Below are 57,671 nucleotides of genomic sequence, written 5' to 3'. Positions count from 1 at the left end.
AGTTTACAAGCAGCAAGATCGGCTCGTTTGATGTGGAGCTGCTGGAAGAATTCCTGCGGTCTTTCACGAATTCAGCGAGAATAAATATGCATATAAACGTACCGTACGGTACAAACAATCACCACATAGCTGAGTCAGTATTCAAGGCTCTCGGACAGGCCTTCGCCAAGGCGGTGGAGGTTACAGGAGACGAAATACCAAGTACGAAAGGTGTGCTGTGAGAGTAGTTGATACAACCTTCGAATACAGAACGGGCATTGGAACAGATATCCACAGGCTCGATGAGAATGAAAAGTTATTTCTCGGGGGTGTTGAAATCCCTTTTGACAAAGGCCTCGTAGGCCACAGCGACGGCGATGTAGTAATTCATGCAGTAATAGATGCTATACTCGGGGCTGCCTGCATAGGCGATATAGGCGAGTTCTTCCCGAACAACGATGAGAAATATCACAATATAGACAGCTCCAAACTGCTTTCGTTCGTTATTGAGATAACCGAATCGGAGAAATGGGAATTTGTTAATATCGATATAGTGATAAAAGCAGAAGAACCCAACCTTTCGGCCTATAAAAAGCAGATAAAAAGAAGCATCGCAGATATATGCGGTGCGGACTTTGCAAAAGTTAATATTAAAGCCAAAACCAACGAAGGCATGGGGGCTGTAGGAAGAGGCGAGGCAATTGAAGCGATGGCTATGGTGCTGCTTAGAAGAGCTGTGAAAAACAGATTTTAACCGATTATAAACCTGCTGAGGCTTCAAAAAGCCGAACATTATTATAAAGAGATGAAAATTAAACCTATAGAGATTGAAAGAGTTCTCCCGCTGATAAAATTCGCAGTTGAAGAAGATTTCGGCGGAGGCGACCACACCACCAGAATAACAATACCTCCAGACAGCAACGCAAGAACATACCTCAGAGCAAGAGAGGACTTGGTTTTCTGCGGGCGTGAGGTAGCAGAGCTTGTGCTGCAGGAATACAGCAGTGAGCTCCATATAGATTTTTTCGCAGGCGACGGACACTACGCAAAAAAAGGCGAAACCCTCGCAGCCATCTACGGGCCTCTTCGCGCAATGCTCAGCGCTGAGAGGGTGCTGCTGAATTTTCTTCAGAGGCTCTGCGGCGTGTCAACTGCAACAAAGAGATACGTTGATATAATCAAAGGCACAGGCGCAGGTATTTACGATACACGCAAAACAACCCCGGGCTGGAGGGAGCTGGAGAAATTTGCCGTTAGATGCGGCGGAGGCTTCAACCACCGCTACAACCTCTCTGATGCTGTTATGCTCAAAGACAACCACTTTGCCCACCTCGGAGAAGACCACGAATCCCAGCTTAGAAGATTCGTAGATATGAGCAAGGCCGTAGAAGGCGTTAAATTTGTATGCGTAGAGGTGGATGAGCTTGCTGAGCAGTTCCACACCGTTCTAAAGGTGGAAGGCGTGGACATAATCCTGCTGGACAATATGAGCCCTGAACAGATGTCTTACGCTGTAGAAGTGCGCAATGAAACCGCCCCGCACAAGGAACTTGAAGCCAGCGGCGGGATCACAGAACAAACCCTGCGTGCTGTAGCACAGACGGGCGTTGACAGGATATCGATAGGAGCCCTCACACACGGAGCAAGGTCTGTGGATCTTGGGCTCGATGATAATTAGCTTTCGGAGGTGAAATATGAAACGGCTGCTGATTCTTCTGCTGCTTGCAGCGGCAATCAATGCTTTAGGCAAGCCCTGGCGAAATTACGAAGTTTACCAGCCGGATCTTCACAAGTACAGAGTGTTAAGCAGCTCTGAGAGAACTGGCCGGCTCAACAACGGAAGCTCTATCGTATGGTTCAAAGGCGGGTGGTACTGCTTTTGGAACAGCCGAAATGAGGAATTCGAAAAGAATAACATATATTTCAGCATCAGCCGCGATTTGAGGGGATGGTCTTCCCCGGAAAAGCTCTTCGAATCCGACAGCTCAGGGATGAGCCCCGAACCTTTCGTTTACGGAAGAAGCCTTTGGCTCTTCTGGAAATCATCGTCAGGGAAGCTTGCCCTTTCCCGTTTTGATGAGATGGCCGAACCGGAGGCAACGGTTTATCCGGAAATTGAAGGCTTCGACAAGAATTCCGATATCACTCTGCAGGGCAGGCCTTATCTTGTAAATGCAGGCGTAGCGGGGGCACATTTCCTCGTGCTGGATAAGGAGTCTCGCGAGCTTCTTACAGCGCAAACCACAGACGAAGGCGAAACGTGGGAAAAAATCGGGCAGATTAAACCTCTTCCGGAAGGCGATTTCAATGCAGCCATCTGGCGCAGCGGTGAAACAAAGCTTTCAGCCTTTATCAAACCCCGATTCAAACCCGAAGACCCAAGCTGCCTGTACAGTGAATCAATAGACTGGGGCAAACACTGGAGCTACCCGCAGAAATTCCCCTTCGATATGGTGGAAACACCTCTTACAGGTTTCAATCAGGCCGAAAGTTTTGAGCAGTCTGAAAAGCTGACGCGTAATTTCATCGTTACCAACGACTCGAGATACAAAGCCGGCTCACAAAAGATAACTGCTCACGACAACCTTGCAATTTTCTGCAAACACGGCCCGAATTTTGATTTTGAAGCAGGCCGCACGATTTCCAGAACCGACCCGTTTGCCTTCAATCCCCACTGTTTTATCAGGGGCGAAAGGCTTGTGGTTTCATATACAAGCGGGGTTGAAAATCAGGTTATTAAGGCTGCTGTAATGCAGATGCCCGAAAGCGAGAAATACTATATTTACCCGCGTTCAAAAGGCTTCCCCGATACTGAAAGACCTCAGAAAAGGGACAAATATTACCACTTCAGCGCCGCCCAGCGAATCAATACTGAAGACGAGCTCGAAATCGATGAAACAGGCTTCGCAGCAAGCGCTTGGGTTCGCACAGGCAGAGGCGGAACAATCTTAGACTGCAAAAGCGGGCAAAGCGGGTTTATCTGGAAAATCGAAAACCGAAGACAGGTTCTTGTTTTCCCTGAGGTGGGGGAGATAGAGTCTGAGGTGATCGAAGATCTCGATCAGTGGCAGTGTCTCGGGGCAAGGCTTGATGCTCTGGAGGGGAAAATAATCTTTTATGCATCAGGCGAAAAACTCAGCGAAAAGAAATATCCAAAAGACAAGCTCGGCAGGCTCTCCGGAGGAGCTGCTAAAATCGGCAATTCAAAGTTTGAAGCAGGTTTCTCCGGCGACCTAAGGATTCTCAAGCTCTACAGCACGCCAGTAGAGGAAAAATATATCAGCGAAATGTACAAACGACACCTCTGGGAGCTCAAACGCAAGGCCTCGAGAGATAAGCCTATCCCCGAAAGCAAAAAGCTCATTCTAAATATGGATCCTGCTGAGCAGGAGCTGATGGAGAAATTCTCGCTCCCGGAAGAAAGCAATGCGGGAACAGTGGAGTATGGAACCGAAGCAGGCAGAAAATTCTTATACTTCAACGGCGAATCCTCCGCAGGACTGGACTTCGACTACAACACCAGAAAATACGGCGATTACCTCCAGCTCGAATTCACATTCAAGATGCTCGCTGAGGATGAAACCGTACTTTGCAGCTTTGGAGACAGAGATGTGCCGGTAGAGGTGGTGGCAAGGCAGAATGCAGTTTATATGCGTTTTGAGGGAAACGATCAGGTTCTTGGAGAGCTCAAGCCCCAATCTTGGAATACGATAAACATATTCACAGGCGGCTCTATCAGCAGAGCAAAAATGAACAACCACTCATACAGGCAAATCTCGCACAATCCAATCGCCAACTGGGCATATCTCGGCAAAGGCTTCCCAACTGGCGAGCAGCCAAGGTGCGGCCGCTTTATGGTGGATATATCATCTGTACGCTCAAGAATACTCGACAGCGAACTTTAAAAAATCCGCCCCTTCTCACGATATATAATGCTGGCCGTTTATGGCCATCTGAAGGAATATATCAAAATAACTGAAAGGGTTTGCCGTGAAAAAAACTCGAATATCAACTTTCACCTCCGCTTTACTGCTGTTTATCTCATCCGCAGCATTCTCTTCTCAGAATGTTGTTATTGATAAATCGACCTGCTGGGGCGAGTGGGAAGGCTGGGGATGTTCACTTTGCTGGTGGGCAGCTGAATTCGGAAACCGCCACGACCTTGCAGATATCCTCTTCACCTATGACTACACCGAGCTGAACGGAAAATCTCTGCCCGGGCTCGGGATGAATATCGTACGATACAATGCAGGTGCATGCAGCTGGAATTCAATCAACGGCACTCAAATGCAGGAATCGCCTAATATAGGAGACTCTCGCCAAATAGAAGGCTTTTGGATAGACTGGCGCAGCAGCGACCCGTATTCAGAAAGCTGGGACTGGTCTGTCGATTACCGGCAGAGACAGATGCTTCAAAAAGCCAAGGCCAGAGGGGCAAACCGTTTTGAGCTTTTTTCCAACTCGCCGATGTGGTGGATGTGCAAAAACAACAATCCCTCCGGATCAGCATCAGGTTCAGAAGACAACCTCGCTCAGGACAGATTGGATGAACATGCCTTGTATATGGCAGCTGCGGCAGAATATTTCAAGAATAATTTCGGCGTAAGCTTTACTACCGTTGACCCTTTCAACGAACCGATCGCAGGCTGGTGGGATGCCGACAATAATCAGGAAGGCTGCCATTTCGACCGTTCCTCTCAGGCTCAAATCATTGGTCTTCTGCGCGGCGAGCTGGATTCAAGGGGGGCTCTCTGAGCTCAAGATATCCGCCTCGGATGAATCAACATTCACAATGGCACTGAACACGCTTGATGCCTTCGACGCCGAAACAAAATCAAAAATCGGCCAGACAAACGTGCACGGTTATCAGGGAACAAACGGCCCGAGAGAACAGCTTTACTACCGAAATGCAGGCAAGCGGCTTTGGAGCAGCGAATACGGCGGCAGCGACCCGACAGGAATGGAAATGGCGAAAAATATATGCCTCGACTTCCGCTATCTTCATCCCAATGCCTGGTGCTACTGGCAGCCTCTGGACTGGGCAAACTGGGGCCTTATCGACGCAAATCTCCCGAACAGCTGGATCGGCCAGGCTGAGAACAAATTTTTCGTTCTCGCTCAGTTCACCCGCAAAATCCAGCAGGGAGATCTAATCCTAAGCAGCGGCAGGGAAGATACAGTTGTATCTTTCAGCCCTGAAAAAGAAAGGCTCGTGATTGTAGTTGTAAACGAAAGCGACACGCAGGATTACAACTTTGATCTGTCCGCATTCGAATCAGCAGAAGGCCCTGTAAAAAACTGGCGCACACTCGCGGATTCAAGCGAGCAGTATGAACGGCAAAGCGATATCCCCATTTCCGGAAAAACATTCACAGCAGAGATTGAGCAAAACAGCGTTCATACCTTTGTAGTGAAAAATTTACAGCAGCCGGCGGAAAGTATCGGCAGCGAGCCCAAACAGGGCTTCTGGTATAGAATCACTCCGCAGCACAGCGGCAAATGCATTGAAGTTAGCGGAGCATCCACTGCGGAGGGGGCTAATGTAGAGCAGAGCAGCTTCTCATGCGGGGACAACCAGCAGTGGAAGCTGCAGGATGCGGGCGAAGGCTTTTTCCGCCTAACCCCCCGCCACGCAGAGGATAAGTGCCTTTCGGTTAAGAATCAGTCTGCCGGCAACGGGGCGAATCTCCAGCAATTATCCTTCAGCGGTCATGCGAGCCAAAAATGGCGGCTTGTCCCCAGCGAAAACGGAAATTTCTCTCTTACATCCAAAAACAGCGAAAAGGCAATGGATGTAAGCTCGGTATCAAAAGCTGACGGAGCTAATATAATTCAGTGGCAGGGAAGCGGACAGAATAATCAGATTTTCCAATTCACAAAAATTGAGCCTGTATGCAGCATATCTCTAGCTCAGGGCGATATAAACGAAGACTGCAGAATAAATCTGGCAGATCTTGAGATTGCAGCTGAAAACTGGCTCTCTGCCTGCCTTGGCAGCGGGCTTGAAGAAATGCTCGGGGATGACTGCACAGTAAATTTAGCTCATTTTACAATCATAGCCGGCCACTGGGGAATTTCCGGCGCGCAGGATTAAAAACCCTCTCAGCCCCTTGCAAAAAAACCAGAAAAGCCTTGAACATGGGATTTAATATGTTAGTATAAAATGTAGAAGGAAGTTAAGTGAAAGGGTTAGCCATGAGCGTCCGAAAACACAACTTAACACGATTTGAAGGCGGCAATCATCTTGAGGGGGCAGAGATAGCTGTATTTATACTCCTTGTGCTGCTTTTCGCAGCAACATTAGCCCTCTTGAGCTTTGCAACCGCTGAAGCGGGCGGAATACCAGCCAACAGCTTCAATATGTTCTACTAAAAACTTAATCAATGCCAACCAGTCCTTTGCGGACTGTTAGAGGATACGTTTTATTGTGGACCGCCGGCGCTTTTCTTAAAGCGTCGGCCAAGACATTCAAACGCACCCTGCAAGCTCAGCAAATCTCGAGGGGCCGACGAAGACGATACCTAAAATGGCGCTCGACTGAGTGCAGGTGAAGGCGTTTAACGATAATTTGGTTTCGTTAAATTAAGGAGATTTTGCTAAACTAAACAGAAAGGCTCGTCCGAAAAAGGGGCGGGCCTTTTTTAATCGAACATCTCACGCTCCACCCTCTTCATTACCTTATAATACCTGCGGACTGTCTGCCTGCTGACCTTCGCATATTTCGAAGAATCGGGCAGGGCTTTGAGCACATCTTTTAAAGCAGCGAAATATTTATTCACAGTTTTATGCTTGAGGGCATAGAAAAAATACAGCCCGAGCTTCCGCATAAAGAAAAGTATATTCTGCGGAAACGGGAATCTTCGCGTAACAACAAAGAGATAATTCCGAAATTTGTAATAATCCCAGCGTCCGTCTTCGTTTGCCCCGCCCCCGCCAACCTTCGGATGCCACATAACCACATCCGGACGGGAAACCATCTTCCATTTTGAGTCAAGGATTCTGATGCCTAAATCCAGAGCCTCATGATACTGAAAGAAATCGTCCGGGTACAGCCCTACATCCGCAAGCATCTCCATGCGAAAAGCGCAAACGCCTTCATAGAAATGAGCGGGCTCTCTGCCTGCCTGTTCGAACTGCCTCGCTCCGGCATCGCTTTCAGGATAACGCTGCCGGAAAACGACAACGCCAAGGGCAGGGTCTGAATCGAAGGCCTCCCGCACCTTATCCACAGCCCCCTCTTCAAGCCAGCCGTCATCATCGAGATTTATGATAAAATCAGAGCCGCAGATTTTGAATATTTCATTTCGTCCGGCAGGCCCGCCCAGATTGGAGCTGTTTTTAATGTATCGAACCTGCGGATAGCTGTTTTTCACAACCTCTTCGGTGTTGTCGGAGGAGTTGTTGTCTGCAACAATCAATTCATCCCCCGGGCTGATCTGCGTAAGCACAGAATCTACAGCTCTTCGAAGCTCCTTTGAGCGGTTGAATGTGAGTATGCCTACAGCCGCTTTGCTCATTCCTGCACCTCGGCGGGCAGGCCGTTAGCTTTGATATATTTCCAGTAATCGAGGAATCTGTCGCTGCCTGTGAGTCCGGCAAGTTTGAGAATCCGATAAGCGCATCTCATAGCAGGCGAAGAGAACGGAACGCTCCTGCACAGACAAAGCAGTGCTTTGTAGTGAACCGGAAGCAGGTGTGAATATTTTTCTCCAGATTTCCCGAATGGCTTCCAAAGCTCAAGAAACGCCATAGAGAGCATCGCGTTCCTCACAATTTTACCTGCAAACGGGCGGAATTTTTCTAATCTGCCCTTCCTTCGGGCGTTCTCAAGGCTTCTGTCTATCAGCGGGAAGAGGTATCTGCCGTCTTTGGCGGCCGCTCTTTTCGCCATTGCCTCCTCGCTGCCCCGCCCCATATACTGAACGGACAGAGGCTTGTTTATAAAACCGTATTCCGGAAAATCCATAGCTATCCGCCAGTACAGGTCTCTGTCTTCGTTTCTGTAAACCTGAGGCTCAAACAGCCCGCTCACTGCAAACACATCGGCCTTTATCATTAGCGTTATCGTAGAGCTTGAGCAGAGGCCTTTATTCATAAGGGAAAAATATTCTCCCTTCACTTCGCCTTCCGTTTTAGATATTGATGTGTTTTGCAGGCCGTTCTTTTTGATTGAATAATTCGTGCCGCACCAAACCAGCTCAGGGTTATGTTTAAGAAAAAGCGTCTGCATTTCGAGCTTATCCCGCGCCCACTCATCGTCGCCGTCGAGAAAGGCTGCCCACTCACCGGCCATAGCCTTGATCCCGTCGTTTCTCGCAGCTCCCGGGCCGCGATTTTGGTCTCTCTGAAGCAAACGAATCCTGCCTTCAAAACCCTTGAGAACATCGATTGTTTTATCCGTGCTGCAGTCGTCCACAACTATTATCTCCAGAGGCTCAAGGGTTTGGCTGAGCGCAGAATCCACTGCCCTGCTGATCGTATCAGCATTGTTGAAGGCAGGGATAATCACAGATATTTTCATCTTATCACTCATCGATTTTCTTCGGCGGCCTGACTGCACGTTTTCTAATTCCGGTTTTGCGAACAACTTTAGATATCGCCCTGAGAGTTCGCATAGTAAGCCCGGGAGTTAGCGTGAGAGTCATTATAACAAAATATTTCCAAGCCGGTAAGTATCTCGCAAACTGTTTTGCAAACTGCCTGACCTGATATGCCCTGTTATCGAAGAGGCTCGCCCTGCACCAAGCAGGCACCTGCCAGCCGATATGCTCTGAGAAGGCATTAAGGCTGCCTGCATCGCCGGCGAGTTTTATGTGGCGGTTGAGCAGGTTTGCAAATTCATCTATCGTGCACAGCCGCCTGCTTATGCTCCATTCTGCATCTAGATGATATATAGCGGCCGGCTCGGAGGAATAACCTATCCGCGGATACCGGTGAGCAATGCGAAACCACATATCAAGGTCGTTCGCTATTTTCTGCTGCTCACGGAAAAGCCCGCATTCAAGCAGAACATCCTTCCTGATAACCATCGTATCCGTACAGCCTGAGGCCTGTTTCCTGAATGCTCTGAAATAGTTTTCGTGATAGTTTTTGCCGTTAAGTATATTTGCCGCAGTTTCGGGAGGAGTGAAAGGGAAGCTCCTGTTTTCTGATTGAAGGTAATTTATATGGTTCGCTGAAGACCAAACGAGAAACGAATTCTCAAGGAGTATGCTTTCCTGCGTTTCAAGATGTGTTTCCAGCCACTCATCATCGGAATCGAGAAAGGCAATCCAATCACCTTCTGCTGCTTTTATACCCGCGTTTCTCGCAGCGCTTGCCCCCTGATTTTCCTGTTCAATAAGCCTAACCCTTTTTCCAAAACTTCGAACAACCTGCGGGGTGTGGTCTGCTGACCCGTCGTTGACTACTATAATCTCATCGGGAGCACGCCTCTGGGAGAGTACGCTTTGTATGCTTTTGCCTATCCTTTCAGCAGAATTGTATGCCGGCAGGACAGCTGATATTTTCAGCCTCTTCTCACTCACTTCTGCCCGCCTCGTCAAGCACATCCTCAAGCTTGTGAAAGCTTCTGCCTGCGAACCTTTCACGGCAGAATCGCCTTGCAGGAGGGCCGAGAAGCCGCTTGAAGGCTGTCCAATACTTAAAGTACAGGCTGAAAGCCATTTCCCGCTGAAGCTTTGAATAGAGCTTTGAAAATTCCTTCATTTTCGGGAAAGACTGATGGAGAAATTCAGCATCCGCCTTCATCCCCCGCCTCGCACGCCTCCTCGCTTCCATAAGCGAAACATAGCTTATCACTTCTTCCATCTTGCCCCTGAGCTCTTTCGGACAGAAATTCAGTATGCAGGACGGGTCGAGAAAAATCGTAGGCAATTGCGATGGGACTTTGTTTGAAAGCCCGCTTGCATCTCGGTGATGTATCACGGCTGATGGGGTAATGATAGAATATTCGGCATTTGCAAGCACTTTATAAAAGAAAACCGTATCAACGCCGTTGCGTTTTTTGTTATCGAATCCCCGTACATTTCGGGCAAGGTCGGTTTTTACAAGCGAATTTCCGACATGGAAAAACTGAAGCCTTTCGAACGCGCTGAGCGTATTATCACGGGCAGATATCTTTCCTATTCCCTCGCGCAGAGCGGTTTTGCCAAGATTGTCTGCAATATCAATGCCCTTAGGGAATTCGTAGTAAGTTGTGCCCACGATTCCCACGTTGGCCCGCTTCATCTCATTGTAAGCGTTCTGCAGGTATAAAGGCACCCACTCATCATCGGCATCGAGAAAAGCAAGCAGGCCGGCGTTTGCGTTTTCAATGCCGGTATTTCTCGCCGCGCCCGACCCGCCGTTCTCGCGGTCTATTATGCGAATCCGCTGATCGCTGCAGCAAGCAGCAATTTCCCTGCTCGAATCGTTTGATTCGTCATTAACTATTATAAGCTCAAAATCCTCGAAGCTCTGAGCGAGGATAGAATCTATTGCCCTTTTCACAGTCTTTTCTTTATTGTAAAGCGGCATAATAACTGATATTTCAGGCTTCATCAGATATCACCCCTTTCGCCTGCTTCTTTCAATTCGGGAATCTTGCGCTGCAGGTAACGGTAATAAAGCTTCGGGAGGTATGACCCGAGACGGTTTGAAAATCTGTACCGGCTTGAAAAAAGGCTGCTGTAATCTAAGAGTATTCTTCTCACTGCACCGCTCTTCCTGCTGCGGATTAGAAGAAGTATCCACCATTTGAGGATTATCCTCAAGCTCGGGGCAAACTCCTCTCCAAGCCCTGCATCTTTTGCTTCATTAGAAAGCTTTTCGGCAAGCCTCAAAGGGATTTTCTCATCCATCACGCTGCGTGTTATAAAGCTGAACTGCCTCTGCTGTACCGCGAGAGGTGAATTAACATACAAAATTTCAGGCTGACGAAAAGCAGCACGGAACCACATATCTATATCATTAGAGCGTCTGAGATTTTCATCAAACAGCCCTGCCTCAATCAGAAGCGAGCGTTTTATGAGCATTGTATCTGTATGGCCATTTAGACCTTGAGGGTATAAATCAAGATAGCTTGCGGCAAAGCTCTCATCAAACTCATCATTCACTGCGGCAGGCTTTGCATCGCCGCTTTCATCTCGGCAGATTTTGTACCCGCCGGCAGACCAGCATATATGCGGATTCTCCTTGAGCACAGAAAGCTGGAGCTGGTTTTTCTCTTCAAGCCAGTAGTCGTCGCAGTCAAGGAAGGCTATCCATTGTGAGCCGGCGGCTTTAATACCCGTATTCCTAGCCGCTGATGCTCCTCGATTTTCACCTCTGATAAGCCTTATTTGATCGCCGAAACTCTCAGCAATCTCTGCGGTTCTGTCTTTAGAGCCGTCGTCAACAACGATTACTTCGTTTACAGGGGCAGTTTGCTTCAGGACGCTTTCTACCGCCCTTTTGATTGTTCTCTCAGCATTGTATGCCGGAATTACTGCACTAACAGAATATTCGCTGTTTTGAGAACTGCACATACCCTCAACTGCCGTTTATGATATTGGAGATATCGTTGAAGATAACCACCGCAAATAACAATGCAATAAGCGCAAGTCCGATGTAAATCAGCACCTTCTGAACGTTGTAGCTAACTGGCGAGCCCTTAATCTTCTCTATAACCAGAAGCAGAAATACGCCGCCGTCAACTACGGGAATCGGGAGGAAATTCATCACAGCAAGGAAGCAGCTTATCATACCCATAAAGTATAGGTAGAAGGCAAAATCCTGCTGCTCAACGATCCTGTGGCTTATGCGGGCTATCCCAATCGGCCCGGAAAGCATATCCGCACCAATCTTTCTTTCAAAAAGCCCTTTGATTGTGCTGATGCTCTGGCCGAGCATATCGCCCACCCAATACGTGCCGAGCTGGAAGGCCTGAATTATATTCTCGCCTCTATACTCAACCCGCAAATCATCGAACGGCTCAGGCTCTGCAAGCTCTTTTACGAGCTCAAATCTTTTGCCTTCATTGAGCTCTAAAGAGAAATCTTTCTTTTCCCCGCTGTCAAGCTCAAGCTTGAGGCTGAGCTGTTTGGTTTTCTCGTCTTTAAGCAGACTCACAATATCGAAGCAGCTGCTTACCTTTTCGCCGTTTGCCTCGAGTATTCTTGCAGCCTTGGGCAGGTCTGCGGCTGGATAATTCTCTCCAGAGCTTGAGGTGTCAGCGATAATCGGCATAGACATCGCAAGCACCGGGTTTATCCCTATTTTCGGATCTCCGCCTTTCTCACGAACCTCGGGGGTTACCGTAACACTAACCTCTTTCCTCGGCCCTTCCAGCTCGCGGAGAACCACAAGCTCAAGCTGTTTGTTTTCGTGTTTCGATACAACATCGTTGAGCTGATTGAACGTGGGGAATTTCACATCGCCAGCCTGAAGGATCACATCGCCCCTAACGAATCTGCTCTCTGAGAGCTTTTCCGGCTCATCAATTCGCGGGTCGAAAACGCCTATTCCGCCGTTTATTTTCAATGGCGGAACGATCGAGTGAATATTAGCCAGATTATCGGTTCTGTTGTAGAGATTACCCGTTGTTACAGGGTACGAGAGCTTGAAACGTGAAGAAACAGCCTCGAGCAAATCCTCATTCTCAGCAAAACGCTTTGCTGAAAACATGATGTAGGGCTTGTATATCTCTTTGAGCTTATCGCGGTAATCCTGATAAGAGCTGATATGCTCGCCGTTAATTGCGAAGATTTCATCGCCCGGCTCCAGCCCAACTCTTTCATAATATTCTTCAGCATCCTGAAACTCGGCCACCTCAAGAACTTTCGGCTTGTAAATCCCGAACATCTGCGTTCTGGAAGCGTTTGATGGCTCAATCTGAACCTGCTTAAGCTCATCCTCGCCCCTGCGGAGCTCCATTTCAACCGGCTCATCCTCCCCGCCAAGGATACCTGCAAGAACAATGTGGGTATAATCGAGATTAGACCTTCCGCCAACCTCCATCTTTCGCCCGTTGATAGAAACAATCTCATCTCCGGGCTCTATCCCTGCCTCCTGAGCGGGCGAATCCTCTGCAACATACCCCACCACTGCGGGGACTTTATCAAGCCCGTATCTGGCAAGGCCTGCAAAGAGCAAAAACGCACCAATAACATTGAAAATCACGCCGGCGGAGACAACAGCCATCCTCTTGCCAACGCCCTTATTTACGAACGAGCGGGGGTCATCATCCTTTTCCGAATCCACAGGCCCCGAATCATCCTGCCCCTTCATCTTCACAAACCCACCTATTGGCAGAGGACCGAGGCAGTATTCAGTGTCTCCGTCTTCTTTAAATCCCAGAGGAATCGTTACAATCCAAAGGCAGTCGTCCTCTATATTCTCCCTTACTCCGGAGGTCTTAGGAAGCAGCCTCACTCGCAGCCCGCCTCTTGCCTTCTTAATCCCGAAAAGATAGGGCGTACCTATAGACATACCGATGCTGAACGCCTCGCAGTCTATATCGCAGGCGCGTGCTACGAGGAAATGGCCAAGCTCGTGTATGAATATTATTAACCCAAAACCAAGCAGAGCGATCGCCCAGCTTGATGCAGTTTCCCAATTTGCTATAAAGAAATAGCCTATTAATGCCAGAAAGATTACTAATGATATTACTAAATCTTTTTTCGATTTCTTTTTTTCCATATTTTTATTTCTTCAAACTGTAAACATACCGGCGTGTTTGCTCATCAGCGTCGATAATATTTTCCGCTGTAACCTCGCCGGCTGCGGGGTAGTTGTTAATTGCTTTTTCTACAAATTCCATAATTTCAATAAAAGATATCCTGCGGCTTAAAAACAGCGCTACCGCTGCCTCGTTTGCCGCATTAAAAACGGCAGGCTTCAGCCCGCCTTCTGCGCATACATCATAACATAATCTCATTGCAGGGAAAAGTTCGCAGTTCGGCGATTTAAATGTGAGAGTTTGATAGCTCGCCAAATCTGCCGATCTGCAAAGCCCCTTAACTCTTTCCGGATAAGTGAGTGCGTATTGTATGGGCAGCTTCATATCGGGCTCGGATATCTGGGCAATCATTGAACCATCGACAAACTCTACCATCGAATGGACAAGTGCCTCCGGATGCACGAGCACATCAATTTTGTCTGCGGGAACATCAAAGAGCCACCTTGCCTCAAGCACCTCAAGGGCCTTGTTCATCATTGTGGCTGAGTCCACAGTGATTTTGCGTCCCATATTCCATCGCGGATGCTGAAGGGCCTGCTCATATTTAACCGCTTCAATCTGCTCAAGGGTGTATTCATGGAATGGGCCTCCTGATGCGGTGAGAATAAGCTTAGAAACCTCCATCGGATTTCCGCTTCTCAAACACTGCGCCAATGCAGAATGCTCCGAATCCACAGGTAGAAGCTCAGCCCCATACTGCTTTGCAGTTTTTGTAACTATGCTGCCCGCTGCGGCGAGTGGCTCTTTATTTGCAACAGCAATCCTCTTGCCCGCTTTTGCAGCAGCCAAAACCGCCTTAAGGCCTGCAAAACCCACCACTGCCACCAGCACAATATCTGCCTCGGGAAGTGATGCAAAATGCTCAAGGCATTCGCTTCCGCTGGATATACAGCAGTTACTGTTTCGAGTTTCTTTTAAACTGCTGTAAGCCTGCTCTGATACAATTCCGGCATATTTCGGCTCAAACTTTTGTATCTGAGCTTCAAGCAGTTCGCCGTTTTTATTGGCAGCCAGCGCAAGAACCTCAAAATCATCGCCCAATGCATCAATGACATTCAGAGCGCTGGTTCCTATAGACCCGGTAGAACCGAGAATAACAACACGCTTAGGCATAATTTATCAGCCGCTGATAAGACCCATCCGCTTGGAAACCTGCTTCTTCCAGGTGCATGCGTTGATCTGGGCAAATACAGCCAGAACGAATACAAGCAGCCAGAGGCCGGCATATCTAAGCGAACCAATAATTACGTCTATCCAGCTAAGGCTTGCGATCTTTTCAAATACAGCAATATCTTTCGGCAGATACATAGCACCTGCGATATAAAGCTCGCTGAAAGGAATCTGCCACGGGAAGAAAAATACAACCGCTGCCCCAGCAAAGAGAACTGCGCTGGTTATCTTTGACATACCGCCAAGATTTGCAGATACCGAAACGCATGTACTCATCATACAGGTCATAGCAAAAAACAGCAGTGAGAAAAATACCACACCATTGGAAAGATTAAGAATAACCTCCGCTTTCTCAAAGCTGAGCTGCCAAGCGGGCTGCGGTGCCTCTTCCTCGCCTTTCATCTGCTCTTCAGAGCTGAGCTCATCCGGGAGGTTTGCTTCAAGCTCCATTTCGCTTGTTTTAGCAGCCTTTTCAACTGCCTTTTCTTCGATGCTGTCAGTTGTCTGGCCGGTTTCAAGCTTATCAAGCTGCTCAACAGCTTCTGCGGCCTGAGAATCTATCTCTTCTGCCGCCTTGTCTATCTCGTCTGAAAGGTCTTGAGCCTGCTTTTCTGATTCATCAGAACTCGTTTTAGAATCAGCCTTTTCTTTTTGAGCATTTTCTTCTTCAGAAGCAATATCCTGCTTTTTTTCAGCCTTTTTTTCAGGTTTTGTTTCCTGAGTTTGCTCAGATGCGTTTTTGTCATCCTGGGGCTGATTAGGAGTTTTCTCTTCGGGAAGCGCGCAGTTTCCGCCGCCGCAGGAAGTTTTACTGCTTGAGCAATTGAAGGTGTAATCACCGGCCGAGCCGCTGATGCGTCCCATAAAGGATAAAACCATTATCCCAAGCGTGCACAAAAGACCAACTATCGCCACCACAAAGAAAAAATTCCGTGCTCCGTTTAAGATGTTTACCGTTTCAATGGCATCGACTTTGTTATCTACATTATTGGCGCTCATAATCAACTCTCTTTTAATCTAAAGCCATTATAAAGACAAAAAAGGCCTCCCGCCCTGCGGAAGGAGGCCTTTGAAAACGCTGTGTATTATATGGTTGTTCCGCCGTCGCCGGTATCGCCTGTGTTATCAGTATCGTCGGTATTGTCGGTATCGTCAGCGGTGTCGTCCTCTTCCTCGTCTGGATCAATCACAAGGCCAATCCTTTCGACATCATCAAGATTGAGCTCAATACCGAAGCTCCTGATAATTACTATCTGTTCCTGATCGTCGAGAGTATAGGAGTTGCCTTCGGCATCGCCGCAGATCACTTTCCAGCGGCTTGTTGTGCCGGTTGGCCCTATCGGAACTGTCCAAGTAACAGTACCGCCCTGATCACCTTCTTCAGCAAATGCAGCCTCGCCTTTCATATCCTCGATTTCTTCTTCGATCAGATCGGCATTTTCCTGCGGATCGAGGCGTTCGCCGCTCTCGTCAAACATTATGATTCCGCCCGGAATAAGCTTCGGACTGCTCAAGCTGCTGTTTGTCAGGCAGATAAACTGATACCATACAGGCTGAGATATATCAATCGAATCTGTAACAGCGGTGATAGTATGATATACATAATCATCCCATATCAAATATTCGCCATCTACGATATCAGCGCCTATTATGTAGCTCAGAGGAGCCGGCGGCTCGGTATCGATTATGTTTTCAATGCTTGCAAACGCAGAGGCCTCATCAGACCATTCGCCGAGGTTGAAGTTTCTGGAGAGGTCTCTTGTGCGTACTCTGTAAGTATAGAGCTCGCCAACCGGCAGATCAGTATCGATGTATTCAGGCTCTTCGATCCAGCCGCTGTCGTGCCCGTTGCCGCTTGTGCATTCGAAGTAGTATTCTACGCCGTTTTCGTCTGTTGCTTCAACAGCTACCATCTTTATATCTGCCAATCCGCCTGCAACGTTCACTACGTGCGGGCTGAGAAGCATACCTGTTTCAGATAGAGCCCATTTAGACTTATAAATATTTTCTGCGTTCAGATCGGTAATCGGAGGCGTTGAATCGTCGCCTGCAACAGTTCTGCCCGCAAGAGACCACTTGGTTTCATTGCCCTGAGCATCTCTTGCCCTGCAGCGGTATGCATATTCATCCCCTACATTCAGGCCGGTATCGAGGAATTCTCTTGAAACGCCCCAGTCCCGTGCAATCTTGGCTTCCGGGTATGTCATCTGGAACTGATACTCCACAGAGCCGATGCAGTTGTCAGTAGTCAGGCTTGCCACCATACGAATCTCGCCCACGCCTGAGCCGTTTGAAATCGGCTTGGTTTCCCAAGTCATCCTGCGGGGCTGGTTTTCAGTGAAGTCCTGCTCTACCAGCTCGCCGTTCTCTCCGTAAAGAGGCTGGGGAGCTACAGAATCCACCTCGCTGAGGCTTGCCATTACCGTTCTGTCAAGGGTATTCACGATCCCGTCTTGGTTGAGATCGCGTCCGTGGCACCAGTATGGCGGGTAGCACTCGTCGAGCCAGTATTCCGCCATAGACTCTACAGATTCAAACTGACTAATCACCCCGTCAAAGTTGAAATCGCCCTCGAGCCCTTCAGTTGTCGGAAGAACATAATGGTATCCGATATCAACACGGTCAACATCGAGCTCGTTGTCAGTAGTTGTAGTATGCCTGTAGATATCGTAATCCCTCGCATTGCCTGCACCCTTGTCAAAGCATGGGCTCTCAGGCTTGTTCGGGTCTATTGCTATGGATTTCTTGTTGAGATAATAAACGCCTTCCTGCGCCCATACAGGATCGCCAACGATATTATTCGCTGCCGGGTCCCATCTGTCGAAATCTGCGTTGTAGTTTATCTTGGAGCTTCCGTTGGTATATACAGGGCTGCCGTATTTAATATGGGGCTGGCCTTCTTTAACACGGAATACAAGACGTCCCATTGCGTTGCTGTTTCTCGAACGGGCGATAAGAGCTGTTGTGCTGTTATCGAGGAAGGCGCTTGGCTGCCCGCTTCCGCTGAGCTCGTAGAAGCTGCCCGGGCTGCCTGTTCCGTCTGAGAAACCTACAACAGCAGAATTTCCGCCGAGCCCGTCGGCTCCGTTCTGGTCGTCTCCGGTCTCCCATTCGATCTGGTCGTAGTTGAATTCGATATCGAAATCATTCTCGCCGCGGTCGCTTCTGTCTATTAGAACTAACTGGAACTTGTTTACCTTGTCCAGATGAGACTCATAATAGCCCACTTCATTCCACGTTACAGCAAACACCTTAGTGTCGATGTAAGACCCGTCTTCTGTAAGCACTCGTGCAGTTCCGCGGGCCGCTTTGGCGGTATTGCCTCTGCTGGTATCCACATCCGCATGGAACGGTGCGATTACCGGCGTGCCCAAATCACTGCTGAGAAGATAGTTCTGTATCTCAGAGAGCGCCTGCCAGAATGATATGCAGCCGTTTTCATTCACGAACACGCTGTTGGTAGTCTGCTCGTAGAAGTTTACGGTAAAGCCCATCTCAATCAGCGAGGATGAGAAGTCGTTCCCGTATTCTTCAGCATCGAAGACATAGAGGTCTGTTTCAGATTCGAGCAGAATTTCCTGATCAGATATGCTGTATGTTGATTCTGCCGGATTCCTAACAGGCCTTACTGCTTCAATGCCCATATCTATCGGTGCCTGCTGAACGTTGCCTTCTTCGATAAGGCTGTACCTTACATCTGCAGTTGAAGGCTCGCCTTCATTCACCTCATTAACAGCAATCTGAGCCCCGTTAGAGCTGAGGTTGCCGTAGAATATGCTGTTTATTGCTGAAATATAGCTGTCGTTAGTTGCAAGCAGACCGCCGCCTTTGCCGGTAGAGCTTGTAACGACATTATCTGCCAGAGTACAGTTGATAAGCTGCGGGTCTGAATATTTGCTGGTGCATAATCCGCCTCCGCCGAATGCGGAGTAGTTGTTATTAAGAAGCACATTCCGCAGATATGTAGATCTGTATTCGGTTGTCTCTAATACATCAGTGAGAGTTTTTCCTGAGATATACATACCGCCGCCGAAGCCGCCGCTGACATTTTCGCTCAGCACGCAGTCAACAATCTGATTCTTGCTGGTGAAAAGCGCCAACGCCCCGCCAAGGCCTGCCCTGCTGTATTCCCCGAGATCCACCGGATCTAAGACATTGCCGTCTTCGTCTGTATAGCTGGCTCTGATATCGGTGATAAACAGATTAGCCGTATTTTCGATGAAGTCGTTTCTAATAAATGCGCTGAAGCCGGCAGAATGAGATACAGTCTCGTTGAGCTTTGGTCCCCAAGGCTCGCCTGTGATCTGGTCTTCTTTCTGGCCAACAGCGAAATTCCATCTGTAAACATCATACTGATTGCCCTGATCGTCGGTATATATCAGAGGCCCGATACCCGGGAAGAGAGGATCCTCGGAAAGGAATTCATATCTGCTCTGAGAACCGCCGGCACTTGTTACAGCACCGCCAACTGAAGATATGTTGCCAGTAAAAGTGCAGTCTTCAACGATAAGATTCTCTATCTGGTCGGTTTCGTCATTGATTACGCCGATATTGTCCACAGCAATCGCACCGCCTACAACAGCCTCGTTGCCTTCAAAGCGGCATTTACGGAACACGGGCAGAGAGTTTCTGTTTGCATAAACTGCACCGCCGTAGCTCATATAGCTGTTGTCTTCCTGAATCTCACCGCCATCGGGATGAGTAGTAGGAATTTCGTAGTTTGCGATGTTATCCCTGAACAGGCAGTCTTCAAACAGCGGTTCACTTCTCGCATCGCAGAAAACAGCTCCGCCAAACGAAGGTACTCTCCAGTGCTGCCTCGGGCTCGCCCCAGAGCCGCCTCGAACACCGCTGGAACCGCTTTGAGAATTGTTCTCTATAAAATCGCACGAAACGAATTCCGGTCTTGCGCCGATGCCTATATACACAGCACCGCCGCGTCCGCCGTAGCTGGCTTTTGGCTCTATAGAAGAGAAATTCCCGTAGTAGGCGCTGCCGTAACTGTTGTAATAAGAATACATCAAATTCTGTTCAGGAACAGGGGATGGATAGCCCACTCCGCCGAGGACATCTATCTGCTCTAATCCGTCATCTCCGGCAACTTCGTACGTAAAGTAATATATGCCTCGTTTATGGAAAGGCAGAACAAATCTTGGGAATCCTATATTGCCTGCTCCATAAATATCATCATCATCATATCCGAAAGCTGGATTTTCCGGAGAATCCCACATTCCGCCGTATCCTGCAATACCGGCGCCGTTTCCGCCGTGTCCGCCCTGTATTTCACATCCTTGGAAAGTGCAGTTTACAAACCTCGGCTCGCAGAAATCGCTTATAGTTACCGCACCGCCCAGCGTGTATCCGGGCCAGCCGCCTTCGCCGAAGTTAGAATCATCAGATGCTCCATTGCTGCCGTCTGCAACATCGAAAGTTGCATTAATAAAGCTGCAGTTCTCAATGGTGGGCGAAGCCGTAATCCATTTCCCCTCTTCAGGGCCTTGCGTTAGTACAGGATAATAGCTGTTCCCGTAGTTCATCCATTCGTATTCCGGAACGAACAGCGAGCAGAACCTCATTACAGAACCTCCGCCCGGGGTTCCGTTATCACCGTTAAAGAACGGGTTCTCAGGGGTTTTGCCATTATAGTTCGTCAGTGTTCTGTAAGTCTGTCCGGTATGGTCGAAGGTGATATTTCTTATTATTGTATTTCTGCCGACATCCCAGAAGTTCCAGATTCCGTCTCTTATAGACACATCATCAGGGTTGCCCGTAGCGCCTTCAATAACAACCGGCCTGTCAATATTTATAACTAATCCAGTGTCTGGATATGTATTATCATCCCAAGAATATTCGCCCGGCAAAACTTGAATAACATCGCCGTCTTCGAAGGTCGGGTCAACCAGAATATTCCTGACAACATCAGAGAGGTTGCTGTCTCCCTGCATGCCCACAGTCCAGACATTCGGCTGGTAGAATTCAACTTCCACAACCTGCTGCTGCTCTCGGACTGTAACCTGATTCTTCAGGCTCAAAGAGGCGTCGTTATCCGTGCCTGTCCAGCGAACTTTATGCTCAGACTCGAGCGGCTCAACTCTTAGATCTACTACCTCGCCTTTTGCGTATTCTTTAACCGGCGTAAGCTCGCCGTCCTGATAAACTTTGCCGTTTCCGCTCTTAACGTAAACCGTAAGCTCTACTCTCTGTTTAACGAGCTCAGCAAAGAATTCCCTGTGCTGATCGATAGTCATAACAATCTTGTATGGTTCGCCGCCAATTTCATTATCAACATACATCGGCTGGCCGTTTTCATCGTAGAATGCGTAGAAATCAGAGTCCGGGTCATCGCCTCCGAGGATCTCCGTCATCTGCTCGCCGTCTTCATCCAGCCATTTCTCGAACATATATGAGCTGTCCGAGGATACCTCAAGGACTACCTGCTCGAAAGGCTTCACGTTGAAGTTGTTCGGATCAGCCGGGTCGAAACCGTACACGTATTCCTGCCCGGAAGGATTATCAGACAATGTAAAGTTTCCAGCTGCCTGTCCGCCTTCTTTCGGCGAAACATTGATAGACACCTTGAAAACACCGCCATAAACCTGATTCGGGTCGTTATAGTGGTATCCAATATCAGCTGAATCATTGTCATCAGGGGCATTGTCTGTTCTGGTAGAGAGGCTATCAATATCAAAATCGGAAGGCTCACCATACCCGGCATCAACACATGGGCTTGTAGCAGAGCTGCCCAAGTCAGAAGCAAGCCTGTTGTACTGATCAAGAATCTGCCCTGCACCTTCATTGCTCAGGTAATGGTCTCCGAGATAGCCCTGAACATACATCGGGTCATCATCGATGTTGCCGGTTGAATTCGGTATATTGTTAACTTGTGAGGCTCCAATATATCCAACTACATTCTCATCCCAGTAATCAGCTCCGTTGTTGAAGAATAGGTTGTTCTTAAGCTCCACATCAATCCCGGCAGCCGCCTCGTAAACTGCGTAACCCGGGGTATTTGAGAAGATGTTGTTGTAGAACTGGCTCTGGCCTGCTGCACCTGTAAGGTATATCGCTCCGCCTGCAACGAGGCCGTCGTTATTATCAAAAGTACAGTTGTAAACTTTGTTCTGATTATGTGGAGAATCAAAATACAACGCCCCGCCATACCAGCTGGAGGTGCATTCATAAAGGAGATTATTCACAAATTCTACAGCACAGTCGGAGCTGTAAAGTGCACCGCCGTAAATATTTACGCTGTTTGATACAAAACGGGAATCTCTAATAACGCTGTTATCATCTACAGACTCAAGGCTGATGCTGCCGCCGTTGAATCTGGCTTCGTTGTCTTCAAACCTGCACCGAGAAAATTCTACGTATCCGTCTTTGAAGAAAACAGCACCGCCGTCGGATTTGGAGGAGTTCCCTTCAAATTCGGTACCAGAGGCCATCACAGAAGACTGCCCCTCGCCGTAAATACACGAACCTCCGTCTCCTCTGCCTATGTTGCCCGAGAATTCGCAGTTTGTGAGCTCTATGCTGCCATTTTCCAGGACAAAGGCATTTGTATTATCAGAGAAATCATTGTATTCAATTGAAGGCGCTACAAGATTCTCGCCTGTTTCCGGATCTGTAACAAACTGGCCGGTATCATCTATTACTTCTTTAGGTGCTCCAGTTCCGTGTTTAGTGAACGAGCAGCTTTCAAATACTGCCAGAGAATTGTTAGAAACATTAATGGCTGAGTACGGATGCCCTGTAAATGCAAAATCTTCAAAGCTCACCTGCTCGCCCTGCGAAACAGTGAGAGAAGGAATTTCGTTCGGGTCTCCGGCCATATCAGGATCGTAATCCATATAATCGATATTAAATGCGATATTCGTAGGCTCAACAGGAACGGATTTGTAATCATCCATATAGTCCTGCCAGTTGTCATCGTTAGGATCGTTCGGGTCTGCGGCCTCTGCATATACAGCGAGGCTCTTGCCTACCGTATCGAGGAATTCGTGGTATTCGAAGCCGTCTGCAACGTAGATATCATCTCCGTCTTGAGCGGCATCAAAGGCTTCTTGAATAGTCTTAAATCTCTCAACTTCATTGGCCATATCAGTGGGGTCTGCACCGCTTGGACGAACTATTCTTGCATATTTTGGAGATATTTCAGCATAGAAAGTTACCTCACCGCCCGGCTCTGATATCTCATAAAGTCTCAAACCTGAAGGTTCGCCGTTCCACCAAACTGAATTTGGCTGAATATTCTGATCTGCGTAAAACTCCGGAAATCTGGGAGCGCCGAATAAATCAGTTCCATCACCCTGACCATTCCCGTTTTCGAGATCAAAATTTCCGTCAGCCTGTTCAAGCGAAACATGATAATGCCTATCAGGAGTCATATGCTCCTGGTCGTTAGCACCGTATCCGCCCTTGCCTTCATCGACATGCCATACTGCAAGGCCGTTATCTGCCGCAGAGCCTTTCCTGCCAGAATTGATTATATTTTCTATTACGAAGAATTCTTCAAGATTTTCCTCGTTCATAAATACAAATATATTTCCCTGATATTCGTCAAAGGTTTCCCAGTCTTCTTCAGGGGCTTCTGTAGCCTGCATCTCGCTGCCTAAAGCGGTGTGCAGATTGCCTTCACTTTCACTGGTAAGATACTGAGGGATTTCCCAGCCGCTGAGCCAGCGGAAATAGCCGTTTATAGCCATCGGATTTGTTCCGTTTCCGCCGTATGAACCGCCGGCCATCAGCCCGTAAGAACCGATTCCGCTGGATTCATAACCATAATCGTACAGGTCAGGATAACCGCAAAGCATATGTCCGTTTTCATGGGCGAATGTACCAATTTCCATCGCAGGATTTTCTGAAGTACCCATATCTGTAATCTGATATACATCGAACGTAGCTCCGTCTATGGTTACGGTAGCACCGCCGCCTGCACTCAAATTATACTTGTGCGGCCAAAGTCCTGCTCCCCATTCGTTAGGCCTTTGTCCTGCATACAACACGTTCAATGCCTGAACCTCTTCTGTAGCAGGGTCTATTGTAAGTGTGGAAACATCAATTTGGTCTGCAAGGCCGTTTAGAGCCTCTCTAATGAGCCCTCTGGCAGTCCCCGGGCCGTCATTATAGTAAGTAAAATCATTTTCAGCAGTATAATATCCTGCCACCTGATTTGTATATGTAAGCTTTCCGTTGGAAACTCCGTAATAGTAATCTCTGATAGATCCGTTGTTACCGTCAGCGTCGTATCCGACCAAGTTGCAGAAATTCTCAACGCATCTCTGTTCGTTATCGCCAAGTTCCTCCGCTGATACTGGTATGTCTCCGGATATGTCTGAAAATTCTATAACAATTGTAAGGCCTTCTATCTCACCGGTTACAGGCCTGTAGTATTTAGGCTCAAAGGTTTCCGGGTCGTAAGGAAGCTGCTGCAGTGACTGTTTCTGAGGACCCTGCTCAGCCGGAATCATATATTGATCAGCCTCATATTCTTCAATCTTGTTCAGGCGAATTTCCCTGATAACCTCTGATTTTATATCAAGACTTTCAGGAAAAACCCCGCGGTTATTCTCAGCAGCCGTACTGTTCCGGAATTCCGGAAGTGAAGTGTCTGTAGGTTCGGTGGGGTTGTATCTGATATCAAGCGGTTTGAACTGAGTACCATCCTGGCTGATATCTGCATAAACCAGCATACCGTCTTCGTCATTAGTCAGGGTGTAGCCGTCAAGGCTTTCAAATCGGCCGTAGAATTCGTCGCCGTATCCCCTAACCTTAACTACGCTGCCGTCAGGCTGGCGTACCTTGAAAACCCCTCCGTTATACGGAGCTGCAAAAACAGCCGCTGAGACAAACATTACAACCAGTAACGAAAATATTCGCTTAACCATATATATATCCTGCTGATATCTTATCGTTATAATTTCGCAATATGCGCCTCGGCGCATAACCGTCCGAGCGCCAAGGCATTACTAAAATCCGTCTTTGCTTTAGAAATTGCTTTCCATCGCATCCACGGCTTCTTTTTCCTGTTCGTCCCTGAGGATAATGGAAGGCTTAACGAGTATGAGCAAGATGCTCTGGTCTTTAAGCGTGCCTCTGTTTTCAAACAGCGGGCCTACGAAAGGCATTTTGCTCAAAACCGGCACTCCGCTCTCGGCGGTTTTCTGGCCTGTAAGCTTCTGCCCGCCAATTAGCAGGGTTCCGCCGTCAGGGACAGTTACCCTCGTACCGATTCTCGCCTCTTCCCTCACAGGGAGCTGGATAGGATACTCTTGCGTTCCAGTTCCAGTATCCGAAGGAACTGTATATGTATCGAAGTTGGTCTTGAGATACTGAGTCTGTATCCCGAGAATCACATATTTCTTGTCCGCTGTAATGGTTGGAGTAACAGTAAGATTAACACCATCACGTATCCTGTCGATCTCAGGGTCTGCAATCGTTCTTACAAGCGGGTTATCGCCTGTAGTTGAGAGGTCTTCAAATTCGTAATCGCTCACGAAGCTTGTTTCCTTGCCCACTCTGATACTCGCACGTTCACCATTGAGCACTGCTACCCTCGGGGCATTCAGGCTCTTTGCGTCTTTATGAGCCTGAGTGGCCTCTATCAGGAAGCTCACCTGAAGATCGTCCATAACATAGCTTCCGTTCATTGAAGATGCAATTGCACCTGCCAGAGAACCCGGCAAGCCTGAATCTGAAGGTGCGCCGCCTGATTTGTGAGATTGGGTAAATGCGATCTCATTCCAGTTGGAATCGTCCGGATTGATTACCATATCCAGATCAATTCCGATCTGCTCAAGGAAGTTCTCAGTTACCGTGAGGAATCTTGCCTCAATTGCAACCTGCTCGCCGAGAGTAAGGCGGAGCTCGTCTATAAGCTCTTTGATTTTCTCGTGTTGTTCGAGGGTTTGGCGGATTACCAGCACATTATTCTGGAAAGTGGTAATAGAACCATCGCCGCCGGCATCGTACCAGGTTTCCGGTGCAACAGTTTCCTGAATCAGATTAACAATAGACTGAGCACGTGTGGAAGCTCTCTGGGTTAGAGAGTCGCGGGTATCTTCCTGCTGGTCATCATCGTCGGATTCATAGTCATCACCGCCGCCGCCGCCACCGCCGGCAGTTCTTCCTTCGCTCTGTCCGTAGTTTGAAACGTCCATCTCAAAGCTGAAGTTCGCTGTTTCGCCCAAGAGCTCACGAACATCGTAGCGTTTTGTAACCATCTTATCGGGCAGTGAGCCCATAGTGGCAATCTGTATGATCCCGTCCTTAACTACATAGCTCAGCTCTGCAAGCCCGCCTGCAACTGAATCAAGCAGAAGCTCTAAGGCTGTTTTAACCTTCACAGGAGCCGGTATTGTGAGGTTTATTGGCGTGGTCTGGTCGATAAACGCATTTTCATCCAGATCTCTCCAGAGAACGATAATCGTCAGCGGAGGATTTGTGGAATTCCTGAGCACTTCAAGCGCCTCGCCGAACGGCATATCTTCATATAATGCCGAGAGGTCAACCTTCTGATCAAGCAGACGGTAAACATCAAGGTTTTCCTTGCTCATTCCGTCGCTCTCGCGCTGTTCACGCTTTTTAACGATTTCCTTCCAGTTGGAGGGGAATGTCATATCGTCTGCATAAGGGATTGATGCCTCATCGGCTTTGATGAGGGTTTCGATCTCTTCCCTGTGCATCTTATTCTGAACCTCAATCTGCTTGCGCCATGATATTGTCTGCTCTAATGTCTGCTTCTGGAGCAGTGCCATACTGTTGAGCGGGTCTATAGCGAGAAGGGCCTCGAGCTGAGCGAGGGCTTCTTCATAACGCTGCTCTCTCTGGAAGGCCATAGCGTTTTCCATGTAGTCTTTCACCGCCTGCTGGCGCTGACGTTCCATATCCCTGCGTATCTCCTTCTCGAGCTCTTCAGTCTGCTCACGTTCAATCTTGGCAGATTCGATCCTCGCCTCCTGCTGGAGGTTGTCTATCTTTGTGCTGAGAGAATCCAGGCGTGTTTTATATTCGCTGTATAGCTCATCGCCGAGGAGCATCTTGGTTTTCTCGATGTTTGCATAGGCCACCGAGAGCGCCTCTCTTGCCTTGGCAAATTGCTCATCGCCGAGATACTGGTTTGCCTTTGTAACTGCATCGTTCACTATCGCACGTGTGTAATCTCTCTGACGGTTCCTCTTTTCGCTGAGGACCCTCAGATAGCTGTCTTCTTTTGCCTCAGGGGATTTTTTCTGCTCGGAAGCTTTGGCCTCTGCGCTGATATCCGGCTTTTCCTGCTTAGCCTGCTGAGCTTTTTCTGCTTTCTTTTCAGCAGTCTGCTTTTCAGCAGTCTGCTTTTCAGCTGCAGCCTCTGCGGCCTTATCGGCCTTGGCCTTTCTAGCCTTTTCTATTCGAGCAAGGAAATCACTGCTGTCTTTACCCCAGTATTTCGGATTGAATTCGCTTTTCTCAACGAGCTGGAATCCCTCTTCAGCGGCATCAAAATTGCCCCCGCGATACTGCTCCACGCTCTCACGGAAGAGCTTATCCATAGCCTCTTCACGAGCTTTCTGCTCGGCTTCTTCCTTCTCTCTGGCCTTTTTCTCTTCGGCCATTCTGGCTTCTTCTTCTGCCTTTTCGGCCTCTTCAGCCAGCTCTTTGCTCTTATCACTGATCTTCTGAAGGAAGTATTCGCTGTCTCTGCCCCAGAAATTCTTTATATCATAGCCGCTGTCTGCAACTGCCTCGAATCCGTCTTTTGCGGCTTCGTAATTCCCGGCCTTATACTCTTCAACGCTCTGCTTGAAAAGCTCCATCGCTTCCTGCTTTGCGGTGCCCTCAGAGGCATTTTCCTGCTTTTTCTGCTCAGCGGAGGCCTGTTCGGTTTGCTTAGAAGCTGCCGTTTGCTCTGCATTGCTGCCGGCATCCATCGCCTCTTTGATTTTGGCGATATAATATTCGCTGTCTCTGCCGAACCAGTTGGAAACATCAACTCCGCTCCGGCTTACCTTCTGGAAGCCCTGCATAGCTTCTCTCAGCAGTCCGTCTTTGTAGAGCGATACGCTTTCGTCGAACAGAGATTCCATCTGCTCTTCAACCTTCTGCATAGACTCTTCAGCAGATTCAAGGACCGACTTAGCCTCTTCAACCTGAGCCTTGCTGGCATACTTATCAGAGACAACCTGATTAAGCATCTCAAGCCCCTGGCTGTAGTCTTTGCTGTTTACAGCTTTCTTGCCGTTTTCCAGCATCTCTGAAACACGGGTTCGAGCCTCGATAGCCTGATTTACCCTTTCAAGCATCGAATTAATCCGGCTCTTTTGAGCTTCGGTCATATCTGAAGAATATTCAGACTTGGCTTCAAGAAGCCCGTCTTTAGCTGTAGAATACAGGCCTTTGTCGTACTGAGACTGACAAACTTCGATGTACTCGTCAACTGCCTTTGTCAATGCAGCATCATCCTGAGCTGCAAAGCCAACGACAACCGTAGAAGCTAAAGCAATAAGCCCAACGGCCAAAACGGTTCTTAGTAACACCATTCCTTTACGTGCAACAAGTGTCGCTAAATTAGCCACTATTACCTCCGGCAATGTATAAGTATATTAAGTGTCAATTTTATATGCTATCCGATCCGGAAACAAATTTCCGGAAATAGTCTGCTAAGTTTATAGTTAGGCCTTCAGCTTTGCAAGCCAAAAATACCTTTCGCTGTCAATAATTTATTGTCATTTGGATTTTTCACCCAATTTAATTTGACATCACGCCCTGAAAGATGAATATATTCCACATTATCTCGCAACTTTCAAGAAATAATCTGTAAACTCTTTTGAAATATTGAAAAATGGCTGAAATAATTCTCTGTATAGACACGTCAGGAAGAGCCGGTTCAGCGGCGATTTGCAATGATAATAATATTTTATGCGAAAAAAAATTTTCCGGACAGATCAGACACGCCGCTGAGCTTATACCCTCAACAAAAGATATTCTCCAAAAAGAGAATATAGGAGTAAATGAAATTGCCTATCTGGCCGTTACACAAGGTCCAGGGAGCTATACAGGCCTTCGAATCGGGATCACCGCTGCAAAAATGATGGTTTTGGCAGGCAGGGCTAAACTTTTAGGAATAAGCAGTCTGGACGCGTGCAGAGAAAACTGCCAAGCATACATCGATCAAAGCGGCGAAAAGTTCGACCGGATAATTCCTGTGCTTGATGCAAAGAGGGGGCAGTTTTTCTCATCAATGTATGAATTTAATGGCGAGGGCTGGGAAAAGAAAATTGAAGATTCCCTTCTCAAGCCAGAACAGATAATCGAAATGGCAGGCGGGAAAAATACCAGAACCGCCCTTTTAGGAGAAGGCCTGAAATATTATTCAAAAAAGTTTGAAGCTGAGGGGAATATTATTCTTCCGGAAGATTTTTGGGATGTAAAGGCAAGCTCGCTGTGCAGGCTTGCGGTGTTAGAAATTGAAAAGCAAAACTTTCAGGAACCATCCAGCTTTGCCCCAAAATATATGCGTCTATCTGACGCAGAAGAAAACCGCAGCTCAGCTTAGAGAAGACAAAACAATCTCCTGACACTGAGTTTTACTAATTCGCGCAAATCAGACAGCTTCCTGCCCGGATTAAACAGTATTGATTAGAACTCAGCGAAATCATAAACAAAATTTAGAGCAGTAAAAAAGCCGCCTGAGCTGTTTAACTCAGACGGCTTATGATTCACTAAAGAATATCTCAGACGTTAGTCTGTAGTGTCTTCAATCCATTCAGGCCAGTCAACTTCGGTATCTTCTTCTGAGTAGCGGCCGTGCAGATCGAATCTCCTGTGCCATTTTTGGTGGTAGAGATCTTTGATACTGAGCTTATTAACCGAGCCGTCCATAAACAAGAGGTTTGTTCCCTTCGGGTGCCTTCTCACTGTAAAGTGTGCCATTTCATAGCTAACATTAAAATTATACACTTCTTGCGGAGCCTGGCTGCCATTGTATTGGGATGGCTGGATTGCAGTTTCGCCTCGTTCATAGTGAGGCCCGCCGCCTCGCCATACAGCATCTGCAAAAAGCGGAACCGTATTTGCACGTGAAACTCTCGTTATATTACGCCAGTAATACTTTTGCTCTCTTCCCTGATAAATATTATCAGGAGCTCCGGGCGGTTCGTCAAATGCCCAGCAGTTCATCCCGTAGCTGGCATATTCCTGTACTTCGAGATCCTCTTCCTCATCGACATTAGTGTTGCCCATCCAGTAGGCCTCGTCTAAATCTCCATAATCGCCGTCTTCATTGGGTGTTTCCGCTTCAGGACATCTTAAAATGTCATTATTCGTTTCCCATTCGTGGCGAAGAGGAATAATCCATGCGCCACGCGGCCAGTTTATCCCGTATCTTTTGTCCATATCATTAGCACTGGGGAAACTGCCTCCGTATTTGCCCGTATAGATATTCCAGATAACGCCCCACTGCTTCAGGCGTGTCTGGCAGACCGTGGATTTGGCCTGTTCTCTCGCTCTTCCAAGAGCCGGCATAAGAACCGCCATCAGAAGCGCGATAATTGAAATTACTACAAGTAATTCGATCAGTGTAAAAGCCTTCTTTTTCATAACTGCCTTCCTATTAATAAAACCTTTCTTACAGCCTCTTGCTTAAGGCCGAATCTTTAAACTTATATATTAATTTATTGAGTCAGTAAAACTGCCTCACAATTAATAAATGCCTCAAATACGAAATTTTTACAAAATTTTTTAAAAAAACAAATTTGTTAGATAATCGCCCGTTTTTTTTTCTCAAAGCAGCTTATTATCATAAACCAGCTGGCACCAATTAGGACATAAAAATGCAATTTTTCATACCCATTATATAACTCAGCACATAAAACAAAAAAAAACCGCCTGAGCTGTTTAACTCAGACGTTAGTCTGTAGTGTCTTCAATCCATTCAGGCCAGTCAACTTCGGTATCTTCTTCTGAGTATCTTCCGTGAAGGTCAAACATCCTGTGCCATTTCTGGTGGTAGAGGTCTTTAATTGAAAGTTTACCTACCGAACCGTCCATAAACAGCAGGTTCGTACCCTTAGGGTGCCTTCTCACTGTAAAGTGAGACATCTCATTGTCGTAGTTCATAAACTGCCCATTTTGCGGGGATGGCTGAATTGCAGTTTCGCCTCGTTCATAGTGAGGCCCGCCGCCTCTCCACATGCTGTCTGCAAAAAGCGGAACTGTATTCGCCCTGCTGACTCTGCTGATAGCTCTCCAGTGGTACTCAGCTGGTCTTTGCTGAACATCTTTTGAATCATCAAAAGCCCAGCAGTTCATCCCGTAGCTGGCATATTCCTTTTCATCAAGGTCTTCCTCGTCTTGAATATTGCCCGGATCTCCCATCCAGTATGCATGTCTTAGCCCATTGTAGCTGGGGTCATCGGGGTCTTGCTTTGGAGCAGGCTCTTCTGCTTCTGGACACCTAAGGATGTCAGAGTTTGTTTCCCATTCGTAACGCAGAGGAATAATCCAAGCACCTCTAAGCCAGCCTATTCCGTATCTGTCATTGATATCATATGCGCTTGGGAATCTGCCGCCATACTTATCGGTATAAACATTCCAGATAACGCCCCACTGTTTCAGGCGTGTCTGGCAGACCGTGGATTTGGCCTGTTCTCTCGCTCTTCCAAGAGCCGGCATAAGAACCGCCATCAGAAGCGCGATAATTGAAATTACTACAAGCAATTCGATCAGTGTAAAAGCCTTCTTTTTCATAACTGCCTTCCTATTAATAAAACCTTTCTCCGGCCATTTTAATGCCGTTTTTTTAAACTAAAACTGTGTTCTTTTTTAACAAAATTGCTGCTTAATTAAATGTTTTTTACAAAAATTCTTTAAAAAAGAACTTAATTAATTGTGAGCTAATTGTAAAGACATTTTAACAGTTTATTTAAAAATTGCAAGAATATAGTTCGTATATGAAAAATTCCGTGCAGAATTTATGTAAAATATTGAAAAATCAGCTATTTACTTTATAACAAAAAAAGTTAAAGCACAAATTGCAACATTAAACTTTAAGAGGCTTAAGAATGATCAAAAGAAGAGATTTCCTTAAAAAGTCGATCCTTGCAGGCGCAGCGGCCGCCGCAGCCCCGATGAGCTTTGCTCTTAAAGAGAAAAAGCCCAATATTCTTTTCGTATTTATAGATGATATGGGCTTTGCAGACCCATCCTGTTTCGGAAACTACAAAATCAAAACGCCTAACATAGACCGGCTAGCATCCGAAGGCACAAAGCTGACTAACTTCTATGTAAACTCTCCTATCTGCTCGCCTTCGCGCGTAGCAGTTATGACAGGTCAGTACCCTCAGAGATGGAAGATACATTCATACTTGAATTCACGAAAGATCAACAAAAAACGCAGCATGGCCAACTATCTCACAGCAAAGGCACCTGTTACCGCGGGCGAGCTGAAGCGTGCAGGCTACAAGACTGCGCATTTCGGCAAATGGCATGTTGGAGGCGGAAGAGATGTTGATGATGCCCCACTCCCGCAGAAATACGGCTTTGATGAATCGCTGGTTTCGTTTGAAGGACTTGGGGAAAGGCTTCTTTTTGAAGACCACGGACTTTCCAGACAAAGCGCAAAGCTTGGCGGCAAGACCACCGAAATCCCCAAACATAATACAACTGAGAATTACGTGAACCGCTCGCTGAAATTTATGGAGGAAAGCGTTGAGGCAGACAGGCCTTTCTATATTGAGCTTTTCCCCAATGACGTTCACGACTGGCATCTGCCTAAAGAAGGCGAGGCAGAGAAAATGAAATCTGTAACGCAGAACCCTTGGCAGCAGGCTTTCTTCGCGGTACTCAAAGAGATGGACAAACAGCTCGGCAGGGCATTCGATAAAGTTAAGCAGCTCGGCATAGAAGATAACACGCTGATAGTCTTCACAAGCGACAACGGCCCGACAGACTGGCGGCGATACTACCGCGACGGCTGGAACCCTCCGGGATCTACAGGTGAATTCTACGGCAGGAAATGGAGCCTTTACGAAGGCGGAATAAGGATGCCTTTCATAGCGAAATGGCAGGGCAAAATCCCTGCGGGCACAATAAACAGCGAAGCGATATGCGCAGGGATAGACCTTTCGCCAACATTCCTCAATATTACCGGTGCAAAGGCCTCTTCAGAGAAGGACGGGCAGGATATGATGCCTGCGCTTCTCGGAAAGAAATTCCAGCGCAAAAAGCCAATATGCTGGCAGTACGGCAAACCTTTCGCAACGCTAATGCCGGGGAATAAGGAATTTATCAGTCCCTCATTTGCAGTTAGAGACGGCAAATGGAAACTGCTTATTAATCCGGACGGGTCTGACACTGAGCTTTTCGACCTCCAGAGCGACATCAAGGAAACCACAAATCTCGCTGCACAGAAACCTGAAAAGGTAAAACAGCTAAAGGCCGAGCTCAAGAGATGGGCAGAAGAGGTAGGCATCGACGAAGCGGTTAAATTTTAGTCTTAAACTTTTTTGAAGAGGATTATTTATGCGCAGAAGAGATTTTGTTAAATTAGCCGGCTGTACATTCGGTGCAGCTTTAGGCTCATCGGTTAGCGGAGAGGCATTTTTCGCTAATAAAGAATTGAAAATTAGCAAATCCAAACGCCCTAATATAGTTGTAATTATGGTTGATGATATGGGGTATTCGGATATCGGCTGCTTCGGAAGCGAAATCGAAACCCCGAATCTCGACAGGCTCGCAAATCAAGGCGTCCGATTCACGGATTTCCACAATACAGCAAGATGCTGCCCGTCTCGTGCGAGCATTCTCAGCGGGCTCTACCCGCATCAGGCGGGCATGGGATGGATGTATAAAGACCACGACCTTGAAGGCTATCAGGGGCATATTCACCGAAAATGCGTTACCATAGCTGAAGTGCTCAAGCCAGCGGGCTATTTCACATCAATTACAGGGAAATGGCATGTGGGCAGGGCTATCCCGAGCCAGATACCAACCTCCCGCGGCTTCGACCGCTTCTTCGGCTGCCCAACTGGTGCAGGCTTCTTCTACCAGCCGAACAAAGAGATTTATCTAAATGATAAACTAAAATACAACAGCAAATCGGAAATGCCCGAAGGATTTTACACAACTCACGCATGGGTTGACTACGGGATCCAATTCGCAAAAGAGGCCTTCAAAGAGGGTAAGCCGCTTTTCTACTACCTCGCTCATAACGCCCCGCACTGGCCATTGCAGGCACCGAAAGATACGATTGAGAAATACCGCGATCGCTATCTTTGCGGCTGGGATGAGCTGCGCAGGCAGAGATACGAACGTATGAAAGAGATGGGCATTCTCAAAGAACAGTGGGGGCTTTCTCACGACAAAAGGGAAGACTGGGACGAACTCAAAAACTCCAGCTACCGCTGGTATAAACGGGGCATACCTGCATGGGATGAGCTCAGCGAGAAGGAGCAGAAAGAGCAGGCCGATATGATAGCCGTTTACGCTGCCATGATCGACGAGATGGATAAGAGCGTGGGCAGGCTGGTTGATTTCCTCAAAGAAAAGGGCGAATATGAGAATACCGTGTTTATGTTCCTCTCAGACAATGGCGGCTGCGCTGAAGGCAAAGCCCAAGCCCACAACTTCGGCAAGAATACCGGCAGGCTCGGGGGCCCAGAAAGCTTTATCAGATGCGGCAGGGCCTGGGCAAACGCTCAGAACACGCCCTTCAAGCTTTTCAAACATTACACCCATGAAGGCGGAATCGCTACGCCGCTGATCTTCTCATGGCCTGCAAAAACGAAATATATGGCAGGCAAAATAAACCGCTCTCCCGGGCATATTATCGATATTATGGCAACCTGCATTGATATCGCCGATGCGAAGTATCCAAAGCGGTTCAACGGAAACGAAATAACGCCTTATGAAGGAAAGAGCCTTTTGCCCGCTGCTCTTAAAGACAAACCGATCGAACGGGACGCAATTTTCTGGGAACACGAGGGCAACCGTGCAATCCGGAAGGGCAAATGGAAACTCGTTTCGTATGTGCGTGAGATAAGAGATTTCAGCACCTCCGAAGGCTGGGAGCTTTACGATATGGATAAGGACAAATCTGAAATACACGACCTTGCAGACAAGTATCCAGAGAAGGTGGAAGAACTTGCCCAGCTCTGGGAGAAATGGGCGAGAAGAACTAAAGCCAAGCCATGGCCTTGGGGCTGAGCTTAGCTGTATAAACTTCATCTTTCCTTAAGGCAGGCGGCTTCAGAGCGTCTGCCTTTTTTTGGCAGAAAAACGCAAAGGGGATGTATTTTTCAAAAGAGGGTTTTAAAATGCCGGCTGCAAAGAGAGTCTTCCTTTCTGCGGATAATGCGCTTCCTTAATGAAACTGCCCGTAAAAGGCATCGTAATTTAGGTTAGAAACTGGTTGAAAGCCCTACACCTGCGTAGAAGTAGTCCGGATCGTCTGAAGCGTAGTAACCGTCTGCTTCTCTCATATCATTGTCCAGAAGGGCAACGTATGAAACGTTAGGGGTAAGAGTCCAATCGCCCATGGCAATCGGCATACCTACGTTTGCTTTGAAGTCCTGGAATGCATCATCATCTGAGCCCCAGTAAGCTTCGTTAGACTTATCATTAGCCCAGCCGACTGAAGCAGAGCACTCAAGCCCTACGCCGTCTGATAGATCCATAGACTCGCTCACGCAGCCGCGGATGTACATGCCGTCCTGAGCTTCATCAATATCATAGTATGCCTTGACCATTGGATTCAGCATCATATCTAAACCCAGTCCGGCATAAACTTCGCTTCTTGCTTCATTCATAGAGCCCATATCAAAGTCAAATCTTTTAGCACCGATGCAGTACTTCATAACATCGCCGAGCTTGTCGCCGTATTCAATGTAGTAGTCAACTTTGGTAAAGTTGTTTCTTTCTTCAAGGTCGTTTGTAAGATCCATATTTCCCCAGATTCCTAAACTGAGTTTATCCATTGTAAAATCCAGGCCGGTCTGCATTACAGACTCATCAGAAATAGCCTTACCGCGCCAGATATACTTGCTTGAATAGTCGATTGAGAGATCGCCTTTGATATCAGCATCGAAAGCCATTGTTACACCTGCCGTGCAGGCAAGCATAATCGCTGTGAGTATCATTTTTTTAAGCATCTTAATCACTCCTAAAATGTTTTTTTAACATTCTGCAGCCTGCCGGCTATTCCGTCAGCCGGCGGCATGCGAAAATCAGAAAGCACACAGCCTAAAGCTTATTCCGCCGAAAGAAAAACATCCTCTCTGCAGCCATTTATATTCAGCTTATCTGAAACAGTTAATGTTTCAGTAAAACCCTCTTCAGTTGTTAAAGAACAAACCTGAACTGCTCAGGTATGGTAATCAGCATTTATTTCAACGTACTTTTTGCTCAAATCGCAGCCCCAGCAGAAATCTGAACTGCTGCCTGCGCCAAGGTCTATTGAGATTGTATGCTCTTTCTGCGATACAATCTCTTCAGCACGTTTTTTATCAAACTTCACCGGCCTGCCTCCGCGAAAAACGGTAAGCCTGTCGAGCCGGCAAGTTATATTATCAACATTCACTTTAGCTCCGCAAGAGCCTATCGCACAAATTATTCTTCCCCAGTTAGGATCAGAGCCGTTTACAGCACATTTTACCAAATCATAATTCGCTACTGCCCTTGCGGCTTTGCGGGCATCTTTCTTTGATGCCGCCCCCGAAACAGCAACTTTGAATATCTTAGAGGCCCCTTCAGCGTCAAGAGCCATTTGTCTGGTAAGGTTACGACATACGCTAAGCAGTGTTTTTAAGAATTTCTTATAATCTTGGCTCCCGGCTTTGTTTATTCCCGCATTTCCAGCCTTTCCCGATGCAAGAATCAGGGCAGTGTCATTAGTGCTTTGATGACCGTCAACGGTAAGCTTGTTGAGAGACTCCCCTGCCGCTTCTTTCAGCGCTCTTTGCAGAAGTGTTTTGCTGATTGCGACGTCTGTAGTGAGAAAGCAGAGCGTAGTGGCCATATTCGGGGCTATCATACCTGCCCCCTTTATTGCGCCTGCGATTGTTACATCTTTTCCCGAGAGCCGGACGGTTTCACTGTACTGTTTGGCTGCGGTGTCGGTAGTTAGGATTGACTCGGCGAAATCCCTGCCCGCTTTTTGTGATTGAGAAAGCGAATCTGCTGAGGCCTTAATGCCGCAGCGAACCTTCTGCATGGGAAGATGCTGGCCGATTATCCCTGTAGAGGCAGCGAGAATCGAACTTTCTTCCGCCTTAAGTGCTTTGCCTGCCTCTCTGCACATACTGCGTGCATCGCTGAGGCCTTTTTTGCCTGTGCAGGCGTTTGCATTCCCCGAATTAACCACAACGCCGAAGCATCTGGCGCAGGCGAGATTTTCTCTGCAAACCTCAACTGCCGCCGATACAACTGCATTTGTGGTAAAAACTCCAGCGGCTTTCGCTCCTTCTGGACAGCTTATCATTCCAAGATCTTTACTGCCCGAATCCTTTATACCCGCCGAGACCCCTGAAGCGAGGAAACCGGCAGGGGCTGTTAATCCATGTTTTTTCATCATCCCTGACTTATAAACTGAAGCTTTATTCGGCCTTTTCTTCTTCTTCTTTTTTATCCCCGCCGAACATACCGCCTATACCTTCTACGATTTTGCCGGCTTCTTTGCCGATATTCTCGCCTGTTTTCGCTGCGCCTTCGAGGGCCTTTTTGCCGCCCTCAACTACGCCTTCTACAGCCTTTTTACTGCCTTCAACTGCCTCGCCGACTTTCTTGCCGCCTTCACCGGCAATCCCCGATACAGAGCCGAATACGCCCTGCCCGAGGTCTCCTAACACTCCTGCAGCTCCCTTAAAAGAGCCTCCAAGAGAATCGAGTACGCCCGTGGGGATTATGCCTTTGCCCTTCTGCATTATGGTTTCGGTGATTGTGCCGAAGATGATTTTTGTTAACTCAGCAAAGCTGAGCTTTTTGTCTTTCCCCACATCTTCCATCTCGATGCGCGGGAGGGTGAAGGTCATCTTGTCCATATCGCCTACAGGCAGGTCTATCAGCTTAACTGTAACCTTTGCGTTTGAGATTATGAGCTTATCCACCACAACCTGCTTCTTGCCTTTTTCAGCGGGCTTTTCTTCCTCCGGCTTCTTCTCGCCTTCGGCAGGCTTCATATTCTCTGTGATAGTTTGGAAGTTGCTCTTGAAGCCCCTGCTCTCGAAATTTATATGAAGCCCGTCGAAGTGCAGCTTCTTGATATGCACCTCATCACTGAGAAGCGAGCCTGTGTCCACGGCTATATCGCCCTGCCCCATCTTCATGGCATAATCGAGCTTGTAACCCTCGGGATTGTCAACAGTGAGCCCGTTTATTTTCCCCTCGCCTCCCATAAGGCTGAACGTGATTGCATCTATATCAACGCCAACACCAAGAGCCTTCGTTCCTGCCTTTTCCGCTGCGACAGTGGCCGCTCTTTCGCCGAAGAAGCTGAAAAGAACTGAAATAAGAAGAATTACAACAAGAACTGCTATCAGCAGTTTACGAAGCATATTGCTTTTTTTGGCTTTCTTTTTTTCTTTCTCGGCCATTTTTTCACTCCCTGCATATTTGCATAATTTTTTCCGGCTCTGCGCCGTAAATTTTGAGCCTTTTAACAGGATTCGACGCACCTGATACAAGCTCGATATCCTTTTTCTTTGCGTTCAAGCGTGAGGCCAGATACGAGATCAGCTCCTTGTTTGCCTTGCCTTTCTCCGGCGGCGCTGCCACCTTAACCTTAATCATCCCGTCGTGGCAGCCTGAAATCGCTGTCCTGCTGCTTCCCGGAACAATCTTAAAGCCCAGCTCAACCCAGCCCGGGCCTTCGTTTATCTTAAGCCTGTCCGCCATCTGAATTTTCTCCGCCTTCACACTTCATCGAAATGTCCAGCGCGTTTTCAATATATTTCTCAATCTCACCTGCCAGCTTGCGAACGTCTCGTATCTGAAAAAGCTCTCTTTCCACGAGCTTCTTGCCGGTGTCCTCGCTGCCACTGAGTATCTCAACTACTACTCGATTCCTGCTTTCAGCCGTTTGAAATTCCGACTCATTTTCCGCTCGCCTTATTACCGCCTCATGGTTCGGGCTAAGCATCACAAGCTTAAGCCCTGTATAAACAGCTGCCGGAAAGAAATTTGATAATTCCGAAAGAACATCCATTTTCATATAATCAGCAGGTTAAAATGCTGAATCCTTTACATACTCAATTTCACAATACGTTAGTATAATTATAATACTGCAAAAAACCAAATTCAAACTCATTTTATATTTTGTAAAGTTTTATGTGTGTTTTTTTAAGAAAAATTGACACAGCCATCCCATAGAAGAGCAAAATACAAGATGTTTCTTTAAAATCAGCGGGGTATGAGTTACACTAATTCTTTCAGTCTAATTAAACAAATTAGGAGTAACCCATGACACCCGCCAAACATCAATATAGCATTCTTAAGCAAATATGCCAACATATTCCTGCACATCTTGTTTCAAAATTGTCTCGGTCTTTCGGTATTGACAAGCAATCACGAACATTTTCTTGCTGGTCGCACATTGTATCTATGCTTCATGTCCAGATTGCTCACAGTCTCTCGCTCAACGACGTTTCCGACACATTGCGTAATCATTCTGGAGCTTTGACTCCTATCCGCCGTGCAACCCCTCCAAGCAGGAATGGGCTTTCTCATGCAAACAGGGTTCGAGATCCTCTTATGGCAGAGACTCTCTTCCTGACTTCGGCGGTAAATTTTCATAAGTCCTTGTCAATAAAGGACTCGATTTTTTGCGCAGGCACTACAAACCCTATTTCGGAAGGTTTTTCGGCGGGTGAAATTACATTTTGTAAGGCGTTGTATTGGTGCTGAGATTAACTGTTTTATAGAGTTTTCTTGCGTCCTCGTTAATCTTTGATGGCAGGACATATCTGCACTCTGTTTTCTTATCCCAGAGTATGCTCAGCTGCACGTGGTTGAGGGCATTTACAATCCTCGCCACAGACATCGGCTCAAATCTCAGCCGAACCCTGTAGGCCAGATTTCTCGCGCAGGTTAGAGCGATAAAGCATATCAGTATATGGGCTTTGATTCGTTTCGGCGTCCAGTGGTATATCGGCCGTATCTTCAGATCGTGCTTGCTTATCCTGAAGCACTCTTCAATCAGCCAGAGCTGCCTGTAATGATCTACTACAGCCGAATCATCCATATCCTTAACATTCGTTATAACACCGTGAAGACCATCAAAATTCGCAGCCTCTTCATATTTCTCTTCATCTATCCGGCAATCTATATCGCCGGTAACACGCATAAACTTCTTGTAGCCGTAGTTGCTTATAAGTGATTTGGGGTTGCTGCTCTTTTCAAGCTTCTCCTGGAGCTTTCTTATAGCTTCATCCCTGTCGTGCTTATTCTTTTTAGCGAGTTTATCGCTGTAGGTAACAATAAGCCTTGTATCTTTGCCGTAATCAAAGCTTCTAAGCGGGGCATTGGATTCTGTAACCTTTGCTTTCCATTTATCAGTGAGGCTTTTAAGCCTCGCTGCCACAATATACTCAACTCCCTGCTTTTCAAGGTAATCAAGATTAGCCTTGCTAAGCATTGCGCTGTCTGCGGTGAAGATAACACGCTTGAGGTTGTATTTCTCTTTGATCTTAGGGATTACAGTATGCAGCGTATGCCCTTCATACTGATTGCCGGGGAATACCTCATAACCTACTGGAAGCCCTTCTGATGTGGACAGAAGACCAAGGACAACCTGCGGCTGATTGAACTTCATATCCTTGCTGTAGCCGTTCTTTTTGAGCTCATCTTCTGTAAATGATTCAAAATAAAGCGTGGTGCAGTCGTAGAAAAGAAGACTTATCTCTTCGCCGAGAAGGCCTTTAGCAGCACTGTGAGCACAGTTTTGAGCCTTGCTGATAATATCATCTGTGATATTATCCATCATACGGTAAACGCTGTCTAAAGAAAGGTTAATGCCGAAGTCTTTGGAGAGATCCTGAACGCTGCTGCGTTTGCTCACTGGGTTTGCAAGCCTTGCCATTGTGATATGACGAAGGTTTTTGCCTGCAGACTCTTTGCGTCTATCGAAAAGATTGTTAAAGCCAAGCTCATTGTAGATGCTGCCGAATACCTCATGGATGCCTGTAGTTATGCGTGCCTGTTCCCTGAGATTCTTTAGATTGACCCGCAAAGGCTTATCATCAATGTTTTTGCGGGCATCTATTGCAGCTTCTGCAAGATGCTCAGGCTTGAAAAGTGCCGGCGTTTTCTCGGCCTCAAGCTTGGCCTTCTCGAATTCGGCAAAATCCTTGAGCCGCTTAAGCTCTTCTTCTGTGAAGGCTGTGCCGAGATGACGAACTATACGCTGACGAGGCTGGTTCTTCTCGTTGCGATAACTCTCTACAATCTGTACCGACTGCTTCGGACTGTTTTTTGATGTCTTTACTCGTATAAACATAAATGCAGATTATACGAAATCAAAACATTGTGTCAAAAAAATAAAAAATTAGGCACTACGAGCGAACCGAACTTAACAAACCCTCATAACAGCCTCAAAACCCACTTTTTGCAGAGTTTTCCACAATCATACCGCCGAAGTCAGGAAAATCACCATTCAGCAAAGGAAACAAGGCGAAGGCTGGAGTGAGACAGCTTGCTGACTGAATGAGAACGGTTTCCCCGCCAGAGCTGATAAATGGTCGCACGTTGCGGTGCCCCGCATAATTGACCGCTGCGCCCCTGAGCTCAAAAAATAAGAAGAAAAGTCAAGGGTAAAGGGATAAATTGAATTCTCAAAAACAGCAAAGCCAGTTATTCAGTGAGCGGCTTCAAATCGAATTTGATCACGGGTTTAATGAATACCCCCCAATCGTATGATGTTCCGTCGTCCTTGTCGGTGATTGCGAGAGTTAAGAATCGGGAGTTTTGATTTAATGGAACTGAAATTTTCCTGTTGAGGAAATCATTTGTCCCGGGCTGGAAACCGTCTGAGACAACTTCGCCGTCAACAAACACCCAATACCTGAATGCCCCTGTCCCAGAGCGGTTTATTGCGGTCTGATAAATTGTCTGAAAGAAAGACGGCCGAAGCGAAGGGTACTTTTTTCTCAAAGCCTGCAGGTCAAAAGTGATCCCTGAGTTTGAGTGCATAAAAATTACCGGATCATCATATCCTGTTTCAACATCTACAAACACTCCTCCCGGCTGATTATCAGAAATGTTCCAAACAACAGGCTCACCGCTGACAGGCGCCCAAAAGGCGCTTTCACTGTTAGAAAAGGATTCAAAAGTTATGCCGGAAGTGCTTATCTTGCATCCGTTTTTGTCTTTTTGAGGCACGAAAACTGAATCTATGTACTTACTGCCTTCTACTTCATTAAAAGTGTCCTGCGCCACGCGCCACCCTTTATAGCAGCTTTCAATGGGCTTAATCTTTCCGTCAGACAGATCTATAACCTTATTTCCGCTTTCAAACTTAAAACCATTTTTACCTGAAACCGCAGCGGAAAGAGAAAAACTTTCTCCTCGCCAAACGAAACTGTCTTCTGAAGAAAAATCACGAACATAACCCGTTTCAGGGTACTCAACATCGGCTAAGCCCCTGCTTTCATTAAATTCCACAGCCTGATACTGGCGTAATATTTCTGCGAAATGCTCTATGCTATGTTCAGCATTTGATGATTTATCCGACGATAACTCTACACTGCCTTTGTGAACATAAACCTTGCAATCTGCAAGATGCCCTACCTCCACTCCAAACTGCGTGCTAAGGTCTTTTATTACTGCATTCTTTGTTTTTACGATAAATCCTTTACCATCAGGCGGAACATTCGCATTAAGGCGGCCGTATTCAAGAATTATTTCGCCGGGGCTTACCAGTGTAAACATAGCCGGAGCTTCTAATATAGCTTCAGTGCCCTTTTCAAATTTTATCTTTAATATACCCTCCGAAAGAGAATAGCCGCCTGGTTTCAGTCCTTGATCATTGCTTAAATTTTTCTCAGCAGAATAAACATCAATACTGTCTTTCACATAAGCCACCGCCGGCCTGTAAATAAAATTGGCGTATATGAATAAAAACAGCATAGCCGCTGCGCCGGCGATTGCAGAGTAAAGGTTTATTTTTGATATCTGCCTTTTCTGGCGAAACGAATCAGGCGAATTCAGCTGATTTCGTTTAACTGAGTTGTGATGCTTTTGCTCCTGCCTGTTTTTATTGATTGGCTGTGCATTTTTCTGCTCTTCTAAAATCCGGTCAATAATGCTTTTATCAATATTAACTGCATCAGAAACGCTCAAATCTTCGTCTGATTCTATTAAGCTTTTGATTATGCAGCTGCCCTCCTGTGAGCTCATCATAGAATACATTTCCATAAAACGCGAATAATAATAAGCAGCATCTGAATCAGAACTGACGGTGCGCAGGAGCTCAGCCCTTTCTTTATCGCTCAAATCCACCTCAATAGCAGAAACGATTTTAATGTAAAGTTTGTATATCTCTTGCTTAGTCATTCCTGCCCCCATTGCTTTAAGGTCTTTTCAACGCAGTTTTGAAGCATCGCATAAATGTAAGCCATACGTTTATATATAGTATTAATAGAACTTTCTGTTTGTCTTGCAAAAGCCTTTAAACTTGTTCCGTTAGTGAATCTGGCTTTTATCAGCTCTTTATCATTATCGCTTAGTTTAGTTACGCAGCCGTTAAGAGCAGAAAGTCTGAGGTTCTCCTGTTGAGAATTGAATTGAAAATTACTGCCAATATCTTCGAGAAGCTGATTATCAATTAAATTAGAAAAACGTTTTTGGGTGCGATAATGCTCAAACACCTTATTACGAGCGACAGTACATGCCCAGCTGAAAAAGTTTGTGCCCTCTATAAAGTCATCAAACTTCTCCCACATCACTAATGCAGAATTCTGAAAAATATCATCAGCCTCAGCCTTATTGGGAACTAATGTAATTATATAGCAATACAGCCTGTTGTTGCAGGCTAAAAACAGCTTTAAAAACTCATCTTTTTTTTGCATAAAAAAACCTTAAAAGAATTCCTTCACTATCTTATGATTCAGACAAATCAGTTTAGTAAGAAAAAATAAGTTTTTTTGCGAAGAATTTCAAAAGTTGGCTGTATTCTGCCAAAAATCCAGGCTGAAGATTAAAATTTCATGCAGTTTCATACTCTAAATCAGCCAAACAGCGGCAATATATGCCTGTTGTAAATATTGTTCGTTACATTTTTCGAAATGCTGCTTTCATACTTATTCAAGGCTTGAGGGTATTCCTCTCCCATCTCAGCAGCAATCTTATAGCCCACATGGAGCAATTGCCTCATATCCGGATTGAAATCTTTTGAATCAGGTTCATGGCGGATAGCATCAGCAAATTTCTCAGAGCTCCAGACTTGAATCTCTTCTGCAGAAGGCAGGCGATCTTTGCTTATATCGATTACAGACCAGTACGGGGCAGTAAGCTCATCGAATCTCTCCAGAGACTCCTTGTAGATGCGTTTTGCAATTTCAAGGCCGCCTCCGCCGGCTTCCGCAAGGCCAATAAGCTCTTCAAGCCAGGTTGTGCCGGCAGTTTTAACGTGCACGCCTGCATTAAATTTCTTTAACGCCCTGTTGATTGGTTTATAAATCGAAAATTTATCACTGCCCGAATGCACGCTGAGCTTGATATTTCTCGGCAGTTTAAATTCCTCAGCGGCAAACTGAACTACGGCTATATCCTGATTGAATTCTTTCTCAAAGTCTGCAGGGTCCCCCACGTAATCAACGCCTTTTTTGAAGCGTCCGGTAAATTTCGGGGCGATGGTTTGCGCCGGAATGCCCTCCCGGGATATCATAAGCAGTATGAAAAACAGCTCTGCGGGGGTTTGCGGGGATTCGGTTTCATCCATTGAAACCTCGGTGATAAAGCTGCCATTGCCCTTGGCCTTCTCGATTGTGCGGTAGATTTTCCCCGCTTCCCTAACCGCAAAGAGATACTTGTCTGCAATGATTTCTATCTGCTCAGGTGAAACTTGATATTCCTCTTCAATGCCCGGAATTTTCAGTTTGCCGGCATACTCAAATGCTTCAGCGGTGAATTTATCCTTATCCTGCCCTGCCGGTGCAGTTCCGATATAGTCTCCGATATCAAGCGTGAAGAAATCGCTGAAGCCTATAAATTCCGATACATTGCTCAGATTGATATGGTCTGCATCTACGTGATAAGCCCCCTGCCAGCCGAGCGCCTGCACGCTTTGGTCTGCCTCGAGCCTTACATCCTCCGGACGGCTGCCGACTGCCTTGTGCTCGCGGTGTGATTTATTCCACACCGGCACAATATCCAGCCCCGCCTCTTTAGCCTGCATTATCGCTTTGAGCTGCCATTTCCCCTGACAGCCGAAGCGATCTCCAACACCGAATGAGTATTTCTCTAATTCCATTTTTTCACCATATTTATTTAGCTATTGTCATTATAAAACGAACGCTTCTCAAGAAGATAATTCTATACTTAAAAACAGACTATGAACAGTAAAAATCATCTAAAATCGAAAATCAAAGTACCAGAATAGTGTTTTTCTGCGGAATTTAAACTGCTCATAGGCCCTAAATCTTCCGGCTTTCTAAATTTCGTACCTATAGGGTTGATTGCATGCATAAAGCAGAGAAAACCTTCAGGGGTTTTAACCCTCGTATTCGCTGGATCCCTTCCGTTTTTGATATCACCAACTTTGAAATAAAGGTTATCGGTGGTATTATGAATCATAACAGACCGGCTTTCTGAGTTTAGCTCCAGCCAGTACCAGTTTGCATAATAGCCGGCGAAAACAGGGTATTCCCACGCCTGGCCAGGAATGCCTTCGTTGTATCGTCTTTCCCAGATATCGAGCCAGCCGCCTTTGAGTCGATTCTTCCAAACACGGCTCGGCCCCTGCCCAAGCCAGCGCATATTTTCAGCAGATTCCGGCATACAGTCGAAAGAAATCCCGAAGTATTCATACCGGCCCTTGAGAGAGTATGAATAATCCAATCCCAGCTTGCCGCTTGGATAAACAGACCATGTAAACTTCTTATCCCCTTGTTTTGAGGATGCTTTAATTCGGAAGATATCGCCTTTATAGCCGGAGCTTATTTGAGACACCGGAGAGAGCATTCTGCCGGGAATCACTTCAGCACGAGACAGGACAAAATACATTGAGTCTGCATTATTTTCTCTTAATACAATTTGTCTGCCTGAAACAAATTTGGAATACAGCTCAAACTCTGCGTCTGTAGTAGAAATCGTTTTGCCGGTTTTTTCCCACTTCTTCAGCCATTGAGGCAAGCTGGTCTGGCGAGAGTCGTATGCCACATATAAAGCAGCCGGTTTTGGCAGATTTATTTTCAGCCTTAAATCCTTCTTATGCTTATCATCATTGCTTCCTGCTACAAGATAAGCTCCCTTTAAGCTCACCGGATAATCAGTAACGGAATAATCGCGGTCCGTGTATATACGCGCCCCTTTCTCCAGCTTTTTGATGTTATATTTCTGCTGAGAATGAACTATTTCAGGGCCGTTTGTGATGCTGAATTCACTCCCTTTGTACATCGCTTTCTCAAGCAGGCCGCTGCTGCTGTTAAAACTGAAATTATGATCTGCTGTTTGCACAACGATACTGCTTCCCTCTTCTGCCGCTTCGGGCTTGCTCTCAGACTTCCGTGAAATGATCTCAGGGAGCATTTCATTTCGGTTTTTCAGGGCAAAACTCCAAGTCCATAAAAGCCGGTCGGCGGGGTCATAAGCCTTGAGATATAAAACATCATGCCGGTTCCAGTTTTCGGGCAAATCAAGCTTAAGACTGCCAGTTCTGCCTGGCTTAATTTTCGGCCCATTTATTCGGCCTGATTCTTTGATAATTTTATCAGCATTTTTACCTTTGGAAAAAACGGCCAGCTGCCATTTGAATTTAATCTCGCTGAGATTTGTAAAGTCATACAAATTACGCAGTTGTATCTTTCCTTTGAAATGCGAGCTTTCTTCAATAAAGGCTTCTACCGGGCAAAATATTTCTTTTATCGTATAAAAGCTTCCTTCTTTTTCACGGTAAGGCCCGACAATCCCGTCAGGTGCATGATTGCCGTCGGTGTCTATTCGGCCGTTTTTGTCTGTTCGCACAATGCCCTCATCTGCCAGAGCCCATAAAAAACCGCCTGCACCTACCGGCGATTTCATCATTGCCTTCCAGTAATCCTCAAGCCCTGCACCGTGGCCTCCATCGTAAAGCCCATGCAGGTATTCAGTAGGCATAAAGATATTCTCCCGCTTGGCAAGCCTTTTGATAAAATCCTCATAGCTGCAGTAATGGGCGGTATCAATGCCGTTGAATACCGAAGGGGAGTTCCATGAGGGCGTAGGATGTATCACTGTCCTTTCCTGAGGGTCGTAAAGAGAATACTCTGAAACCAAATCAAAGTTATGGCCTCCCTCATTTCCGTTCGCCCACAGCATAATGCTCGGATGATTAACATCTCTTTTTACCATCTCGGCAACAAGCTTCCTGCCCACCTGCGTATCATAGGCATCGTGCCATCCGGTAAGCTCATCAATAACATACAGCCCCAATTCATCACAGGCCTGCAGAAAGCTTTTATTTGGAGGATAATGCGAAAGACGCACAGCATTCATATTCATTTCTTTGATCAGCTTTGCATCTTTATAGTCTATCTCTCTGTTCACGCAGCGGCCGGAATCAGGCCAGAAGCTGTGCCTGTTTACGCCTTTGAAACGGATTCGAGTTCCGTTGAGATAAAACCCTTTCTCACGCACTTCAAAAGTTCTAAAGCCGAACTTCTCTTTTACTTTATGAACGGTTTTATCATCTCTGCAAAGCTCAACTTGCAGGGTATATAAATCAGGGCTTTCGGCAGTCCAAGTTTTATGGCCTTTTACCCGAGTTTTGAGAGTGCTGCAATCTTCCGATTTTTTAATGCTTTGCTTGTAAGGCTTTCCAAGCATTTCACCTGACTGATCAAAAATTTTTGCTTTAATAAGATTGCATTCTTGAACGTTTTTTATATAGACCTTCGCGGTAAAACTCCCGTCGGCCTGTGCATCAACAGCTGTCCAGCTAATAGATTCCTGAGGCACAGCTTTTAGATAAACCGGCCTGTAAATTCCGCCGAAAACCCAGAAATCAGCTTTTCGCTCAGCTTTTTTAACAGATTTGTTATCTGAAACTTTGCTTACCGTTACCTCAAGCAGATTATTGCCTCCTATGTTCAGCTGGTCTGTTATGTCATACTCAAATTCATAAAAACCCCCTTGATGCTCAGGACCTGCTGAGGAGCCGTTTACAAACACCTCTGCATCAGTCATCACGCCTTCAAAGACAATACTAATACGCTTGCCCTGCCATTCTGAGGGAACTTTGAATTCTTTGCGGTATTTGCCCTTCTCATCAGACTTGTTCCCGTCGTGTCCGTAGTTATAGCGTCCAAAACCGTGAAACTCCCAATTTGAAGGCACTGGAATAGTTGTCCAAAAGCCGCTCTGCCTTCCTTTTGTACAGTAAAACTGCCATTCGGTCTGCTGCTGAAAGCCGCTGCCGGAAAGCATTAATTTTTCAGTTTGAACCGAAAAACAAACATTAATAACTGTAAGAAATGCCGAGATAAATAACATTTTGCTGAAAAGAGTATTTTGTGCAGTCAATTTTTATACCTTTCACTTGCAGATAATAGTTAAACAATATTCTGTGCGGGCAAATAACATTATTTTGAGAGAGAAGGCGGAGCCGCCGAATTATCACTTCCCCATTGCATATTTGGGGTATCTGACATCACCATATCAAGCTTCCCCCCTTGTTTTATTTGTTCATAGCTTAGCCATGTGTTGGCAAGGTCTTTCCCATTCCAACTTACAGACTGTATATACTTGTTAGACAATGATGCATTTTCAGCCTCTATCACTAAATCCCCGTTTTTCATATGCAAAACCATTTTGGGGAAAAGCGGCGATCCTATAACATAATAAGGTTCGCCCATGCACACAGGGAAAAGCCCCATTGCGGAAAAAACAAAATGACTCGACATAGCACCGGTATCATCATCCATTGTCTCAAGCCAGCCGGCAGGTTGTTTTTTATATACCCTTCTGATAACAGGGCTGTCAAACTTGCCGTGATTGTGATATCGGCTCATAACAGTATCAGTAATGTAAACCCTTGACCAATACTGTGTCTGGTATGGCCGGCCGAGAAAGTTAAACAAGAAGGGATATGCTAAGGGAGGTTCATTCAGCGCCATATGCTTCCATGAATTGAAATAATATTCCAAATCATCCGCCAGTTTTTCCCCCACTCCTCTCAGCGAGGCAAGCCCATAAATATCATGAGGTACAAAAAAACGATAATGCCACAGTGAGCCCTCATAGAAATGAGCATCCACTTTATTCACCGATTCCTTCGGGACGATTTCACCGTCAGGAGTAAAAAAACCTCTCACATTGCCTTCCCCGTCTTCTTGAGATTCTGCCCAAAAGTCCTTGTATGAAAGTGCTTTTTTCCTGAACTTTTGAATGTCCTGTTTCTTCTCAAGGATCTCGGCGATTTTCATAGCAATATAGTATTGATAGGGCTTCTCAACCTGCTCATTGCCATCTATGGAAGAAATGATCCCTGAATAAGCTTTTTCTAAGTCATACTCTACAAGTCCTTTTTGGATTGTATCAAGTATTATGGTATTGATAAACTCATTTCTAACCGAAGGCGACGGCCAGTATCCCTCTGCCCAGGCAGGTATCCCCTCGCCGGCAAACATATCTAAAGCTGAAAGGACGATATCACTTAAAATATCAGGCTCAAGCAGGGATACAAGGCTGTACTTGCGATAATCATCCCAGCTGCTCCAGCCGGAATAATAATCGAAACTGCGGCTTTGATTTGCCGTTTTGCGGATAGTTTGCTGTTTGCCCGCCGGCCTGTAAAATCCGTCGCTGCTGGTTACGTTATGAGGCAGCAGGTAAGAACGGTACAGGCAAGTATAAAATAAATCCCTAAATTCTTCAAGCTCACCGCTAACCCCAAAGATTTCGACTTTACCAAGCTTTTCTTCCCATATCTTTTCGGCGTTTTCCCTTGGCGCCTGGAAATCCCATCCGGGAAGGTCCTTTCTGCATTCCATTACAGCCTTTTCAACACTGACTGGTGAAATACCAACCTTAAGCTTAATAACTGCGTCCCTGTCTTTTGAGGCAGAGGGGAATCTGCTCCATAAAGATTTGCCGCTTCGTTCAATTCCATCAAAGCATTGGTCAAACTTGACGGCAAAATACAGCTTGTAAAAGCCGTTACCGCAAACGTTTTTCCCTTTGGTGAAGCCTGCTATTGTATCAGAAGCAATCTTTTCCCACCCTGAATCAATACTGCCTGCATAACTTTGAGAAAGGTCAATAAGTATGCAGACATCCTCCTTTGAAACAGGGAAGGTGTATCGATGAAATCCTACTCGATATGATACCGTTAGCTCAGTTTTAATCCCATTTTCAAAACAAGCACTGTAAAAGCCTGGCCATGCCTTTTCTGATGACTTATCGAGAGTGTCAGCCGTTTTCATTCCAAATGACGGCTTAATCCTTACACTCCCCCCTGCACCAGAACAGCCTACTCCTCCAAGCCTTGTATGTGAAAAGCCTTTTATTTCTCTGCACGAGTAATCATATCCGGCATGGCCTTTAGAGGAGGTATCGGGGCTTAACTTCACAAGCCCGAAAGGCAGAGCAGCACCCGGATACATCTGGCCGTGATCAGCTTCTGTGCCGACAAATACATCAACGTAATCGATGACTCGTGCTTGAAGGCTGACTGCGAAAAAAATTAAAATTAACACTGAAAGTAACTTCAATGCTATTGTACTAATCTGGTTTCTCAATATTGGACTCTTTGATTTAATAAAGTTTCTGCGTTATCAATTTCAGCCGCCGGCGGGTTCTGCACTGAAACCTTTACACCGACTATTATACCCATAAGTAAAACTGTGCAATTGATATAACCTTCTTAACTTCAAAATATTATTTCAATTTACGAAGCCTTATTCCTCTATAAGCCAGTTTTCAAGTAGAATCAGTAAATCCTCTATTCCTACCTGATTGTTCGGAGGTTTTGCAATATCAGCGGACGGCTCGCCCGGTGCATCAAGCCATTGATCAGCTAATATCGAAAAATCTTCTAAATCAACCTTAGTGCTCTGGTCAATATCTGCGGGATTATAATGCCTGATAAAGCTCATATTATCGATGAAAGCGCTTGAGCTATCCAATTTCATCCGCAAAACCTGTCCCTGCCCGTCCGGGAGGACCAAATCAGGGATCACGGTTGTATGCCAGTCTGACCAGCCTCCTGTTGTATTCAAATCTGCAGACACAATATGATTCCCATCAAGAGATAATGTAAGCTGCTGACCGGAATAAGGCCCTGCGGAAAGAATTGAGAGATCATAGTTTCCGCCTGTTAAATCAACGGTGTATTCAAGCCATTCGCCGGCTTCTGCATACACAGCAAATCCGTCATTTACAGCAGCAATTTCCACGGCTTCATCAGGCCGATACCCGCCATAAGTATTTGCAGGAGTTGTATCATAAAAGCTTATATCATGGCCGCCGGTATCAAAATCCTCAAATTCTATCTGGCCGGGAATTGAGTGCGGAACATTTTCCGGATAGGGAATCTGCTTTGCGAACTGTACCCAATCCAGCTGGAAGCCCTCCCCTGCAAATTCAAGCTCAACTAAAGCATTCTGATTTTCCGGCAATGTTTCACAAGGTGCGGGAATAATTTGCCAGTTTGTTAATCCGCATGTATTGGGAACATCAATAACGGCCGAAAGCTCACCATCAATCCGAACAAAGATTTGGCCTCCGGACTGAACAGAAGCAACTTTGGCATATACATCTGCTGCCCCCTCATTACTGTTCACTGTATATCTGAGCCATTCACCTGCCTCAATACCGCCTACTGCATACCGGCTTCCAGAATCACCGATATCAGCAGCATCAACATCTTCATAATACCTAAAATCGCCGATGGCGTTATCAAAAGTAGTGTCGTAATACGCTTTGCCGGGACCGCCGAAGTCGTATTCTTCAGCCTGAATCCTTCCCGGAATCGTTGGGGGAGTTTCGCTCCAATGCCCTTCTTTCTCAATTCTAAGCCAGTTTACATCAAGCCCGCCAACCGGAAATTCCATCCGCAAAAGCTTACTTCCGCCAGCAGGCAAAATCACATCATTGAGTACAAAGGTTTTGAAATTATCAGAAGAACCTGTGCTACTGACTGTAAACTCGGCAAGCATTTGTTCTTCTAAACTGCTTAATTCCACAACCGAAGAACTTTGTGCCTGATTTTCAAAAACAAAAGCTAAGTCGTCCACAGCGCTCCAAATCCAGCTGTTATCGCAATGTACACGCAATTTTGTAATCCAGTATCCCTCAGGCGCCCTTATTCCTGAGAAACTGTCCTCGCTTGTGTCTCCGCTGGTCATATTGATATATCTTGAGGTGCTTGTGCTTCCTGAATCTTCTCCGTTGGTGTAATATGCAATAACGCGCCACCAGGCATTGCTGCTGCCGTCTCTGCCGAGAACAGTGATGCCTGCGGCGATTATGTCCTGCGGGTCCATCCCTGTAAAATCGCTGAATTCGAATTCATACCTGTTCGTATTGCCCTGGAGTCTTTTATCGCCTGAGATGGGCGTTCTACCGCCTCCGGAAGCTGTATTGTTGACAAAGCTGCTTGCACCCGAGCTGCCGGTTGCAGTAATGCTGAATTTTTTCTGCCCGTCGGCAAAGACTGCATTGAAAGACTCTGAACTACCGAGCTCGGTATTATCAAAATTGAGCACGCCTCCATTGCCGCTTAAGTATTTCTCTTCCACCCACGGCTTGAATTCTTCATACGTCATAACCTGACTTGCTCCAAGGTTTTGTCCGATACCCGTTGTCCATGAGGAATTGCTCGAATAGCTCATACTGTAATCAACTTGATTAGTCTGAACCTCCTGTTCGTCATACACTCCTGCAGCCTCAAAAAAAGGGTAAGTGAAATGTTTAATTAGAACTGGAGTTTCGTTTAAAGTTGTACTGGCACGCAGGTACATACAGTAATTGTCAGAATCGGGAATATTAACTGTATAATTAAGCCATTCATCAGGTTCGATATCGGTTACCGCAAAGCTGTTAAAATAATCAAAAACGCCCCGAATATCCACGTCTTCACCCGACCTGAAAGCTCCCTGCTCGTTTGCTATTGTAGAATCGTAATAAGCAATGCCCTGCCCTCCTAAATCAAAACGTTCAGCTGAGATTTGGCCGGGTATATCAGCAGGTGTTCCGTCATAAGGCTCTGAAGTCATACTTATATTAAACAAGGCATCAATTTCATTTTCATTGAGAGCATAATCAAACAAACGAATATCATCTATCCTGCCCTCATAATATCCATCGTAAGGCCAATTGCTGCGGCCTATAAAATTTGAGCTTCTAAAGACACTCCGAGGCGGCGAGGAAGTGCCTGTTTTGATAAGCTGTGAATCTTTATAAATCTTCACATTACCAATGCTGTCAATTGTAACAGAAAAAAACTGCCACTTATTCAGCTCTATGGCATTGGAAGCCCGAACCATAGTGCCGCCGGTGGCATTATTATATACCTTAAAATATAAATCATCAGTATCACTATATCTTGCGGCTACGATATTATCTCCATTTGGGCCATTGCCGAGATCAAAGAATCTCGCATACGATTTCACCGCTGTCGGATATACCCAGAAGGAAGCTGAAAAGCCATTTTCCAGTTCATCGTATCCATCGGGCAATTCAATATACTCATCACCATCCAAACTAAGGGCATATCCCCGCATTCCCTGAACAGAATCATTATCAAATGAGAGGCCGTTTTTCAAGCCGGCTTCCATCTGCTTGCCGGACAAATCAACAGCCGAAGTTCCGTTAGGTGCATCGAGTTTGTAAAAACCAATACATTCCTTGTTTTGGTCTAATGATATCGCTGGGAAGCTGACATGGTCCTTGTAGGCATTGCCCGCAGGGGTAATCCAGCCGTCATCATAAAACATCTCACGATTTGTGCACCACTGATAGATTGAATATCTTTCCACAAATGAAGCGGTGGAAAGCATTGAAAGCAGCTCCGCAATCTTATCGCCATTTTGCTCGTATGTGGGATGAGGGGCTGTCCAGTTGCAGCCGTTGTTCCACTCAGTAATCCAGAGAGGTCTTTTTGTTCTTTCGTGCACGGCTTTCAGCCAATTATACATCTGTGAGGCAGACCAGTTATTTTTATAAAAATGCACTGGGACAAAATCTACACGATAGTTCAAGGCATCGGCCTGATCAATAAAATCATACAGCCAGTTCAGGCCGCCGTCGCTGGGCGAAGGCGCTCCTAAACGCAGGCCTGAGGCAAGCAGATTCGGCCATCTGTCAATCGCTTCTGAAACTGACATATCAGCCTGATCCGGCCGGTCGGGTTCATTAAATCCCAGCACATGCGTTACATTTTCCTTTGCGTTGGTTACAGAATAGCTCGGCCATGTTGGGCCGTGTCTCATCGGAACATATTCCACATCCAGAGTAGTCTCTCCGCCATTGCCCCAGTCATACCGCCATGAACAATTCAAAGCTTCAGAAGCCGAACCTGAAACATAACTTGGAGTTCCGCCTGCCCAGCCTTTTTTGGTTGTCCAGTGCCATGGGAACACCCGGACAAACGAAACAGATTTATCAAGATTTGCGGGCATAACTCCAATTTTCAAATTCTTCTGGTCTGCTATATAAACTCTGCTGATTCCTGTACCGTCGCTATTTTCGGCAAATGTGGCCATATAGCCTCGTTTCAAAGTAAAAGAGCGAATTGAATCGTTCATAAACCCGAGCTGGTCAGTTTTGTAATAGGTATGCAGGCCGAGGCTGAGGGAACTGCCAGTAAAGTTCATTCCGCTGTACACTTTAAGCGGCTCATAATCCTCGCCATGCGGAATTAAAACAGCGCCGTTATGGTAACGTACTATTCTAATATTTGAATTCAATGCAGACTGTGTGCCGCTTACATAAATTTGGCTGAGATAAACTGGCGAATTGACCTCAGAGGGCTTCAGAGATGAAAAAAAAGCCAAGCTTCCGCAGAATTCAAATTTATCTGACAGTTATCTAATACAGTCGCGCTGCCGGAAAGGTGCAGCTCTGAGGTGCCGGTGATATTTACTGCAGTATCAGCAAGGGATGTGTAGGTTTGAATATCATTATCTATAGTTATGGTTTCGCCAAAGCTTTTGCCGGCAGCAGAAAATATTAAAATGACAGCCATTAAAGAGAGTAAATTTTTCACGAATCATTCCTTATAATTTTCTTAACAGATTGAGTTTTGTGCTTTTGAAAAAAACTGGAACCAGCCAACCCTTGCAGGCCAGCCGGTCCCGGATAAGGTTTTATTATTCACACTCAGGGTATAATCCGCAGCTTAGCCAATTCCCGGCAAGAGCAGCAAAATCAGAGATATCGATAACGCAATCAGGCTCAAAGCCTTCCTGCCCTATCACAAGGTCGGTGTTGGTATTTGCAACATCGAGCTGAGACTCATAATCTAATATGCAGGATTTTATGCCTGTAACTTCATAGTACATATCAGCCACAGCGAATTTATCTGCTGCATAATTTAGAATTTGAACATCATCCAGTTCGCTGCCGCTGAGCGGGTCAAATTCTTCGTTGACAGAAGGATTATCTACAGCACCCAGCATAATCATAGTCTCTGTTCCAGAAGATAGGCTGCCGCTTCCGGAAGCCTTCTCTAATCCATTGAAATAAACTTTGCCTTCTGAGCCGTCAAAGACTGCTGTTATCAACGTCCATTCATCAATCGGAAGAGATTCGCTTGTCCAAACGCTTAGTCCGCTGCTGTTGTAAAAACGGACAGTACCGCCCGGATATTCATTTCTAATTATCAAACTCCAGAGCATAGTTTCACTTCCCCAGATATCACGCTTGCTTACAATTCCTTTGTGGGATGAAGTATCTCCATCCCATTTAACCCAAGCGCTTACAGTAAGCTGATTGGAATACTTTGAAGGATTCCACGTACCTGCACGAGCCCAGCTGTTTACCTCGTCAATCAGAATCGAATCACCATCGATACCTGTATTAAATGCGGGTGTTCCGTTGGGGTCTGCGGGATAATAAACATCATCATCGCTGCTGACATCAAGATACTGCCCGCCGGAATAATCTGCCTGATCAAATGTCCAGTGCGCCATCTGACGCTTTACTGCTGCGTTGGCGGTATCAGAAGTAACAGACCCGCCGTTATTTGTTATAACGCAATAGTAGTATCCTTCGTCGGCAACAGCAATGCTGTCCAGATTCAGTGTATTTGAAGAGCTGCCTGCCTCAACGTCATCTTCGGGAGTATCGCTAGAATTATCATCAGATTTATACCAGAGATACTGCTCAGGAGACACGCTGCTGACTTCAACAGAAATCGAAGCATCCTCTCCTGCATCTTCCAGAACATCTGCAGGCTGAGTTTCTATAACCGGAACGCTTGAAAGCGTATCAAAGCTCCATACTGAACCGATGATATTATTTTCATTAACATCCTCAAGCTCACTTACCCCTACGGTTAAGCTCTGCTCGTATCCGTCAAGAGCCTCTACGACTGCCCACTGATAAGAAGCATCATAATTGAGGTCTGAAACGGCATATTCTGAGGAAGGATCTTCAGTGCCCGGGTCTTCGCCTGCAGCTCCAACGTAATAAAGGTTCGGGTCATCCCCGCCAGTTGTCATAAAAACGTACTGATCAACAATGTCGGGGTTCACAGCATAAACATCATTCTCATCAGGACCAGCCTGCCATGAAAGAACTGCATCTACCCCGCCGGGCTGGGCAGTCTGACTTACAGAAGGCCCGTAAGGCTTAGTTGACGATTCAAACACGAAGCCCAAATCATCTGCCGCGCTCCATGTCCAGCTTATATCGCAATGTACACGCAATTTTGTAATCCAGTATCCCTCAGGCGCCCTTATTCCTGAGAAACTGTCCTCAGTTGTGTCTCCGCTGCTCATATTGATATATCTTGAGGTGCTTGTGCTTCCTGAGTCTTCTCCGTTGGTGTAATATGCAATAACGCGCCACCAGCTGTCGCTGCTGCCGTCTCTGCCGAGAACAGTGATTCCTGCGGCGATTATGTCCTGCGGGTCCATCCCTGTAAAATCGCTGAATTCGAATTCATACCTGTTCGTATTGCCCTGGAGTCTTTTATCGCCGGAGATGGGCGTTCTATTCCCTCCGGAAGATGTGTTTTGAACTGTATCGCTAGCACCTGAATTTCCCGTCGCATTCACTGTAAACTGTTTCTGGCCTCCATCAAAACTCGCAGCGAATGAGGCCGAATCGCTCATTTCCGCATTATCAAAATTTATTACTCCTCCATCACCATCTAAATAATATTCTTCGACCATCACCTTGAATTCTTCATACGTCATTACCTGACTCTCTCCAAGGGTTTGGCCGATACCTGTTGTCCATACAGAATTGTCTGAATAGGTCATACTGTAATCAACTTGATTAGCCTGCATGTCCTGTTCGTCGTAAACGCCTACAGCTTCAAAAGTGGCAGCGAAGGTTAATCCGCAGCCAAGAAAAAGAAACAGCGCCAATATAATTTTGATATTATTCATTGTAATAGCTCCTCAAAATATTAATTAAACATTATAAAACTCGATTTGAAATTTCACCCTCACCTTTATCTAACCGTGGGACAGGCCAATTTGCTGATGGCTTATGT

38 protein-coding genes (2 of these 38 only partly in view) are annotated in these 57,671 nt (G+C 46.4%); 11 read left to right on the top strand and 27 right to left on the bottom strand.

Features of this window, described 5'->3' with window-relative positions; genetic code table 11:
• The 7 genes from hisB to L21SP3_RS11955 all read left to right on the top strand — a co-directional run.
• Window positions 1-221, top strand: partial view of an imidazoleglycerol-phosphate dehydratase HisB gene (hisB, locus tag L21SP3_RS00975; protein WP_077538687.1) — the 3' end only. It extends 364 nt beyond the left edge of the window; only the last 221 of its 585 coding nucleotides appear in the window; the start codon falls outside the window, past its left edge; it ends in the stop codon at window positions 219-221.
• Window positions 218-733, top strand: a complete 516-nt coding sequence (gene ispF / locus L21SP3_RS00970) for a 2-C-methyl-D-erythritol 2,4-cyclodiphosphate synthase (RefSeq protein WP_077538685.1) — start codon at window positions 218-220, stop codon at window positions 731-733. The genes hisB and ispF overlap by 4 nt, the downstream gene beginning before the upstream one ends.
• A 51-nt stretch (window positions 734-784) precedes the next feature.
• Window positions 785-1,657, top strand: coding sequence for a carboxylating nicotinate-nucleotide diphosphorylase (gene nadC, locus L21SP3_RS00965; protein ID WP_077538683.1), 873 nt, complete (start codon window positions 785-787; stop codon window positions 1,655-1,657).
• 16 nt (window positions 1,658-1,673) lie between these two features.
• The gene (locus L21SP3_RS00960) at window positions 1,674-3,884 is read left to right on the top strand and encodes a hypothetical protein (RefSeq protein ID WP_077538681.1); all 2,211 of its coding nucleotides are present in this window, start codon (window positions 1,674-1,676) and stop codon (window positions 3,882-3,884) included.
• Window positions 3,885-3,969: 85 nt separating this feature from the next.
• Window positions 3,970-4,734, top strand: coding sequence for a glycoside hydrolase (locus L21SP3_RS00955; RefSeq protein ID WP_161488038.1), 765 nt, complete (start codon window positions 3,970-3,972; stop codon window positions 4,732-4,734).
• Window positions 4,634-6,073, top strand: a complete 1,440-nt coding sequence (locus tag L21SP3_RS00950; protein WP_118084500.1) for an RICIN domain-containing protein — start codon at window positions 4,634-4,636, stop codon at window positions 6,071-6,073. Before L21SP3_RS00955 ends, L21SP3_RS00950 begins: the two co-directional genes overlap by 101 nt.
• A gap of 101 nt (window positions 6,074-6,174) precedes the next feature.
• Window positions 6,175-6,351 (top strand): hypothetical protein, encoded by a 177-nt coding sequence (locus L21SP3_RS11955; protein WP_161488037.1) that lies wholly within the window; start codon window positions 6,175-6,177, stop codon window positions 6,349-6,351.
• A gap of 269 nt (window positions 6,352-6,620) precedes the next feature.
• Here L21SP3_RS11955 and L21SP3_RS00945 read toward each other — a convergent pair whose 3' ends face one another.
• The 10 genes from L21SP3_RS00945 to L21SP3_RS00900 form a co-directional block, all read right to left on the bottom strand.
• A complete protein-coding gene (locus L21SP3_RS00945; RefSeq protein ID WP_077538675.1) occupies window positions 6,621-7,496 on the bottom strand; it encodes a glycosyltransferase family 2 protein in 876 nt (291 codons plus the stop codon).
• Window positions 7,493-8,512, bottom strand: coding sequence for a glycosyltransferase family 2 protein (locus tag L21SP3_RS00940; protein WP_077538673.1), 1,020 nt, complete (start codon window positions 8,510-8,512; stop codon window positions 7,493-7,495). The genes L21SP3_RS00945 and L21SP3_RS00940 overlap by 4 nt, the downstream gene beginning before the upstream one ends.
• Window positions 8,505-9,506, bottom strand: coding sequence for a glycosyltransferase family 2 protein (locus tag L21SP3_RS00935; RefSeq protein WP_161488036.1), 1,002 nt, complete (start codon window positions 9,504-9,506; stop codon window positions 8,505-8,507). Before L21SP3_RS00935 ends, L21SP3_RS00940 begins: the two co-directional genes overlap by 8 nt.
• On the bottom strand, window positions 9,499-10,521 hold the full coding sequence (locus L21SP3_RS00930; RefSeq protein WP_077538669.1) for a glycosyltransferase family 2 protein: 1,023 nt from the start codon (window positions 10,519-10,521) through the stop codon (window positions 9,499-9,501). Before L21SP3_RS00930 ends, L21SP3_RS00935 begins: the two co-directional genes overlap by 8 nt.
• Complete coding sequence (locus L21SP3_RS00925; protein WP_077538667.1) at window positions 10,521-11,486, bottom strand: glycosyltransferase family 2 protein; 966 nt, start codon at window positions 11,484-11,486, stop codon at window positions 10,521-10,523. The genes L21SP3_RS00930 and L21SP3_RS00925 overlap by 1 nt, the downstream gene beginning before the upstream one ends.
• 4 nt (window positions 11,487-11,490) lie before the next feature.
• On the bottom strand, window positions 11,491-13,638 hold the full coding sequence (locus tag L21SP3_RS00920) for a site-2 protease family protein (RefSeq protein WP_077538665.1): 2,148 nt from the start codon (window positions 13,636-13,638) through the stop codon (window positions 11,491-11,493).
• Window positions 13,639-13,642: 4 nt separating this feature from the next.
• On the bottom strand, window positions 13,643-14,791 hold the full coding sequence (locus L21SP3_RS00915) for a 1-deoxy-D-xylulose-5-phosphate reductoisomerase (protein ID WP_077538662.1): 1,149 nt from the start codon (window positions 14,789-14,791) through the stop codon (window positions 13,643-13,645).
• A 6-nt stretch (window positions 14,792-14,797) separates the two neighbouring features.
• Window positions 14,798-15,847 carry a hypothetical protein gene (locus tag L21SP3_RS00910; RefSeq protein ID WP_077538660.1) on the bottom strand — a complete coding sequence of 350 codons (1,050 nt, stop codon included), beginning with the start codon at window positions 15,845-15,847 and terminating at the stop codon, window positions 14,798-14,800.
• Between the two features lie 86 nt (window positions 15,848-15,933).
• Window positions 15,934-24,732: a M6 family metalloprotease domain-containing protein gene (locus tag L21SP3_RS00905; RefSeq protein WP_161488035.1), complete on the bottom strand. Its 8,799-nt coding sequence runs from the start codon at window positions 24,730-24,732 to the stop codon at window positions 15,934-15,936.
• Between the two features lie 99 nt (window positions 24,733-24,831).
• Window positions 24,832-28,398 carry a hypothetical protein gene (locus L21SP3_RS00900; RefSeq protein WP_077538656.1) on the bottom strand — a complete coding sequence of 1,189 codons (3,567 nt, stop codon included), beginning with the start codon at window positions 28,396-28,398 and terminating at the stop codon, window positions 24,832-24,834.
• 266 nt (window positions 28,399-28,664) lie between these two features.
• Here L21SP3_RS00900 and tsaB point away from each other — a divergent pair, with 266 nt between their 5' ends.
• Complete coding sequence (gene tsaB / locus L21SP3_RS00895) at window positions 28,665-29,378, top strand: tRNA (adenosine(37)-N6)-threonylcarbamoyltransferase complex dimerization subunit type 1 TsaB (protein ID WP_077538654.1); 714 nt, start codon at window positions 28,665-28,667, stop codon at window positions 29,376-29,378.
• A 185-nt stretch (window positions 29,379-29,563) separates the two neighbouring features.
• Here tsaB and L21SP3_RS00890 read toward each other — a convergent pair whose 3' ends face one another.
• Both L21SP3_RS00890 and L21SP3_RS11950 read right to left on the bottom strand, forming a co-directional pair.
• A complete protein-coding gene (locus L21SP3_RS00890; protein WP_077538651.1) occupies window positions 29,564-30,421 on the bottom strand; it encodes a type II secretion system protein in 858 nt (285 codons plus the stop codon).
• A 309-nt stretch (window positions 30,422-30,730) separates the two neighbouring features.
• Window positions 30,731-31,570, bottom strand: a complete 840-nt coding sequence (locus L21SP3_RS11950) for a type II secretion system protein (RefSeq protein ID WP_077538649.1) — start codon at window positions 31,568-31,570, stop codon at window positions 30,731-30,733.
• A gap of 314 nt (window positions 31,571-31,884) precedes the next feature.
• Between L21SP3_RS11950 and L21SP3_RS00880 the strand changes: the two genes are divergently transcribed.
• Both L21SP3_RS00880 and L21SP3_RS00875 read left to right on the top strand, forming a co-directional pair.
• On the top strand, window positions 31,885-33,315 hold the full coding sequence (locus L21SP3_RS00880; RefSeq protein WP_077538647.1) for a sulfatase family protein: 1,431 nt from the start codon (window positions 31,885-31,887) through the stop codon (window positions 33,313-33,315).
• 28 nt (window positions 33,316-33,343) lie between these two features.
• Window positions 33,344-35,026, top strand: a complete 1,683-nt coding sequence (locus L21SP3_RS00875) for an arylsulfatase (protein ID WP_077538645.1) — start codon at window positions 33,344-33,346, stop codon at window positions 35,024-35,026.
• Window positions 35,027-35,220: 194 nt separating this feature from the next.
• Here the strand turns inward: L21SP3_RS00875 and L21SP3_RS00870 are convergent, their stop codons facing one another.
• From L21SP3_RS00870 to L21SP3_RS00850, 5 genes are all read right to left on the bottom strand, one after another.
• Window positions 35,221-35,970, bottom strand: coding sequence for a hypothetical protein (locus tag L21SP3_RS00870; RefSeq protein ID WP_077538643.1), 750 nt, complete (start codon window positions 35,968-35,970; stop codon window positions 35,221-35,223).
• Between the two features lie 212 nt (window positions 35,971-36,182).
• A complete protein-coding gene (gene argJ, locus L21SP3_RS00865; RefSeq protein ID WP_077538641.1) occupies window positions 36,183-37,391 on the bottom strand; it encodes a bifunctional glutamate N-acetyltransferase/amino-acid acetyltransferase ArgJ in 1,209 nt (402 codons plus the stop codon).
• A gap of 22 nt (window positions 37,392-37,413) precedes the next feature.
• Window positions 37,414-38,409, bottom strand: a complete 996-nt coding sequence (locus tag L21SP3_RS00860; RefSeq protein ID WP_077538639.1) for a DUF748 domain-containing protein — start codon at window positions 38,407-38,409, stop codon at window positions 37,414-37,416.
• A gap of 4 nt (window positions 38,410-38,413) precedes the next feature.
• Entirely contained in the window at window positions 38,414-38,710 is a 297-nt protein-coding gene (locus tag L21SP3_RS00855) for a DUF167 domain-containing protein (RefSeq protein WP_077538637.1), read from the bottom strand.
• Entirely contained in the window at window positions 38,694-39,026 is a 333-nt protein-coding gene (locus L21SP3_RS00850; protein WP_077538634.1) for a hypothetical protein, read from the bottom strand. The genes L21SP3_RS00855 and L21SP3_RS00850 overlap by 17 nt, the downstream gene beginning before the upstream one ends.
• Window positions 39,027-39,274: 248 nt before the next feature.
• Between L21SP3_RS00850 and L21SP3_RS12320 the strand changes: the two genes are divergently transcribed.
• Window positions 39,275-39,718, top strand: coding sequence for a DUF4372 domain-containing protein (locus L21SP3_RS12320; protein ID WP_077538632.1), 444 nt, complete (start codon window positions 39,275-39,277; stop codon window positions 39,716-39,718).
• Here L21SP3_RS12320 and L21SP3_RS00840 read toward each other — a convergent pair.
• The 10 genes from L21SP3_RS00840 to L21SP3_RS00795 form a co-directional block, all read right to left on the bottom strand.
• Complete coding sequence (locus tag L21SP3_RS00840; protein ID WP_077538630.1) at window positions 39,687-41,309, bottom strand: IS1634 family transposase; 1,623 nt, start codon at window positions 41,307-41,309, stop codon at window positions 39,687-39,689. The genes L21SP3_RS12320 and L21SP3_RS00840 overlap by 32 nt on opposite strands.
• 353 nt (window positions 41,310-41,662) lie before the next feature.
• Window positions 41,663-43,363: a FecR domain-containing protein gene (locus L21SP3_RS00835; RefSeq protein ID WP_077538628.1), complete on the bottom strand. Its 1,701-nt coding sequence runs from the start codon at window positions 43,361-43,363 to the stop codon at window positions 41,663-41,665.
• On the bottom strand, window positions 43,360-43,878 hold the full coding sequence (locus L21SP3_RS00830; RefSeq protein ID WP_077538626.1) for a sigma-70 family RNA polymerase sigma factor: 519 nt from the start codon (window positions 43,876-43,878) through the stop codon (window positions 43,360-43,362). The genes L21SP3_RS00835 and L21SP3_RS00830 overlap by 4 nt, the downstream gene beginning before the upstream one ends.
• Window positions 43,879-44,036: 158 nt before the next feature.
• Complete coding sequence (locus tag L21SP3_RS00825; RefSeq protein WP_077538624.1) at window positions 44,037-45,281, bottom strand: tagaturonate epimerase family protein; 1,245 nt, start codon at window positions 45,279-45,281, stop codon at window positions 44,037-44,039.
• Between the two features lie 95 nt (window positions 45,282-45,376).
• Complete coding sequence (locus tag L21SP3_RS00820; RefSeq protein ID WP_161488034.1) at window positions 45,377-48,433, bottom strand: glycoside hydrolase family 2 TIM barrel-domain containing protein; 3,057 nt, start codon at window positions 48,431-48,433, stop codon at window positions 45,377-45,379.
• A gap of 155 nt (window positions 48,434-48,588) precedes the next feature.
• Complete coding sequence (locus tag L21SP3_RS00815; RefSeq protein WP_123785101.1) at window positions 48,589-50,703, bottom strand: glycoside hydrolase domain-containing protein; 2,115 nt, start codon at window positions 50,701-50,703, stop codon at window positions 48,589-48,591.
• Between the two features lie 201 nt (window positions 50,704-50,904).
• Entirely contained in the window at window positions 50,905-54,915 is a 4,011-nt protein-coding gene (locus tag L21SP3_RS00810) for a glycosyl hydrolase (protein WP_123785100.1), read from the bottom strand.
• Between the two features lie 65 nt (window positions 54,916-54,980).
• Complete coding sequence (locus L21SP3_RS00805) at window positions 54,981-55,214, bottom strand: hypothetical protein (RefSeq protein WP_123785099.1); 234 nt, start codon at window positions 55,212-55,214, stop codon at window positions 54,981-54,983.
• Window positions 55,215-55,317: 103 nt separating this feature from the next.
• Complete coding sequence (locus L21SP3_RS00800; RefSeq protein ID WP_077538603.1) at window positions 55,318-57,564, bottom strand: LamG-like jellyroll fold domain-containing protein; 2,247 nt, start codon at window positions 57,562-57,564, stop codon at window positions 55,318-55,320.
• Between the two features lie 31 nt (window positions 57,565-57,595).
• Window positions 57,596-57,671 carry the 3' portion of an arylsulfatase gene (locus L21SP3_RS00795; protein ID WP_227806781.1) on the bottom strand. 1,385 nt of this gene lie beyond the right edge of the window, so the window shows 76 of its 1,461 coding nt (coding positions 1,386-1,461); its start codon lies off the right edge, out of view; the stop codon is at window positions 57,596-57,598.

It is taken from the genome of Sedimentisphaera cyanobacteriorum (genome assembly GCF_001997385.1).
GTDB lineage: Bacteria > Planctomycetota > Phycisphaerae > Sedimentisphaerales > Sedimentisphaeraceae > Sedimentisphaera > Sedimentisphaera cyanobacteriorum.
This window is presented reverse-complemented; position numbering and strand designations above follow the sequence as displayed.

What these genes read in the sequence shown, in the direction of transcription:
- nadC (WP_077538683.1), top strand. Translation starts at nt 785, where the DNA reads ATGAAAATTAAACCTATAGAGATTGAAAGAGTTCTCCCGCTGATAAAA.
- L21SP3_RS00960 (WP_077538681.1), top strand. Translation starts at nt 1,674, where the DNA reads ATGAAACGGCTGCTGATTCTTCTGCTGCTTGCAGCGGCAATCAATGCT.
- L21SP3_RS00950 (WP_118084500.1), top strand. Translation starts at nt 4,634, where the DNA reads ATGCCGACAATAATCAGGAAGGCTGCCATTTCGACCGTTCCTCTCAGG.
- L21SP3_RS11955 (WP_161488037.1), top strand. Translation starts at nt 6,175, where the DNA reads ATGAGCGTCCGAAAACACAACTTAACACGATTTGAAGGCGGCAATCAT.
- L21SP3_RS00945 (WP_077538675.1), bottom strand. Translation starts at nt 7,496, where the DNA reads ATGAGCAAAGCGGCTGTAGGCATACTCACATTCAACCGCTCAAAGGAG.
- L21SP3_RS00940 (WP_077538673.1), bottom strand. Translation starts at nt 8,512, where the DNA reads ATGAGTGATAAGATGAAAATATCTGTGATTATCCCTGCCTTCAACAAT.
- L21SP3_RS00930 (WP_077538669.1), bottom strand. Translation starts at nt 10,521, where the DNA reads ATGAAGCCTGAAATATCAGTTATTATGCCGCTTTACAATAAAGAAAAG.
- L21SP3_RS00925 (WP_077538667.1), bottom strand. Translation starts at nt 11,486, where the DNA reads ATGTGCAGTTCTCAAAACAGCGAATATTCTGTTAGTGCAGTAATTCCG.
- L21SP3_RS00920 (WP_077538665.1), bottom strand. Translation starts at nt 13,638, where the DNA reads ATGGAAAAAAAGAAATCGAAAAAAGATTTAGTAATATCATTAGTAATC.
- L21SP3_RS00915 (WP_077538662.1), bottom strand. Translation starts at nt 14,791, where the DNA reads ATGCCTAAGCGTGTTGTTATTCTCGGTTCTACCGGGTCTATAGGAACC.
- L21SP3_RS00910 (WP_077538660.1), bottom strand. Translation starts at nt 15,847, where the DNA reads ATGAGCGCCAATAATGTAGATAACAAAGTCGATGCCATTGAAACGGTA.
- L21SP3_RS00905 (WP_161488035.1), bottom strand. Translation starts at nt 24,732, where the DNA reads ATGGTTAAGCGAATATTTTCGTTACTGGTTGTAATGTTTGTCTCAGCG.
- tsaB (WP_077538654.1), top strand. Translation starts at nt 28,665, where the DNA reads ATGGCTGAAATAATTCTCTGTATAGACACGTCAGGAAGAGCCGGTTCA.
- L21SP3_RS00890 (WP_077538651.1), bottom strand. Translation starts at nt 30,421, where the DNA reads ATGAAAAAGAAGGCTTTTACACTGATCGAATTACTTGTAGTAATTTCA.
- L21SP3_RS11950 (WP_077538649.1), bottom strand. Translation starts at nt 31,570, where the DNA reads ATGAAAAAGAAGGCTTTTACACTGATCGAATTGCTTGTAGTAATTTCA.
- L21SP3_RS00880 (WP_077538647.1), top strand. Translation starts at nt 31,885, where the DNA reads ATGATCAAAAGAAGAGATTTCCTTAAAAAGTCGATCCTTGCAGGCGCA.
- L21SP3_RS00875 (WP_077538645.1), top strand. Translation starts at nt 33,344, where the DNA reads ATGCGCAGAAGAGATTTTGTTAAATTAGCCGGCTGTACATTCGGTGCA.
- L21SP3_RS00870 (WP_077538643.1), bottom strand. Translation starts at nt 35,970, where the DNA reads ATGCTTAAAAAAATGATACTCACAGCGATTATGCTTGCCTGCACGGCA.
- argJ (WP_077538641.1), bottom strand. Translation starts at nt 37,391, where the DNA reads ATGATGAAAAAACATGGATTAACAGCCCCTGCCGGTTTCCTCGCTTCA.
- L21SP3_RS00860 (WP_077538639.1), bottom strand. Translation starts at nt 38,409, where the DNA reads ATGGCCGAGAAAGAAAAAAAGAAAGCCAAAAAAAGCAATATGCTTCGT.
- L21SP3_RS00855 (WP_077538637.1), bottom strand. Translation starts at nt 38,710, where the DNA reads ATGGCGGACAGGCTTAAGATAAACGAAGGCCCGGGCTGGGTTGAGCTG.
- L21SP3_RS00850 (WP_077538634.1), bottom strand. Translation starts at nt 39,026, where the DNA reads ATGAAAATGGATGTTCTTTCGGAATTATCAAATTTCTTTCCGGCAGCT.
- L21SP3_RS12320 (WP_077538632.1), top strand. Translation starts at nt 39,275, where the DNA reads ATGACACCCGCCAAACATCAATATAGCATTCTTAAGCAAATATGCCAA.
- L21SP3_RS00840 (WP_077538630.1), bottom strand. Translation starts at nt 41,309, where the DNA reads ATGTTTATACGAGTAAAGACATCAAAAAACAGTCCGAAGCAGTCGGTA.
- L21SP3_RS00835 (WP_077538628.1), bottom strand. Translation starts at nt 43,363, where the DNA reads ATGACTAAGCAAGAGATATACAAACTTTACATTAAAATCGTTTCTGCT.
- L21SP3_RS00830 (WP_077538626.1), bottom strand. Translation starts at nt 43,878, where the DNA reads ATGCAAAAAAAAGATGAGTTTTTAAAGCTGTTTTTAGCCTGCAACAAC.
- L21SP3_RS00825 (WP_077538624.1), bottom strand. Translation starts at nt 45,281, where the DNA reads ATGGAATTAGAGAAATACTCATTCGGTGTTGGAGATCGCTTCGGCTGT.
- L21SP3_RS00820 (WP_161488034.1), bottom strand. Translation starts at nt 48,433, where the DNA reads ATGCTTTCCGGCAGCGGCTTTCAGCAGCAGACCGAATGGCAGTTTTAC.
- L21SP3_RS00800 (WP_077538603.1), bottom strand. Translation starts at nt 57,564, where the DNA reads ATGAATAATATCAAAATTATATTGGCGCTGTTTCTTTTTCTTGGCTGC.